The 56590-nt window shown below is 74.9% G+C and carries 47 protein-coding genes and 2 pseudogenes (1 of these 49 cut by a window edge); 19 read left to right on the plus strand and 30 right to left on the minus strand.

Annotation, left to right across the window (positions count from 1 at the left end):
* Nucleotides 1–210, minus strand: a 210-nt coding sequence (locus ACY1JF_RS28585; RefSeq protein WP_462708154.1) for a maltotransferase domain-containing protein, incomplete at its 3' end; no start/stop codon positions are given.
* A 50-nt stretch (nucleotides 211–260) separates the two neighbouring features.
* Nucleotides 261–569 (minus strand): DUF5133 domain-containing protein, encoded by a 309-nt coding sequence (locus tag ACY1JF_RS28590; RefSeq protein WP_462708155.1) that lies wholly within the window; start codon nucleotides 567–569, stop codon nucleotides 261–263.
* A gap of 286 nt (nucleotides 570–855) precedes the next feature.
* On the opposite strand from ACY1JF_RS28590, the gene ACY1JF_RS28595 reads away from it, so the two are divergent.
* Nucleotides 856–1374, plus strand: coding sequence for a pep a2 (locus ACY1JF_RS28595; protein WP_462708156.1), 519 nt, complete (start codon nucleotides 856–858; stop codon nucleotides 1372–1374).
* Nucleotides 1371–3536 carry a glycogen debranching protein GlgX gene (glgX, locus tag ACY1JF_RS28600; RefSeq protein WP_462708157.1) on the plus strand — a complete coding sequence of 722 codons (2166 nt, stop codon included), beginning with the start codon at nucleotides 1371–1373 and terminating at the stop codon, nucleotides 3534–3536. The genes ACY1JF_RS28595 and glgX overlap by 4 nt, the downstream gene beginning before the upstream one ends.
* Nucleotides 3537–3538: 2 nt before the next feature.
* Here glgX and ACY1JF_RS28605 read toward each other — a convergent pair whose 3' ends face one another.
* Complete coding sequence (locus ACY1JF_RS28605) at nucleotides 3539–4342, minus strand: VOC family protein (protein WP_462708158.1); 804 nt, start codon at nucleotides 4340–4342, stop codon at nucleotides 3539–3541.
* 191 nt (nucleotides 4343–4533) lie between these two features.
* On the opposite strand from ACY1JF_RS28605, the gene ACY1JF_RS28610 reads away from it, so the two are divergent.
* A complete protein-coding gene (locus tag ACY1JF_RS28610; protein WP_462708159.1) occupies nucleotides 4534–4851 on the plus strand; it encodes an ANTAR domain-containing protein in 318 nt (105 codons plus the stop codon).
* Nucleotides 4852–4866: 15 nt separating this feature from the next.
* On the opposite strand, the gene ACY1JF_RS28615 is transcribed toward ACY1JF_RS28610, so the two are convergent.
* On the minus strand, nucleotides 4867–5658 hold the full coding sequence (locus ACY1JF_RS28615; protein WP_462708202.1) for an RNA polymerase sigma factor SigF: 792 nt from the start codon (nucleotides 5656–5658) through the stop codon (nucleotides 4867–4869).
* Between the two features lie 443 nt (nucleotides 5659–6101).
* Here ACY1JF_RS28615 and ACY1JF_RS28620 point away from each other — a divergent pair, with 443 nt between their 5' ends.
* Nucleotides 6102–6635 carry a hypothetical protein gene (locus ACY1JF_RS28620; protein WP_462708160.1) on the plus strand — a complete coding sequence of 178 codons (534 nt, stop codon included), beginning with the start codon at nucleotides 6102–6104 and terminating at the stop codon, nucleotides 6633–6635.
* Nucleotides 6636–6659: 24 nt separating this feature from the next.
* Here the strand turns inward: ACY1JF_RS28620 and hemC are convergent, their stop codons facing one another.
* The 4 genes from hemC to ACY1JF_RS28640 form a co-directional block, all read right to left on the minus strand.
* Nucleotides 6660–7595: a hydroxymethylbilane synthase gene (hemC, locus tag ACY1JF_RS28625; protein WP_462708161.1), complete on the minus strand. Its 936-nt coding sequence runs from the start codon at nucleotides 7593–7595 to the stop codon at nucleotides 6660–6662.
* Nucleotides 7596–7722: 127 nt separating this feature from the next.
* Nucleotides 7723–8499, minus strand: a complete 777-nt coding sequence (locus ACY1JF_RS28630) for an NPP1 family protein (protein ID WP_462708162.1) — start codon at nucleotides 8497–8499, stop codon at nucleotides 7723–7725.
* A 461-nt stretch (nucleotides 8500–8960) separates the two neighbouring features.
* Nucleotides 8961–10016, minus strand: a complete 1056-nt coding sequence (locus tag ACY1JF_RS28635; protein ID WP_462708163.1) for a YncE family protein — start codon at nucleotides 10014–10016, stop codon at nucleotides 8961–8963.
* An 85-nt stretch (nucleotides 10017–10101) separates the two neighbouring features.
* Nucleotides 10102–11850, minus strand: a complete 1749-nt coding sequence (locus tag ACY1JF_RS28640; RefSeq protein WP_462708164.1) for a hypothetical protein — start codon at nucleotides 11848–11850, stop codon at nucleotides 10102–10104.
* A 142-nt stretch (nucleotides 11851–11992) separates the two neighbouring features.
* Here ACY1JF_RS28640 and fes (ACY1JF_RS28645) point away from each other — a divergent pair, with 142 nt between their 5' ends.
* Nucleotides 11993–13267 carry an enterochelin esterase gene (gene fes, locus ACY1JF_RS28645; RefSeq protein WP_462708165.1) on the plus strand — a complete coding sequence of 425 codons (1275 nt, stop codon included), beginning with the start codon at nucleotides 11993–11995 and terminating at the stop codon, nucleotides 13265–13267.
* On the opposite strand, the gene ACY1JF_RS28650 is transcribed toward fes (ACY1JF_RS28645), so the two are convergent.
* From ACY1JF_RS28650 to fes (ACY1JF_RS28695), 10 genes are all read right to left on the minus strand, one after another.
* Entirely contained in the window at nucleotides 13194–13952 is a 759-nt protein-coding gene (locus ACY1JF_RS28650) for a 4'-phosphopantetheinyl transferase family protein (RefSeq protein ID WP_462708166.1), read from the minus strand. The genes fes (ACY1JF_RS28645) and ACY1JF_RS28650 overlap by 74 nt on opposite strands.
* Nucleotides 13949–14146, minus strand: a complete 198-nt coding sequence (locus ACY1JF_RS28655; protein WP_462708167.1) for an MbtH family NRPS accessory protein — start codon at nucleotides 14144–14146, stop codon at nucleotides 13949–13951. Before ACY1JF_RS28655 ends, ACY1JF_RS28650 begins: the two co-directional genes overlap by 4 nt.
* Nucleotides 14143–18021, minus strand: coding sequence for an amino acid adenylation domain-containing protein (locus ACY1JF_RS28660; protein ID WP_462708168.1), 3879 nt, complete (start codon nucleotides 18019–18021; stop codon nucleotides 14143–14145). The genes ACY1JF_RS28655 and ACY1JF_RS28660 overlap by 4 nt, the downstream gene beginning before the upstream one ends.
* Nucleotides 18018–18245, minus strand: a complete 228-nt coding sequence (locus ACY1JF_RS28665; RefSeq protein ID WP_462708169.1) for a phosphopantetheine-binding protein — start codon at nucleotides 18243–18245, stop codon at nucleotides 18018–18020. The genes ACY1JF_RS28660 and ACY1JF_RS28665 overlap by 4 nt, the downstream gene beginning before the upstream one ends.
* A gap of 3 nt (nucleotides 18246–18248) precedes the next feature.
* A complete protein-coding gene (locus tag ACY1JF_RS28670; protein WP_462708170.1) occupies nucleotides 18249–18881 on the minus strand; it encodes an isochorismatase family protein in 633 nt (210 codons plus the stop codon).
* A gap of 22 nt (nucleotides 18882–18903) precedes the next feature.
* Nucleotides 18904–20532 (minus strand): (2,3-dihydroxybenzoyl)adenylate synthase, encoded by a 1629-nt coding sequence (locus ACY1JF_RS28675; RefSeq protein ID WP_462708171.1) that lies wholly within the window; start codon nucleotides 20530–20532, stop codon nucleotides 18904–18906.
* The gene (locus ACY1JF_RS28680) at nucleotides 20529–21728 is read right to left on the minus strand and encodes an isochorismate synthase (RefSeq protein ID WP_462708172.1); all 1200 of its coding nucleotides are present in this window, start codon (nucleotides 21726–21728) and stop codon (nucleotides 20529–20531) included. The genes ACY1JF_RS28675 and ACY1JF_RS28680 overlap by 4 nt, the downstream gene beginning before the upstream one ends.
* An 85-nt stretch (nucleotides 21729–21813) precedes the next feature.
* A complete protein-coding gene (locus ACY1JF_RS28685; protein ID WP_462708173.1) occupies nucleotides 21814–22596 on the minus strand; it encodes a 2,3-dihydro-2,3-dihydroxybenzoate dehydrogenase in 783 nt (260 codons plus the stop codon).
* A complete protein-coding gene (locus ACY1JF_RS28690; RefSeq protein ID WP_462708174.1) occupies nucleotides 22593–23573 on the minus strand; it encodes an ABC transporter substrate-binding protein in 981 nt (326 codons plus the stop codon). Before ACY1JF_RS28690 ends, ACY1JF_RS28685 begins: the two co-directional genes overlap by 4 nt.
* 53 nt (nucleotides 23574–23626) lie before the next feature.
* The gene (gene fes, locus ACY1JF_RS28695) at nucleotides 23627–24946 is read right to left on the minus strand and encodes an enterochelin esterase (protein ID WP_462708175.1); all 1320 of its coding nucleotides are present in this window, start codon (nucleotides 24944–24946) and stop codon (nucleotides 23627–23629) included.
* A 184-nt stretch (nucleotides 24947–25130) separates the two neighbouring features.
* Between fes (ACY1JF_RS28695) and ACY1JF_RS28700 the strand changes: the two genes are divergently transcribed.
* The 3 genes from ACY1JF_RS28700 to ACY1JF_RS28710 all read left to right on the plus strand — a co-directional run bounded on the left by ACY1JF_RS28700 (nucleotide 25131) and on the right by ACY1JF_RS28710 (nucleotide 29991).
* Nucleotides 25131–26183, plus strand: a complete 1053-nt coding sequence (locus ACY1JF_RS28700) for a FecCD family ABC transporter permease (protein WP_462708176.1) — start codon at nucleotides 25131–25133, stop codon at nucleotides 26181–26183.
* Nucleotides 26184–26272: 89 nt separating this feature from the next.
* Nucleotides 26273–27304 (plus strand): FecCD family ABC transporter permease, encoded by a 1032-nt coding sequence (locus tag ACY1JF_RS28705; RefSeq protein ID WP_462708203.1) that lies wholly within the window; start codon nucleotides 26273–26275, stop codon nucleotides 27302–27304.
* Between the two features lie 344 nt (nucleotides 27305–27648).
* Entirely contained in the window at nucleotides 27649–29991 is a 2343-nt protein-coding gene (locus tag ACY1JF_RS28710) for a SpoIIE family protein phosphatase (protein WP_462708177.1), read from the plus strand.
* 20 nt (nucleotides 29992–30011) lie between these two features.
* Here ACY1JF_RS28710 and ACY1JF_RS28715 read toward each other — a convergent pair.
* Nucleotides 30012–30832, minus strand: a pseudogene (locus ACY1JF_RS28715) (aldo/keto reductase).
* A gap of 152 nt (nucleotides 30833–30984) precedes the next feature.
* Here ACY1JF_RS28715 and ACY1JF_RS28720 point away from each other — a divergent pair.
* Nucleotides 30985–31962 carry a TauD/TfdA dioxygenase family protein gene (locus ACY1JF_RS28720; protein ID WP_462708178.1) on the plus strand — a complete coding sequence of 326 codons (978 nt, stop codon included), beginning with the start codon at nucleotides 30985–30987 and terminating at the stop codon, nucleotides 31960–31962.
* 3 nt (nucleotides 31963–31965) lie between these two features.
* Here the strand turns inward: ACY1JF_RS28720 and ACY1JF_RS28725 are convergent, their stop codons facing one another.
* The 4 genes from ACY1JF_RS28725 to ACY1JF_RS28740 form a co-directional block, all read right to left on the minus strand.
* Nucleotides 31966–33471, minus strand: a complete 1506-nt coding sequence (locus ACY1JF_RS28725; protein ID WP_462708179.1) for a metallophosphoesterase family protein — start codon at nucleotides 33469–33471, stop codon at nucleotides 31966–31968.
* A gap of 114 nt (nucleotides 33472–33585) precedes the next feature.
* Nucleotides 33586–34431, minus strand: a complete 846-nt coding sequence (locus ACY1JF_RS28730; RefSeq protein WP_462708180.1) for an MHYT domain-containing protein — start codon at nucleotides 34429–34431, stop codon at nucleotides 33586–33588.
* 118 nt (nucleotides 34432–34549) lie between these two features.
* A complete protein-coding gene (locus ACY1JF_RS28735) occupies nucleotides 34550–35305 on the minus strand; it encodes a dienelactone hydrolase family protein (RefSeq protein ID WP_462708181.1) in 756 nt (251 codons plus the stop codon).
* 238 nt (nucleotides 35306–35543) lie between these two features.
* Nucleotides 35544–36164 carry an L-threonylcarbamoyladenylate synthase gene (locus tag ACY1JF_RS28740; RefSeq protein WP_462708182.1) on the minus strand — a complete coding sequence of 207 codons (621 nt, stop codon included), beginning with the start codon at nucleotides 36162–36164 and terminating at the stop codon, nucleotides 35544–35546.
* Nucleotides 36165–36259: 95 nt separating this feature from the next.
* Between ACY1JF_RS28740 and ACY1JF_RS28745 the strand changes: the two genes are divergently transcribed.
* On the plus strand, nucleotides 36260–37768 hold the full coding sequence (locus ACY1JF_RS28745; RefSeq protein WP_462708183.1) for a helix-turn-helix domain-containing protein: 1509 nt from the start codon (nucleotides 36260–36262) through the stop codon (nucleotides 37766–37768).
* A gap of 138 nt (nucleotides 37769–37906) precedes the next feature.
* Here the strand turns inward: ACY1JF_RS28745 and ACY1JF_RS28750 are convergent, their stop codons facing one another.
* Together ACY1JF_RS28750 and ACY1JF_RS28755 are read right to left on the minus strand one after the other, a co-directional pair.
* Nucleotides 37907–38947, minus strand: coding sequence for an NAD(P)-dependent alcohol dehydrogenase (locus ACY1JF_RS28750; protein ID WP_462708184.1), 1041 nt, complete (start codon nucleotides 38945–38947; stop codon nucleotides 37907–37909).
* 408 nt (nucleotides 38948–39355) lie between these two features.
* Nucleotides 39356–40030 carry a TetR/AcrR family transcriptional regulator gene (locus ACY1JF_RS28755; protein WP_462708185.1) on the minus strand — a complete coding sequence of 225 codons (675 nt, stop codon included), beginning with the start codon at nucleotides 40028–40030 and terminating at the stop codon, nucleotides 39356–39358.
* Between the two features lie 188 nt (nucleotides 40031–40218).
* Between ACY1JF_RS28755 and ACY1JF_RS28760 the strand changes: the two genes are divergently transcribed.
* Both ACY1JF_RS28760 and ACY1JF_RS28765 read left to right on the plus strand, forming a co-directional pair.
* Nucleotides 40219–40455, plus strand: a complete 237-nt coding sequence (locus ACY1JF_RS28760) for a hypothetical protein (protein ID WP_462708186.1) — start codon at nucleotides 40219–40221, stop codon at nucleotides 40453–40455.
* A 306-nt stretch (nucleotides 40456–40761) separates the two neighbouring features.
* On the plus strand, nucleotides 40762–42420 hold the full coding sequence (locus tag ACY1JF_RS28765) for a catalase (protein ID WP_462708187.1): 1659 nt from the start codon (nucleotides 40762–40764) through the stop codon (nucleotides 42418–42420).
* 1 nt (nucleotide 42421) lies between these two features.
* Here the strand turns inward: ACY1JF_RS28765 and ACY1JF_RS28770 are convergent, their stop codons facing one another.
* Nucleotides 42422–43291 (minus strand): fructosamine kinase family protein, encoded by an 870-nt coding sequence (locus tag ACY1JF_RS28770; RefSeq protein WP_462708188.1) that lies wholly within the window; start codon nucleotides 43289–43291, stop codon nucleotides 42422–42424.
* A gap of 92 nt (nucleotides 43292–43383) precedes the next feature.
* Between ACY1JF_RS28770 and ACY1JF_RS28775 the strand changes: the two genes are divergently transcribed.
* Nucleotides 43384–43707, plus strand: a complete 324-nt coding sequence (locus tag ACY1JF_RS28775) for a hypothetical protein (RefSeq protein ID WP_462708189.1) — start codon at nucleotides 43384–43386, stop codon at nucleotides 43705–43707.
* A 31-nt stretch (nucleotides 43708–43738) separates the two neighbouring features.
* Here ACY1JF_RS28775 and ACY1JF_RS28780 read toward each other — a convergent pair whose 3' ends face one another.
* Nucleotides 43739–45067 carry an SLC13 family permease gene (locus ACY1JF_RS28780; protein ID WP_462708204.1) on the minus strand — a complete coding sequence of 443 codons (1329 nt, stop codon included), beginning with the start codon at nucleotides 45065–45067 and terminating at the stop codon, nucleotides 43739–43741.
* Between the two features lie 235 nt (nucleotides 45068–45302).
* Here ACY1JF_RS28780 and ACY1JF_RS28785 point away from each other — a divergent pair, with 235 nt between their 5' ends.
* Complete coding sequence (locus ACY1JF_RS28785) at nucleotides 45303–46028, plus strand: hypothetical protein (RefSeq protein WP_462708190.1); 726 nt, start codon at nucleotides 45303–45305, stop codon at nucleotides 46026–46028.
* Nucleotides 46029–46208: 180 nt separating this feature from the next.
* Here ACY1JF_RS28785 and ACY1JF_RS28790 read toward each other — a convergent pair whose 3' ends face one another.
* Nucleotides 46209–47576 carry an MFS transporter gene (locus tag ACY1JF_RS28790; RefSeq protein ID WP_462708191.1) on the minus strand — a complete coding sequence of 456 codons (1368 nt, stop codon included), beginning with the start codon at nucleotides 47574–47576 and terminating at the stop codon, nucleotides 46209–46211.
* 396 nt (nucleotides 47577–47972) lie between these two features.
* On the opposite strand from ACY1JF_RS28790, the pseudogene ACY1JF_RS28795 reads away from it, so the two are divergent.
* Nucleotides 47973–48203, plus strand: a pseudogene (locus tag ACY1JF_RS28795) (NAD-dependent epimerase/dehydratase family protein); the annotation flags it as partial.
* Nucleotides 48204–48349: 146 nt separating this feature from the next.
* Complete coding sequence (locus tag ACY1JF_RS28800; protein WP_462708205.1) at nucleotides 48350–49180, plus strand: NAD-dependent epimerase/dehydratase family protein; 831 nt, start codon at nucleotides 48350–48352, stop codon at nucleotides 49178–49180.
* A gap of 174 nt (nucleotides 49181–49354) precedes the next feature.
* Here ACY1JF_RS28800 and ACY1JF_RS28805 read toward each other — a convergent pair whose 3' ends face one another.
* Nucleotides 49355–49918 (minus strand): hemerythrin domain-containing protein, encoded by a 564-nt coding sequence (locus ACY1JF_RS28805; RefSeq protein WP_462708192.1) that lies wholly within the window; start codon nucleotides 49916–49918, stop codon nucleotides 49355–49357.
* Nucleotides 49919–50199: 281 nt separating this feature from the next.
* On the opposite strand from ACY1JF_RS28805, the gene ACY1JF_RS28810 reads away from it, so the two are divergent.
* Nucleotides 50200–51546: an MGH1-like glycoside hydrolase domain-containing protein gene (locus tag ACY1JF_RS28810; RefSeq protein WP_462708193.1), complete on the plus strand. Its 1347-nt coding sequence runs from the start codon at nucleotides 50200–50202 to the stop codon at nucleotides 51544–51546.
* Nucleotides 51547–51571: 25 nt separating this feature from the next.
* On the opposite strand, the gene ACY1JF_RS28815 is transcribed toward ACY1JF_RS28810, so the two are convergent.
* Nucleotides 51572–52108, minus strand: a complete 537-nt coding sequence (locus tag ACY1JF_RS28815; RefSeq protein ID WP_462708194.1) for a DoxX family protein — start codon at nucleotides 52106–52108, stop codon at nucleotides 51572–51574.
* Between the two features lie 473 nt (nucleotides 52109–52581).
* On the opposite strand from ACY1JF_RS28815, the gene ACY1JF_RS28820 reads away from it, so the two are divergent.
* Nucleotides 52582–55623: a glycosyl hydrolase gene (locus ACY1JF_RS28820; RefSeq protein WP_462708195.1), complete on the plus strand. Its 3042-nt coding sequence runs from the start codon at nucleotides 52582–52584 to the stop codon at nucleotides 55621–55623.
* 609 nt (nucleotides 55624–56232) lie between these two features.
* On the plus strand, nucleotides 56233–56590 hold the 5' portion of the coding sequence (locus tag ACY1JF_RS28825) for a GNAT family N-acetyltransferase (RefSeq protein WP_462708206.1). It continues 290 nt past the right edge of the window; the window shows 358 of its 648 coding nt (coding positions 1–358); the start codon lies at nucleotides 56233–56235; its stop codon lies off the right edge, out of view.

Here is a 56590-nt window from a genome sequence, read left to right on the forward strand (position 1 = left end):
CAGTTCCCGCATCGGTGTCCAGGGACCCGGGCGGCCCTCGGGGTCCTCCAGCACGACGTTGGCGGCGACCGCGTCGTGCCCCTCCCGGAACACGGTGGCGCTCACCTCGAACGTCTCACCCGCCACCGCCTTCGCCGGACGTCTGCCGCCCTCCACCGCCGGGCGGACGTCACGCACCGGGACACGCCCGATCCGAGGGGTCGCTCCCATCGGTTCTCACCTCCGCCGTTGCTGGAGCCGGGCCGGGGCCCGGGCCGGGGTCACGCCGCGCCGGAGGGGACCGCGCTCCCCGCCGGGGTCCGCCGGTCCACGGCCGGCGCCTTTTGTCCGGCCGCCCGGGGCCGCTCGTCCCGCTCCTGCGCATCGGTGACCAGGCCGGCCAGGTACCGTTCGGCGGCGTCCGCGGCCTCCCGCGCACACCGCTTCCCCATCAGCACGCACAGGGTGTAACCGGCGTCCTCGAACACCGCCCGCGCCGTCCGGTCGGCGGGGGAGGCGAGCATCGTCCGTTCCCGGGCCCGGTAACGCCGCAACTGCCGGTCGACCTCGGCTCTCGCAGGTAGCAGCATGGTGCCGTTCCCTTCCGGGACTCGATGGACGCGTTCTCGACCCTCGGGCGGCGACCGTGCGCGGGGGCGCGGTCGCCGTTACGGGCGATCGAGTTCTTCACACATGGTGCACGGACGGCGACGCAGCGTCTTGTTGGAACTTCAACGACGGCCTCGTGTTGCACGAATGGACTACCGCTCCCACTCTGGAGTGACTCAGAAGCGATACGTGCTCACGCTTCGTGCTCGGGGCTCGTCCCGTCGGGACGAGAAGGAGCGGGAGCCTCGCGGTGAGGAGCCGACGACGATGAAGACCGCAGTGCCCTGCTACTACCACCTCGACGTGGAAGTGAGCCCGCAGCGGGTCGGACAGGTCAGGCGCATCCTGGCCGCTCACCTCCGGTTCTGGAACCTGGAGGACCTCGTGGAACCCGTCTGCCGCGGCACCGAGATGCTGCTGCGGGCGATCGACGAGCACGCGAGCGACAAGAACACGTCGATAGAGCTGTGGTGGAACGGCCAGCACCTCATCACGGCCGTGGGCGGCAACGACCACGCCCTCCGCCCCGACCAGGACCTCCGCGGCTGTCTGCGGCACCTCGCCGCGACCAGCGACGGCTGGGGCTGCTGCGCCACCGACACCGGAGCCAAGGTCATCTGGTTCTCCCAGCGCGCCCGGGCCGGTGAACGCGTCCCGCTGGTCGCGACCGCGCCCAGGCCCATCACCCAGGAGGGGCTGGAGGTCCCGCGCGAGATCCTGCCGGTCGCCCGGCTGGCCGCGCCGGGCGCCGCGGGCGGCAACGGCGTCCTGGAGGAGGCCCGGTGACCGCGGTGCGGCCGGACTGGAGGGGGGCGCCCGTCTGGAGCGGGCACCCCTATCCGCTGGGCGCCGTCTTCGACGGACAGGGCACCAACTTCGCCCTGTTCAGCGAGGTCGCCGAACGCGTCGACCTGGTCCTCGTCGACGAGGACGGCACCCACAGCGACGTCCCCCTGCCGGAGGTCGACGGCTTCGTCTGGCACTGCTACCTGCCCGGCGTCGGACCGGGACAGCGTTACGGCTACCGCGTGCACGGCCCCTGGGCCCCGGCCGTGGGCCACCGCTGCAACCCGGCGAAGCTGCTCCTGGACCCGTACGCCCGCGCGGTGGACGGGCGGACCGACGACCACCCCTCCCTGCTGGAGCGGGGAGGGGGCCGCCCCGACCCGGCCGACAGCGCCGGGCACACCATGCTCGGCGTGGTCACCGACCCGTTCTTCGACTGGGGCGACGACCGTCCGCCCAGGCGGCCCTACGCCGACACCGTGATCTACGAGGCCCACGTCAAGGGCCTGACCCGCACCCACCCCGACGTGCCCCCGGAGCTGCGCGGCACCTACGCGGGCCTCGCGCACCCGGCGGTCGTGGAGCACCTGACCTCGCTCGGGGTGACGGCGGTGGAGCTGATGCCGGTGCACCAGTTCGTGCACGACGGCGTCCTCCAGGCCCGCGGCCTGTCGAACTACTGGGGCTACAACACCATCGGCTTCTTCGCGCCGCACAACGGCTACGCCGCCCACGGCACCCTCGGCCAGCAGGTCACCGAGTTCAAGGCGATGGTCAAGACCCTGCACGAGGCGGGCCTGGAAGTCCTCCTCGACGTGGTCTACAACCACACCGCCGAGGGCAACGAGAGAGGCCCCACCCTCTCCTTCCGGGGCATCGACAACGCCTCGTACTACCGCCTGGTGGACGGCGACTGGCAGCACTACTACGACACCACCGGCACCGGCAACAGCCTGCTGATGCGCCACCCCTACGTACTCCAGCTGATCATGGACTCGCTGCGGTACTGGGTGACCGAGATGCGCGTCGACGGGTTCCGCTTCGACCTGGCGGCCACCCTGGCCCGGCAGTTCCACGAGGTGGACCGGCTCTCGGCGTTCTTCGACCTGATCCAGCAGGACCCGGTGATCAGCCGCGTCAAGCTGATCGCCGAGCCCTGGGACGTCGGCGAGGGAGGCTACCAGGTGGGCAACTTCCCGCCGCTGTGGTCGGAGTGGAACGGCAGGTACCGCGACGCCGTACGGGACTTCTGGCGCGGTGAGGACCACACGCTGGGCGAGTTCGCGTCCCGGCTGACCGGTTCCCCCGACCTGTACCAGCACAACCGGCGCCGCCCCCGGGCCAGCGTCAACTTCGTCACCGCGCACGACGGGTTCACCCTGCGCGACCTCGTGTCGTACAACGACAAGCACAACGAGGCCAACGGCGAGGACAACGCGGACGGCGAGAGCCACAACCGGTCCTGGAACTGCGGCGTCGAGGGCCCGACGGAGGACCCGGCCGTCCGGCGGCTGCGCGCCCGCCAGCAGCGCAACCTCCTGGCCACCCTGATGCTGTCGCAGGGCATCCCGATGCTCTGCCACGGCGACGAACTGGGCCGCACCCAGCGAGGCAACAACAACGCCTACTGCCAGGACAACGAGACCTCCTGGGTCGACTGGCGGCTGACCGACGAGCAGCGCGGCCTGCTGGACTTCACCCGGCGGGTCATCGCCCTGCGCGCCGCCCACCCGGTGCTGCGCCGCCGCCGCTACTTCCGCGGTGACACCGTCACCCACGCCGGGCAGCCGCTGCCCGACCTGGTCTGGCTGCGCCCCGACGGACGGGAGATGACCGACGACGACTGGCAGCGGCCCGACGCGCACGCCGTCGGGGTCTTCCTCAACGGCGACGCCATCGCCGAACCCGACCCCCGCGGCCGGCCCGTCACCGACGACTCCTTCGTCCTGCTGCTCAACAGCCACTGGGAACCGACCGCCTTCCGGCTGCCGGACACCGCCTACGGCGAACGCTGGACGACGCTGATCGACACCGCGGCCGCCGCCGGGCCGCAGGACGTCCCCGACGAGGCGGAACACAAGGCCGGCACCCGGCTCACCGTGGAGCCGCGCAGCCTGGTGCTGCTCTCCCGGCCGTCCCGCACCGGCCGGGAAAGGGCATGACGTCAGGTTTCGCGGCGCACCGTCACCGTGAACCGCGCGCCGTCCGGGTCGCGGAGCACGGCCTCCTCCTCGCCCGCGGCCAGGACGCTGCCGCCGTGCAGCTGAGCGGCCCGGACACAGGCCGCGACGTCGGTGGTGAAGAAGTGCACCTGCCAGTGCGGCCGCACCGCCGGGTCGGGCGCCGCCCCCAGGGCACCCGACTCGATCCGCGCCACGACGTCCCCGGCGCTGCGCAGCACCACCTCGCCGCCCTCGTAGCCGACCTCGCAGGCGCCGGGCTTCCCGGTCGCCCAGTCCAGGACCTCGCCGTAGAAGATGGCCGCGTCGAAGGCGTCGCGGGTGTGCAGCCGGATGAAGGCCGGCTGGGCGTGGCGCCAGTTCTCCCAGTCGGTGAACAGCTCGCCCTCCCAGACCCCGAAGGCGGCCCCGTCCCGGTCGGCCAGCAGCGCCGCCCGGCCCGGCGGGAAGGAGATCGGGCCCACCGCGGCGGTCCCGCCGCGCTCCTGCACCCGGCCCGCCGCCTGGTCGGCGCTGACCACCGCGAAGTACGGCAGCCAGGCCACCGCCATCTGCCACATCCCGGCGACGGCGGCGATTCCGGCGGCCGGCACGCCGTCCGCGAGCGCGATCCGGAAGCGGTCGCCGAGCCGGGCCGGTCTCCACTGCCAGCCCAGCACCGCGGAGTAGAACTCCTCGGTGGCCTTGAGATCACGGCTGGTGAGACTCACCCAGCAGGGGGCCCCGTACACGGAGTGCGTGGAGAGCACGTTCCGCACGCCGGCGCGGGAGGTCATGTCGTCGTTCATGGCAGTCGCGTCCTGGTCTCGTCCACCGGCATCCACCGGTTTCCCACCAGTGTCCGGCCACAGCCGTCGGATGCGCCCGCCGAGTACCCCTACGAGACCAGCGAAGCGACGCCGGTTGACCCCGGACGGCCCAGTGGCGGACGGAGCGACCAGTGGTGACCATGGATGCGTCTCAGCGACCGGAGGTGATCATGTCCACGGACGGGGACCCGGATCAGATGGCCGAGCTGCGGGAACAGGTGCGGCAGCTCAAGGAGGCGGTCGTCTCGCACGCCGTGGTCGACCAGGCGATCGGGATGGTCGTCGTCCTCGGCCGGGTGACGCCCGACGGGGGCTGGCTGGTGCTCAAGGAGGTCTCCCAGCACACCAACGTCAAACTGCGCAACGTGGCGGAGCTGATCCTGGACTGGGGCCGTACCGGCGCGATGCCGCGGGAGATCCGGGCGGCGCTGGAGGACGCCCTGGACCGCCACGGCCCGACCCAGGTCCCGGGCGCCGGACCGCCGTAGCGGGGGCCGGGGACGTCAGCCGGTCTCGGCGAGCACCTCCTCCCGGAGCCGGGCGAAGCAGGTGCTCAGCAGCCGGGAGACGTGCATCTGGGAGATGCCGAGCTGCTGGGCTATGCAGCTCTGCGTCATGCCGCGGAAGAACCTCAGGTAGAGAATGGTGCGCTCGCGTTCCGGCAGGGCCATCAGACAGGGCTGGACGGCCACCCGGTCCACCACGGTGTCGTACGCCGGGTCCGGGCCGCCGATCGCGTCCCCGAGGGCGTAGCCGTCGGTGCCCGGCATCTCCGCCTCCAGCGACAGCGCGGTGAAGCACTCCAGCGCCTCCATGCCGGTCCGTACCTCGTCCGCGCTCAGCTGCGCGTACGCGGCGATCTCCTCGACCGTGGGGGCCCGTCCCGGTGTCGTCTGGGCCAGCTCCTTGGCGGCGCGGCGCACCCGGTTGCGCAGGTCCTGGACCCGCCGCGGTACGTGCAGCGTCCACATGTGGTCGCGGAAGTGCCGCTTGATCTCGCCGGTCACGGTGGGCACGGCGTACGCCTCGAACGCGTGGCCGCGGGCGGGGTCGTAGTGGTCGACGGCCTTGACCAGGCCGAGGGCCGCCACCTGGTAGAGGTCCTCCAGACACTCGCCGCGGCCCCGGAAGCGGACCGCGATCCGCTCGGCCATCGGCAGCCAGACCTGGATCAGGTCGTCCCGCAGCGCCTTGCGCTCCGGGCCCGGCGGCAGTCCCGCGAGCCGCGCGAAGGCTGTGCTGGTGTCGGGGGCGTCGTCGTGCGGGTGCGGTGTGGTTCGGCCGGCGATACGCATCATGCGCACCTCCCTCGGCAGGGGGGCTCTGGGTGATCGGACACCGGGAGGAGGGGGGCGGGGCCCGGGCCGCGCCGGAGCGCGCCGGGTGCGGACGCGCCGGCTTCCGTGGACGTGCCTCCGGTTCGAAGCACTCCCGGGGCGTTTCCCGCCGCGCTCTTCCCGAAACAAATACCCATATCAGGTGATTTTACGGTCACTGTGGCGATCGGGCAGATCCTGGCCGTTCCCGAGTCGATTAGCTCCGCTAAAGGATGGGTGGTGAACGTGATGTGCGGCACGCCCGGTCCGGCCGGCTTGCCGGCGCGGCGGCCGTTCCCGCTGGGCAGCGCTTGATCGTGAGCAAAAGGGGCGAACTTCCTGGCCACGGCGCATTCCGCTCATTTGACAGTGCGCTGAGCACACAGATAGGAAGCAGCTCCAAGAGGTCGAGAGGGTGCAGCGTGTACGAGCCGAACGTGGTCGGGGACTGGCAGGAGTACGACGAACACCCCGGGCTGCGGGTCCGCGTCCACCGTGTCGAGCCGGGCGAGCCGCCGCGCGGCCGGGACGACGCCGCCGAGGGACTCACCTACTTCCGGCTCCGCGTGACCGTGGAGAACCGGAGCGAACGGCGGTTCTGCGTCCACCTGGAGGACGGTCAGATCGACGTGCGGCTCGGCCCCGACGGCGAGGGCGCCTTCATCGACTGGCGCAACTCCCAGTTCGTCGAGGGCTTCGACGTCTATCCGCTGCGCCGGGTCACCGCCGTCGTCCACGCGGCCGGCGCGGAGGCCGACCTGGGACAGGTGGACGTGCAGGTGCAGCTGCGGGTCGACGACGAGTGGACCGGCCGGCGGCTGTGGACCGGCGGGGTCGGCCTCGCCGGGGATTCCGGCGGAGCGTGCCCGCCCGCGGGGCGCGAGGAACTGGAGCGGCAGATGAGCGCGTTCCTGCGAGCGCAGACGCAGGACCAGGCGGAGGAGGGCACCGCCTGACTTGTCACCGGGGGACCTGCGGGGTCAGTGCGGGATCCCGTCGATGATCTCCCGGGCGCCCTGGCGCAGCAGGGCCACGGCGACCGAGGTGCCCAGCGTGGCGGGGTCCAGCCGGCCCGCCCACTCGTGGGCGTTCAGCCGGGTCTTGCCGTCCGGGGTGAACACACAGGCGCGCAGGGAGAGTTCGCCGCCGCCGTCCACCCGCGCGTACCCGGCGATCGGGCTGTTGCAGTGCCCCTGGAGCACGTGCAGGAACATCCGCTCCGCGGTGGCCTCCCGGTGGGTGTCCGGGTGGCCGAGGCCGCTGACCGCGTCGATCAGCGCGGTGTCGTCCTCCCGGCACTGCAGCGCGAGGATGCCCGCGCCGATCGGCGGCATCATCGTCTCGGGGGAGAGGACGTCGCTGATCACGTCGGTGCGGCCGATGCGCTCCAGGCCGGAGACGGCGAGCAGCAGCGCGTCCGCGTCACCGGCGGCCAGCTTCGCCAGCCGCCGGTTGGCGTTGCCGCGCATCGGCACACACGTCAGATGCGGATGGGCGGCGGCCAGCTGGGCGACCCGGCGCACCGACGAGGTGCCGATCCTGGTGCCGGCCGGCAGCTCGTCCAGCGTGAGCCCGCCCGGGTGGACCAGGGCGTCCCGGATGTCGTCCCGCGCGAGGAACGCGGCGAACACCGTGCCGGCCGGCAGCGGCCGGTCGGCGGGCACGTCCTTGACGCAGTGCACGGCCAGGTCGGCCTCGCCGGCCAGCAGCGCGGCGTCGACCTCCTTGGTGAAGGCGCCCTTGCCCTCGACCTGGGACAGATCGCCGAGCCACCTGTCGCCGGTGGTCCTCACCGGCACCACCTCGGTGCGCACGCCGGGGTGAAGGGCCGCCAGCTCGCGCTGTACGCGCGCTACTTGGGCGAGCGCCATCGGTGAGTCACGGGAGACGACGCGGATCAGTTCGGGCATGGACATGCGGCCACGATAGTGCCTCGCGCGGGCGCCGGGCCGCCGTACGGGGACGGCCGGGGGGTGTGGCGCGGCCGGGCCGGGACTGCCGGCCGCACCGAGCCCGGTGCCGGCCCGAGACGGCCGCAGGGGATCAGGCGTAGGGGTCGAAGGTGATGCCGGAGGGCTTCGCCGAGGCCAGGTGCGAGGCGAAACTCGCGTCCTTGAGGCCGAACGTGGCGCTGCCGAAGTCGTACGCGCTCAGCTTCTCGCGCACGCCCGCCGGGTAGCCGTTCCAGCCGACCAGCGCCGGGTACTGCCAGGTGCCCTTGTGGTTCTCCGGCGGTTCGTCGTTCGCGGTCCCCAGCCGGAAGCAGTGGGTGCTGATGCCGTCCTTGTGGTAGACGACCTTGGCGTGGGTGCCCTCGAAGCGGACCGCCGAGCGCGCGTGCACGGTGAACGAGCCGTGGTTGGAGGTCGACACGTACTGCACGGTGCCGTCTCGCACCCACACCACGACGTGCTCCCAGTCGTGCCGGTGGCCGCCGAGGCCGGTACCGGCCAGCGCCTGGTCCTTCTCGAAGTACAGGCCGTACATGTACGCGCACCAGTCGCCGTCGCACTTGGCGCGCGCGTAGCCGTTGGTGTTGTCCAGGTCGGAGGCGTCCCGGCAGTCGCCGTTGAGGGCGCCGGTCGGGTTGAGGCCGCCGTTGACCGTCCCGTCGGCGCTGATGGCCGGGGTGGGGTAGCAGCCGTCGGTGTCGTAGTCGAAGGCGGGCTGGTAGGCGGCCTCGGCCGGGTCGGCGCCGGCGGGGAGCGCCGGGGGCGGGGCGGCGAAGGCGGTGGCGGGGAAGGCGACGACCAGGGCCACGGCTGCGGCGACCGTGGTGAGCCATCTTCTGCGGCGGGTCCGGGACGTGCTCGACGACACTGCGTCCTCCTCTTGGGCGCAGCCCAACGGCTGTGGGGGGATGGGGAGTTCAGCATGCCGTCGTTCCCCGTCCGTGCCAAGGGGCCCAGGCGTCCCGGTGGCGAAGCGCGATCCGGTGGACGGACCGGCGTCGTACCAGGCCGTCCGGGACGCCGGCCGCGGGCCGTCACGCCTTCGCCGCGCATGGCGCGGGACTCGCCCCGGGCCCGGGAGCGCACGCCCGGCTCGTCTTCCCCGCGCCGCGTGTACGGCGGGGACGCCAGTGGCCGGCTGCCCGGTGCGGTACGCCGGGGAGGGCCTCGCCGCGTGCGGGCGCCGACGCGCGCGGCGGCGGACAGGGCGGCCTCAACGGCGTCGGCCCCGGCGGGCCGGGTGAACCGGGCAGGGTGAACGGGACGGCGCCCGCCACACGCCGCCGCTGACCGTAGCGGGGGTGTGACGGGCGCCGGGCTGGTGGGACGTCAGCGGGAGAGGCGGATCTCGGTGAGGGTGTCCTCGGCCGTGCCGGCGCCCGACTTGTCGACCACGTAGGCGGTGCCGTCGGCGACCTCCACGTGGTTCGGGTTGGCGCCGGTGGCGACCGTCTCCTCGACGGTGCCCGTCCTCACGTCGACGCGGGTGACGTTGGCGGCGGTGCGGTTGACGACCAGGACGTCGCCGGAGCGCTCGTCGGTGGCCACCGACAGGGTGCCCGCGCCGGTCGCCACGGACTTGGTGACGACGCCCTTCTTCAGGTCGATCACGGACACGGTGCCCGCGGTCTGGTCCGCGGTGTAGGCGGTCCTGCCGTTCTTCGACAGGGAGACGGAGATCGCGCCGTCACCGGCCGGGACGAAGGTCGGCGTCTCGGAGCCGCGCGCCACCGCGATCAGCCGGTCGTTGGTCAGGTCGGCGGCGTAGACCGTGCCGGTCTTCTCATTGACGGCCAGGCCGGCCGGGCCCGCGCCCTCGACGGTGACGCGCTGCTTCTCCTTGAGCGTCTTGCTGTCGAAGGCGACCAGCGCGCCGTCACTGTAGGCGCTCGCCCATACGGTGTCGTGCTTCTCGTCGACGACGATCTCGCGGGCGTGGTTGACGTTCGGGAGGGTGGCGAGGTGCTCGCCGGTGCGCTGGCTGTAGACGGACACCGTGTTGTCGCGGGTGTTGGTCGTCCAGACGGTGTTGTGCTCGTCGTCCACGGCGACTCCGTAGACGGCCTCGACGGCGCCGGTGGCGGTGTCGGTGACCGGCGGGGTGATGTCCGACTCGATCGCGAGGGTCTCGGGGTCGACCTTCAGCAGGTGGGACTCGGTGACCGGCGGGCGGCCGACGGCGGCGGTGACCCACAGCACGTCGTTCCGCTCGGAGTAGGCCGACTGGTACAGGCCCTTGGTGAGCTTCGCCGTGGTGACCGTCGAGCCGCCGGTGTGCGCGGACGCGGTGCTCGCCAGGGTGAGGACGCTGCCCGCGGCGACCGCCACGGCGACGGCCGAGGCGGTCGCGGAACGGCGGTGGGCGCGGGTGCCGGTGAAGGACATGGTGGGGGAACTCCTTTGGTGGGGTGATGGGGTGGTGGGGTGGTGGACGGAGCTGCTGCGGAAAGGTGGCTCGGGGCGCCCGGCGTCACGCGCCGTGCGCGGGCCGCCCGGCGCGGCGGCGTACGACCATCAGCGTGGTCGCGGCGGCTCCGGCCGCACCGCCGGCCGCGGCGGCCGCCGCGGACCAGGCGACGGTCGCGTAGGAGACGGAGGAGCCGGACGCGGCCACCAGGGTGCCCGCCGCCGTCCCGGGGGCGGTGGTGGAGGAGGATTCCGCGCCGGAGCCGCCCGCCGCGGCGGCGTTCACCGTGAACTCCACCTTCAGCGACGTGGGCGGGTCGGGCGCGAGGAAGCGCAGCCAGTGGGCGCCCGCGGAGGTGTCCGCGGGGACGGTCACGTCGCCTTCGTAGGAGCCGTTCTGGTCGGTCTTCCACTGGCCGAGGATGGCCTCGTCGTCGAGTTTGACCGTCACCTGCTTCCCGGCCGGGAACTTGGTCACCGCGAAGTGCAGCGTGCCGCCGGGCTGCACCTCGCTGGCGGTGATCTCGGCCTTGGCGCCGGCGTCGTTGGTCGCGCTGGCCGGTGCGCCGGAGGCCGCGGGGACGGGGGTCGCGGAGCCGCCCGAGGAGGAGCCGGCGGAGGCGGCGGCGGTGGAACCGGACGTCACCGTGAAGTCGGCGCGCAGGCTGGTGGGCGGGTCGGGGGCGAGGAAGCGCAGCCAGTGGGCGCCTGCGGAGGTGTCCGCGGGGACGGTCACACCGCCGGAGTACGACCCGTCGGAGCCGACGGTCCACTGGCCGAGGATCTCGCTGTCGTCCAGTTTCACGGTCAGCCGCTGTCCCGCCGGGAAGCCGGTCACCCGGAAGGAGACCTTGCCGCCCGCGGCCACCCGGGACCCCGAGGTGATGGTGGCAAAGGTGCCGGAGGTACCGCTCACCGACCCCGAGCCGCCACCGCTCGCGGCGCCGCCGGAGCTGACCGTGCCGCTGCCGTCGCCCCCGGTGGAGCCGCCCGAGCCGACGGAGCCGCCCGAACCGCCGGACGAGCCGCCGGACGAGGACGACGTGACGGTGAGGTCCGCCTTCAGGCTGGTCGCCGGTTGTGGCGCCAGGAACCGCAGCCAGTGCGCCCCCGCGGCGGTCGAGCCGGGCACGGTCACCGTGCCGGAGAAGGTCCCGTCGGCCTTCACCGCGCCGGTCCACTGGCCGAGGATCTCGCTGTCGTCCAGCTTCACCGTGACGTTCTGGCCCTTGACGAACCCGGAGAGGGAGAAGGAGACCTTGCCGCCCGCGGCGACCTCGCCGCCGCTGGTCAGTCTCACCTTCGGGTCGGCGGCCGGCGTGGTGGTCCCCGTGGGCGTCGGGGTCGGCGTCGGCGTCGGCGTGGGGGAGGCGGTGGCGGCCGCGGTGACGGTCAGGCTCTCGCTCCTGACGCTGGTCTGGGGTGCCAGGAAGCGCAGCCAGTGGCCGCCGCCCGCGCTGGTGCCGGCCGGGACCGTCACCTTGTCCGAGACACTGCCGTCCGCGCCGATGGTGAACTGCTCCAGCAGCGTCGCGTCGTCGAGTTTGACGCTCAGCGTGCCGCCGGCCGGGAAGCCGGTGGCGGTGAACGCCACCTCGCCGCCGGCTTTCACCGTGGTCGCGCCCAGGGCGACCGCGGGCGCGGCCGAGTCCGCGGCCAGCGCCACCGTGTCGGTGACGCCCGCGCCGCCGGCACCGGCCGCGGCCAGTGGGACGGCGACCAGGGCGCCGAGGCCCAGCGTGGCACCGGCGGTCAGGGCCACCACGCGGCCCAGCCGGGCACCGGAGGGCGAAGCGGATCTGTCAGAGGTCATGATGGCTGCTCCTGGCAGGCGAGCGTCCCCGAGGGGACGCTTGAAGAGGAGGGCACGTTGGGGCGGCGGACAGCCGGCGCGGGAAGCGACGTGCGATCAAGTAAGGTAAGGCTAACCTAATATGGAGATCGCGAGCAGTCAAATGGAATCCGCACACCCGGTGTTCACCGGCCCGCCCGAAGCCACGGCGAACCGCCCGCCCCGCCTGCCCAGGCCGCATCCCGTCCCGCGGCTCGCCGAGCCGGTGCGGGCGCTGCCGGGCCCGGACGGCGTGGCGCGGTTCTGGGCAGAGGTCCGCCGCCTGGGCACACCGCTGGTGGGGCCCGACCCCCAGGGCAGCCCCGAGCACCGGGCGGTGACCTTCCTGTGGCGCGGCACCCCGGCCACCCGGGCCGTCGAGGTGCTGCCCAACAAGCTGGGCGACCCGCGCGACCCCGAGGGCAACCTCATGGCACCCGTCCCCGGCACGGACGTGTGGCACTGGACCCTGCGCCTGCGGCACGACTGGCGCGGCACGTACGACTTCCACGTGGACGAAGGGATTGAGGCCACCGGACCCGACTACTGGCGCCGGCTGCGGGCCCACCCCCGCTCCGACCCCTTCAACGACCGCTGTCTGCCGCGCCGCTGGGGCGGTACGCCGGTGTCGTACGCCGAACTGCCGGCCGCTCCCGACGCGGCCGACTGGGCGCCGCGGCCGGACGTCGCGCACGGCACCCTCACCGAGCACCGGGTGCCCAGCCCCCGGCTCGGCGGCGACCGGCGGGTCTGGCTGTACGCGCCCCCGGCGCCCCCCGGCGGGCCGGTGCCGTCCGCCGGGCTGCCGGTGCTGGTCCTGCTGGACGGCGAGCACTGGGGGCCCTGGCTCGGCCTGGCGCACCTGCTGGACAACCTGATCGCCGACGGACGGATCCCGCCGCTGGCCGCCGTACTGCCGGAGGCCGTGGACGAACCCACCCGCTGGGCGGAGCTGAGCTGCCGGCCCGGGTACGTCGCCCACCTCACGGACGAACTGCTGCCGTGGGCGGCCGGGCGGCTGCCCCTCACCGCCGACCCGGCACGGACCGTCGTCGCCGGGCAGAGCCTGGGCGGGCTCACCGCCGCGTACGCCGCCGCGACCGCCCCGCACCGCTTCGGCAACGCCCTCGTCCAGTCGGGTTCGTTCTGGTGGCCCGTCGGAGAACACGCCGAGTGGCTCACCCGGGCCCTCGCCGGGGCGCCGCGGCTGCCGGTGCGCTTCTGGCTCTCCTTCGGCGAGCAGGAGTGGGTCGCCCTGCCCGCCGCCCGGCGGCTGCGCGAGACCCTGCGGGAGCTGGGATACCACGATTCCTCCTACCGGGAGTTCAACGGCGGTCACGACTACCTGTGCTGGCGCACGGAACTGGCCGACGGCCTCGTGGCACTCCTGGGCCGCTGACCCGGACCGGCTCGCGCACCACACAGGCGGCGGTCCGGCCGGCCGGCACCCGCGCATCGGTGACGGTCCCTCCGGGCAGCCCGGCCGGGCGGGGGCCGCTGCCCAGGTGGCGCCCGCGCGGGACGTCCCCGGACAGGCCCTCGCCGGTCGCCTCGGGATACGCCTCCTCGCGGGTCCGGCAGCGGGCGAAGGCGCCGGGACGGGCCCCGGCGGACAGCCGCGCCGGCTCCGCCCGTTCGGCGCGGTGCGGTGACCGGGCGGCGTCCTCGGAAAGGCGCGGCCCGGGCACCCGCTCGACGTCGACGCCCACCGGGCGGGCGGCGAGGGCCGGCAGGGCGGGGTCCGCGGTGTGCGAGAGGGAGAAGTACAGGCCGTCCCCGGCCGGACCGGCGCCGGCGGGGCGGCCGGGCGGCCCGTCGCGGCCCGGGCAGGGCAGCCGGGCCGGCGCCATCCCGGCGGGCGGCAGGCCCAGCCGCTCGCCGAGCAGGCGGCGCAGCGTGCCGTGCGCGGCGACGTACAGCGCCCGCTCGGCGGGCCGCCGCGGCGCCGCCGTCCCGCGCCGCTCGGCGGCGTCGGGGACGGCGTGCGGGGCGGCGTCGCACGGCGCGTCCGGCGCGGGGGCGCGCACGACCCACAGGGACGCGCCCCGCACTCCGGCCGCACGCACCGCCGTCGCCGTGCTCATCGCCGGTCCGCCTCCGCCACCCGGCTCAGGCACGCCGCGTGCGGGGCCGGACCGAAGCGGGCCGTCCACCCGGCGGGCACCGCGCGCCAGGCCGGCCACAGGGACCGCAGTCCGCCCGCGTTCTCCAGCACCAGATGGCTGCCGTGGCCGTCGTCGGACCCGGCGTCGAAGGGGCCGATGGCGTCGGGGATCATGCGTCCAGCTCCTTCAGACGGGCGCTCAGGACCGCCGCGATGTCGTCGAGGTACCGGTCCCGCATCAGCTGCGGATGGGTGCAGTCCAGGTCGAGGTTGACGATCCGTCCGGTCACGTACGGCCGCCACGCCCGCCTGGTCAGCCAGTCCTCGGCACGCGGCGCGGCGGCGGTGAAGAACACCATGTCGCCGTCGTAGACCCGGTGCTCGTGCTCGCGCATCATGCGGGCGTGGTTGGGGACGATGTCCACGATCCGCGACAGGGTGCGGTCGGTGAGCCCGGCCAGCGGGCTGCCGGCCGCGCGCAGGGTGGCCAGCACGTCCTCCCGGGTGCGCTCGGTGGTGCGGTCGAAGCCCGCCATGCGCAGCACGGCGGTGAGCGCGTCGCCCTCCTCGGGCGCGGGCCGCTCCCGCCACTGCTCGGCGGGGAACGCGTCCAGCAGCGCGAGCAGGTCGACCCGCTCGCCGGCCTCCTGGAGCAGGACGGCCACGGTGTGCGCCAGGACCCCGCCCACCGACCAGCCCACCAGGCGGTACGGGCCGTGCGGCTGGACGCGGCGGATCTGCGCCGCGTAGTCCTCCGCCTCCTCCTGGAGGGTGCGCGGCAGCTCCCCGTCCCCGGTCAGGCCCCGGGCCTGCAGGCCGTACACCGGCAGCCCGGGCAGCCGCGCGGTCAGTCCCGCGTAGCACCAGGCCAGCCCGCCCGCCGGATGGATGCCGAACAGCGGGGTGCCCGCGCCCTCGGCGCGCAGCGGCAGGACCACGCCCAGGGCGTCGTCGGAGGCGGGCGCGGCGGCGTCCAGCCGGGCGGCCAGCGCGGCCGGCGTCGGCGCCTCGAACAGCGAGCCGATGGTCAGCTCGGCGCCGAACTCCTCCCGGACGCGCCCGACCAGGCGGACGGCCAGCAGCGAGGTGCCGCCCAGGTCGAAGAACGCGTCGTCGGGACCGACCTCCCGCACGTCCAGCACCTCGGCGAACAGGCCGGTCAGGGCCTCCTCGCGGGCGGAGGCGAAGGGCCGCGCGCCCGTGCCGCCGGCGAAGACCGGGGCGGGCAGTTCGCGGCGGTCCAGCTTGCCGTTGGGGGAGAGCGGGAAGGAGTCCAGCGCGACCACGGCCGCCGGGACCATGTGCTCGGGCAGCCGGCGGGACAGCGCCGCCCGGACCTCCACCGGGTCCGCGCCGCCGGTCACGTACCCCACGAGCCGGTCGTCGCGGACCAGCGCGCACGCCGCGTCCACGCCCGGCAGGGCCGCCAGCGCCGCCTCGATCTCGCCCAGTTCGATGCGCTGGCCGCGCAGTTTGACCTGGTGGTCGGTGCGGCCCAGGTACTCGACCTCGCCGCGGTCGGTCCAGCGGGCCAGGTCGCCGGTGCGGTACATCCGGCTGCCCGCCGGTCCGAACGGGTCGGCGACGAACCGGGTCGCGTTCAGCTCGGGCCGGCCCAGATAGCCGTCGGCGAGCTGGACGCCCGCCAGGTACAGCTCGCCCGGCACCCCGGGCGGGCAGGGCTGGAGGGCGGCGTCCAGGACGTGCAGGCGGGTGTTCCACACCGGGCGTCCGATCGGCACCGGACCGGAATCCGCCGGGTCGCAGGCGTGGTACGTGACGTCGACGGCGGCCTCGGTCGGCCCGTACAGGTTGTGCAGTTCCACGCCCGGCAGGGCGCGGGCGAAGGCGGACGCCGTCTCGCGGGGCAGCGCCTCGCCGCTGCAGAACACCCGGCGCAGCACCTGCCCGCACTCCGCCGCCCGCGGCTCCCCGAGGAACACCTGGAGCATCGACGGCACGAAGTGGCAGGTGGTAACCGCGCTTTCACGGATCAGCCGGGCCAGGTACGCCGGGTCCTTGTGGCCGCCGGGCTCGGCGACCACCAGCGCCGCGCCCTCGCGCAGCGGCCAGAAGAACTCCCACACGGACACGTCGAACGACGACGGCGTCTTCTGCAGCACCCGGTCGGCCGGGGTCAGCCCGTACTCCGCCTGCATCCAGCGCAGCCGGTTGTCGATCGCCCGGTGCGGTACGACGACGCCCTTGGGGCGGCCGGTGGAACCGGAGGTGTAGATGACGTACGCCGGGTGGGCCGGGGTGAGGGCGCGGGCCGGGTCGGTCCGGGCGTACCCGGACAGGTCGAGCCCGTCCAGCACCACCGCCTGGGTGCGGGTGCCCTCGGGGAGGCGGCCGGCGCGGTCGGTGACCGCGCACACCGGCTCCGCGTCGTCGAGCATGTACGCCAGCCGCTGCGCCGGGTAGTCCGGGTCCAGCGGCAGATAGGCGGCGCCCGCCTTCAGCACGGCCAGCAGCGACACGATCAGCTCCACCGAGCGCGGCACCGACACGGCCACCACCGTGCCCGGCCGGGCGCCGAGGGACTGCAGGTGCCGGGCGAGCCGGTTGGCGCGGCGGTTCAGCTCCGCGTAGGTGAGCGTGGTGTCCCCGAAGACCAGCGCGGTGGCGTCCGGGGTACGGGCGGCCCGCGACTCGACGGGGCCGATCAGGGTGGTCGGCGGCAGGGCGCGTCCGGTGCGGTTGAACTCGTCGACGACCAGCGCCCGTTCGGCGGGGGTGGCGATGGAGTGCACGGCGAGGGGCGCCTGCGGGTCGGTGCCGGTCAGCCGGTCCACCAGGTGCAGGAACCGCTCCTGGTGCGCGGCGAGGTCGGCGTCCTCGTACAGGGCGGGGTTGCCGTCGTGGTCGACGCGCAGCCCGCGGCCGTCGGCGCGGTCGTAGATGTTGACGGTGAGGTCGTCCACCGGGCCCGCGGACAGGTTGCGGGCGCGCGCGGGGGCGCCGGCGAAGTCCACGCCGTAGTCGAACGGCATCACGTTGACCAGCGGTCCCACCAGGCCCCGGCTCTCGCCGAGCAGACCCAGGTCGCGGCGGATGTCCTCGTAGCGGTAGCGCTGGTGGCGGCGGACCTCGCGGATGCCGAGCACCACCTGCCGGACCAGTTCCGCGAAGGTGGCGTCCGGGGTGACGGTGAGCCTGAGCGGCAGCACGTTCATCACCATGCCGGGCACCCGCAGCGCCACCGACCCCATGCGGCCCATCATCGGCAGACCGAGGACCACGTCGGTACGGGCGGTGGCGCGGGCGGTGTACAGGGCCTGCGCGGCGATCAGCACGTCCGGCCAGGTGGCGCGCAGCCGCTGGGCCAGCTCCTTCAGCCCCTCGGTGGTCTCCGGGGAGAGGTGGGCGCTGCGGCGGCGGAACGTACGGGACGGCAGCGCGCCGCGCCCGGCCAGCCGGGGCGCCTCCGGACGGTCCCCGAACGCCTGGGACCAGTGCGCCCGGTCGGCCTCGAATGCGGCCGAGGACCGGTAGGCGGCGTCGTCCGCGACCAGGTCGGCCAGCGAGCCGAAGGAGCGCGGGGGCGGCTCCTCGCCGCGGGCCAGCGCCGAGTACACCTCGGCGGTGCGGCGCACCAGCAGCGAGTAGCCGTAGCCGTCCATGACGAGGTGGTGGATGCGCTGGTACCACAGCCACCGGTCCGCGCCGACCCGGAACAGGGCGTGCCGGAACAGCGGCCCCGCCGCCAGGTCGAACGGTTCGGCCAGGTCGGCGCGCATCCACGCCTCCGCTTCGGCCGGGGTGGCCGGCTCCCGTACCGTCAGCGGCAGTTCCACGGCCTCGGCGAGGTGCTGCCGGGGCCCGTCCGGGGTGTCCTCGACGCGGACCCGCAGCGCCTCGGCCTCCGCGGCCACCCGGCCGAGGGCGTCCGCGAACAGCGCGGGATCGAGCGGTCCGTCGATCTCCAGGCACTCGGCGGTGTTCTGCGCGGGGCTCAGCGGGTCGAGGGCCTGCGCGTACCACATGCCCGACTGGGCGGCCGTCAGCGGCAGTACGGCGGGCGCGCCCACCTCCGCGAGGGCGGTCATGCCGCCCCCAGCAGCGGGGCCCAGGCCTCGATGGCGGGCTGTTCGGCGAGATCGGCGAAGCCGGCGGTCACGGCGTGCTCGCGGCGCCAGCGCTCCAGGAGCGTCATGATGCGGACCGAGTCCAGGCCGTAGTCGACGAGGTTCTCGTCGAGGGGGATGTCCGCCGCGTCCTCGCCGAGGCAGTCGGCGACGTCGGCACGGATCTGTTCGACGGTGAGCGCCATGCCTCAGACCTCCTGGAGCAGTGTGTCGGTGGTGGTCACGACCGCGCAGCGGCCGGCGGCGTAGCGCAGCGCCATGTCGTGGTCGGCGCGGGAGAAGTCGGCCACGGCGTCGGCGACGACGAACGCCTGGATGTCGCGCTGCCAGGCGTCGGCGGCGGTCATCAGCACGCCGATGTGCGCGTACACGCCGACGATGACGATCTGGTCGCGGTTCCTCTCCCGCATCAGGTCCGCCAGTTCCGTGCGGACGAACGCGCTGTACTTCCACTTGGTCAGCACCGTGTCCCCGTCCCGCGGGGCCACGGCGTCCGGCATGGCGAGTTTCGCCGGGTCGTCGGCGACGCCGGGGCCCCAGAAGTCCAGCTGGAGCCCGCGCTGCTCGGGGGTCTGGCCGCCGCGCTGGGCGGAGTAGACGACCGGCACGCCCAGGCGCCGGTACCCCTCGATCAGACGGGCGGTGTTGGCGAGCATGCCGGTCAGCGGCTGCTCGCCGGCCGGGAACGCGCCGAGGAAGTGCTGTTGCAGGTCGTGCACGAGCAGGACGGCACGCGCCGGGTCCACGGTCCAGGCCACCCGGCCTGCGGGCAGCTCGTCCGGTGCCGGGAGCGGATAGGGGGCGATGGCGGGAAGTGCCATGGGGGAGTCCTCTCGGATGCGGTCAGGACTGTCCGGCGGCGGACCGCAGGTGCTTCTTGCTGATCTTGCCGACGCCGGTCTGGGGGAAGGCGTCGACGAACTCGACGAGGTCGGGGACCTTGTAGGCGGCGATGCCGCGCTCCCGGACGAACCGCTTGATCGCCACCGGCTTCAGCGGCTCGGCGCCCTCGCGCAGGATCACGTAGGCGAGGGAGCGTTCGCCGAGGTACTCGTCGGGCACCGCCACCACGGACACGTCGTGGACGGCGGGGTGGGCGAGGATGATGTTCTCGACCTCTTCGGGGGCGATCTTCTCGCCGCCGCGGTTGATCTGGTCCTTGGCCCGGCCCACGACGACGAGGTGGCCGCTGGGCAGCCGGCGGACGATGTCCCCGGTGCGGTAGAAGCCGTCCTCGGTGAAGGAGCGCCGGTTGTGGTCGGGGGCGCGCCAGTAGCCGCGGATGGTGTACGGGCCGCGGGTCAGCAGGTGTCCGGGCTCGCCCTCGGGGACGTCGTCGTCCGCGTCGTCGACGACGCGGATCTCGTCGTCGGGGGAGATCGGTCGGCCCTGGGTGGTGACGACGGTCTCGGTGTCGTCGTCCAGCCGGGTGTAGTTGACCAGTCCCTCCGCCATCCCGAACACCTGCATGAGCCGGCAGCCGAGCGCGGGCTCCAGGCGGCGGGCGGCCTGCTCGCTGTACTTGGCGCCGCCGACCAGGGTCAGCTCCAGGCTGGACAGGTCGTGCCCGGTGGCAGGCGCGGCGTCGGTCCACACCAGCGCCAGCGGCGGCACCAGCGCCGTCATGGTGATCCGCTCGGCCTCGATCAGCGGGAACGCGGTGGCCGGGTCGGGTTTCGGGGACAGCACCACCGTGCCGCCCGCGTACAGCACGCCGAGCCAGCCCGGCGAGCTCATCGGGAAGTTGTGCGCGGCGGGCAGCACCACCAGGAACCGGGTGCCGGCGTCCACCCCGCAGATCTCGTTGGAGCCCCACAGCGAGTACATGTAGTCGTCGTGGGTGCGCGGGATGAGCTTGTTCAGTCCCGTCGTGCCGCCGGAGAGCTGGAGGAAGGCCAGCTCGTGCGGCTCGGGCCCGTCGAAGGGACCGGACGGCTCGCACGGCACCTCGCTCAGCGCGGTGTGCTCACCGGGGTCGCCGGCCACGAACACGTGCTTGAGGCTCGGCACCTGCCTCAGCATCGCCGAGGCCAGCTCCCGGTGGTCGAAGCCGGCGTGCCGGTCGGGGACGACGTAGGCGACCGCCTCGGTGAAGGAGCAGAAGTGGGCGATCTCCGTCTCGCGGTGCGCGGGCAGCGCGTAGACCGGCAGCGCGCCGATCCGGAAGAGCCCGAAGACCACCTCGACGAACTCGCCGGTGTTGGGCAGCTGGACGACCACCCGGTCGCCCTTGCGGATGCCGCGCGCCAGGAACCCGGCGGCCATCCGGTCGGCCCGCTCGTCCAGCTCCCGGTAGGTCCAGGTGCGGCGCTCGGGGGCCGGGTCGACCAGGGCGGTCCGGTCGGGGTGGGCGGCGGCGCGTTCGCGCAGCATGCCGCCGAAGGTCTCGCCGCGCCAGTAGCCGGCGGCGCGGTAGCGCTCGGCGAACTCGGCGGGCCAGGTGGGGGAGTCCACACCGGGGGTGAGGGTCACAGCGAAGCTCCAACGGCGTGCAGGAACGTACGGAACTTGGCGGCGGTCTCCGCCGTCTCGGCCTGAGGCGTGGACGCCGCCACGACGCCGGCGCCGGCGAACAGCCTGAGGGTGTTGCCCTCGGCCTCGGCGCAGCGGATCGTCACGACCCACTCGCCGTCGCCGTCGGCGTCCTGCCAGCCGACCATGCCGGTGTAGGCGCCGCGGTCGAAGGGCTCCGACTCGGCGATGACCTGCCGGGCCAGCTCGGTGGGCGTGCCGCACACCGCCGGGGTGGGGTGCAGCGCGCAGGCCAGGTCCAGGGCGGTGGTGGCCTCGGGGTCGGCCAGCTCGCCGGTGACGGTGGTCGACAGGTGCCACATGGCGGCGGTGCGCACCAGCGTGGGCCGCTCGGGCACCTGGAGGGTGGTGCAGAACGGCGCCAGCGCCTCGCGTACGGCGGCCACCACGACGGCGTGCTCGTGCAGGTCCTTCTCGGACTCCAGCAGCGCCACCGCGCGCCGCACGTCCTCGGCGAGGTCCTCGCTGCGCGGCGCCGACCCGGCCAGGGGGTTGGCGGTGAGCGAACCGCCCCGCCGGGCCACCAGCAGTTCGGGGCTGGCGCCGATCAGGGTGCGGCCGGGGCCGCTGGGCACCGCGAAGGTGTAGCCGGCCGGGTCGCGGCGGGCCAGCCGGCGCAGCATGGCCGGCAGGTCGGGCTCACGGCCGCAGGTCAGCTCCAGACTGCGGGCGAGGACGACCTTGTCGAACTCGCCGGCCCGCATCCGCGCCACCGCCGCGGCGACCGCCTGTCCGTACCGCTCGGGGGAGGGGACCTCCTCGACCCGCCAGTGAGGCCGGTCCTCGTCGTGCGGGACGGCCAGCGCGACCAGCGGGTCCTCGCGCAGCGGCGGCGCCCAGCGCACCGTGTCCGGCACCGCCAGCGCGGACGGGCCGTCGGGGGCGAAGGGCAGCGTGCCGACGACGACCGGCGCCGCGGCTCCCGGGCGGCGCAGCCCGTCGAGCACCTCGCGCACCCGCACGGCCGGCGGCCGGGCGTCGTCGGGTATCACGGCGGCGGTGCCGCGGCCCAGCAGCGTCCGGTGCGGGGTGGCCAGGAAGCGGTCGGTGGCCGGGCGGTACGCGTCGAGCAGGGAGGTGGCCGCGCCCGGGGAGACGGGCGTGGCGGCGGTGGGTTCGTGCAGGGATACGGACATGACAGTCTCCTGTGGGGGACTCCGGGACTCCGTGAGGACTCCGGTGGGGGACTCCGTCGGGGGCGGGGCCGGGCCGGGGTGGGGCTCAGGCCCGCAGGGTCGCGCCGCCGTCGACGTACAGGTCGTGCATCGTGATGTGGCGGGCCCGGTCGGAGGCGAGGAAGACGACGGCGTCGGCGATGTCGGCGGGGTCGGCGATCCGGCCGAGCGGGATGCCCGTGCGGTAGGACGCCAGGTCCCCCTCGATGACGCGCCGCGCCGAGGCCTCTTCCTCGCCCTCGGTCCACAGCGCGCGCTGCATGTCGGTCAGGGTCGAGCCGGGCGAGACCGTGTTGCAGCGCACCCCCTGCCGGGCGACCTCCAGGCCCAGGCACTTGGTGAACATCACCGCGGCGGCCTTGGAAGCCGCGTACGCGGCGAAGTTGGCGCGGGGGACACCGGCCGCGTTGGAGGCGACGGTGACGACGCTGCCCCGGCCGCGTTTGGTCATGCGGCGGGCGACGGCGCGCGAGACGTGGAACACGCCGGTGGTGTTGACCGCGAAGTGCGCCGCCCAGTCCTCGTCGGTGAGTTCGGTGACCGGCGCGTCGCGCAGGACGCCGGCCACGTTCACGGCGATGTCCAGCGGCCCGAGCTGCGACTCGGCCGCCTCCACCAGCGTGTCCACGGCGGCGGCGTCGGTGACGTCGAGCCGCCGGGGGGTGACCCGCTCGCCCATCCTGCCGGCGAGCGCCTCCACGCCGCCGAGTCCGAGGTCGGTGGCGAGGACCCGGGCGCCCTCCTCGACCAGCGCCTCGACCACCGCCGCGCCGATGCCCCGGCCCGCCCCCGTCACGAGGGCGAGCCGGCCCTCCAGCGCGCCGCTCACGAGGCCAGCGCCTTCGTCAGGTCGTCCAGGACGATCTGCGCGGCGAGCGGACCGCCGGCGCTGTTCCAGGCGGAGCCCTGGACCACGACGACGTGGCCCGCCTTCTCGGCCTTCAGCTTCGAGAAGTTGGGGACCTTCTTGGCCTCGGCGTACGCCTTCTCGCCGTCGGCCTTGTCGCCGAGGGTGCCGAAGACCAGCCAGTCGCCGTCGATGGTGGAGAGCTTCTCCAGGCTGACCGGCTCGCTGTGGCCGCTGCCCACGCCCTGCTGGCCCTCGGGCCGTTCCAGGCCCAGGTCGGTGAGGGTGGAGCCGACGTGGCCGACGCCGCGGCCGACCACCGAGGGGGCGCTGTTCTGCCAGCGGATCACGCTGACCACCGCGCCCGCGTTGTCGCCCAGCTCCTTCTTGGCGGCGGCCAGGTCCGTGTCGAAGCCGCTGATGATCTTCTTGGCCTCCGCCTCCTTGTCGAGGGCGTCGGCGGTGGCCGTGAAGGCCTTCTTCCAGTCCTCGTTGAGCTTGGCGGTGACCACCGTCGGGGCGATCGACTCCAACTTGGCGACCTGGGTCTTCACGGCGGTCGTCTCGTCGAGCAGGATCAGGTCGGGCTGGAGCGCGGCGACCTTCTCCATGTCGGCCTCGGCGACCGTGGCGACGACCTCGGTCTGGCCCGCCTTGTCGGCCAGGTAGGTGGAGACGCCCTGCTGGCCGCGGCCCGCGGTGGCGCCGACCGGTTCGACGCCGAGCGCCAGGGCGGCGTCCAGGGTGGGCTCGCTCAGCGTGACGACCTTCTTGGGATCGGCGGGCACGTCGACCTCGCGGCCCGTGGCGTCGGTGATCTGACGGGTGCCCGACTCCTTGCCGCTCGTGGTGTCGCTGCCGCCGTCGTCACCCCCGCAGCCGGTCAGCAGGACCGCTCCGGCCAGGACCGCGGCGGCGGACGTCGATACGGTTCGGCGGGTGGAACGTGCACGGGACATGGAAGAAGGACTCCTCGGTCGTGGGTGGGTTGGCGGGAAAGGGGTCTGGGGGGTCAGCCGGCGCCCAGCAGCCGGACCAGGCCGTCGGCCAGCGCGCCGTGCCAGCAGGCGTAGTCGTGGCCGCCGTTGTACGTGCCGAGGGTGACCGGACAGCCGGCGGCGCTCAGGGCGTCGTACAGGAGGCGGCTGTGGTCGACCATGGCGCCCTCGTGCAGTCCGACGTCCAGATGGACCGTCAGGCGCCGCGGCGGCGCGGACCGGCACCGGGCGACGAGCCAGGGGTCGCCGGACACGACGGGTTTGGGACCGGCCGGTGACGGCAGTCCGGGCCGCCACCACAGGGAAGGGGACTGGGCGAGGACGTTGCCGAACCGCTCGGGCCGCAGGAGCCCCGCGTACAGGGCGGTCATGCCGCCGAGGCTCTGGCCGGCGACCACGGTCCGCCGCGGGTCCGTGGTGAGCGGCCAGCGGCCGGCCGCCCAGGGCAGCAACTCGTCGGCCAGGAAGGCGACGAACGGCTCCCGGGCGCCGAGGTCGCGCCAGCGGGTGCGGCGGTCCACGGCGTCCGGCGCGACCACCACCAGCGGCGGCAGCGCCCCGTCGGCGATCATCGCGTCGAGGGTGCCGCCGAAGCCCAGCCGGCCGAACCACATGTCGCCGTCGCACACCACGGCCACCGGCAGCGGCGTCCCGGCGTGGCGGTCGAGCCCCGGCGGCAGGTACACCCAGGTGTCCCGGTCGCCGACCGGTTCCGCGGCCGGCACCCGGTGGCGTTCGACGCGGCCGGCCAAGGCCGTGCCCCGGCGCCTGGTCCACGGCTGGGCCGGGGCGTCGGGCAGGGCGAAGACCGAACTGTCGGCCGACTGCCAACGGGTGGCCACCCGGCAGGGGTTGAGCGGGTCGGCGGCGGCGTGCGCGGACAGCGACCGCAGCCGCCGCTGGAGGCCGGCCGGGTCGGCCGGGGGCTCCCGCAGCGAGATGTCGGCGGCCAGCCGGTAGGAGCCGCGGTGGTCGGCGCGCAGCCGCAGGCCCAGGTGCCACACGTCCGTCCCCGGCACCCGCTCCAGGAGCGAACCGGCGAGGTGGTCGCGGTCGGTGATGCGGTTGCCGTGGAACAGCACCTGCCGGGTGGCGCGGTGACCGCGCCACAGGAAGGTGACCGCGCGGTGGCCGGGCCGGCCGTCCAGCTCCTCGACCAGCGGAGTGCCGAAACGTTCCACCTCTGCCCAGAACTCGGCGGCCAGCGCGGCACGACGCGCCGCGCCGGCCCCCTCTGCCTCCTTTCGCAGGCGTGCGACGCGCGGCCCGGTGATCCGGACCGGACGGACGTCCGGACGGGCATCACTCGGGGCGGAACCGGGCAGGATGGTCATCGGTGTTCTCCGTGAACCGCGGTCAGGGGTGTGCGGGGGACGGTCGGTTTCTGTCGACGCGACCGTCAACAGCCCCGGTAAGGGTAGCCTAAGCTAACCACATGTTCATTGGAATGTGTGCACTGCACCGGCCGAAAACGGTGCCCGGCTCCCGGTGCCACCGCGCCCGTACGGCGGCCACCCCGTGAGCGCCGCGACGGTCCCCGCCCCGCCGGAGACGGCGCCCGGCGCCCGCACCCCGCGCGGCCGGGCCGCGGTGCGCCCGGCCGGTCTGCTCCTCGGCCTGGTCCTCCTGTTCGCTGCGGCAGCCCTGTCGCTGGCCGTCGGCACCAAGGGGATACCCCTCGACCAGGTCTGGTCCGGCCTGTTCAGCCCCTCGGGCACCGAGAACGACGCGATCGTGCGGGACCTGCGACTGCCCCGCACCCTCATCGGCGCCGCCGTCGGCGCGGCCCTCGGCCTCGGCGGCGCGGTCATGCAGACCCTGACCCGCAACCCGCTCGCCGACCCCGGACTGCTCGGCGTCAACGCGGGCGCCTCCGCCGCCGTGGTCACCGCGATCGGCGTCCTCGGCATCACCTCGTTCACCGGGTACCTGTGGTTCGCCCTGGCCGGCGCGGCGGTCGCCGCCACCGTCGTCAACGCCCTCGGCGGCGGACGCTGGGCCACCCCGGTCCGCCTCGCGCTCGCCGGAACCGCCGTCAACGCGGCCCTGTTCGGCTACGTCAACGGCCTCTCGCTGTGGCATCTGAGCACCCTGGACGAGATGCGGTACTGGTCGGTCGGCACGCTCGCCAAGCGTGACGTGTCCCTGCTGCTCACCGTGGCGCCGCTGCTCGCGGCCGGCGCGCTGCTCGCCTTCGCGCTGGCCCGGCCGCTCGGCGCGATCGCGCTCGGCGAGGACCACGCGCTGGCGCTGGGCACCCGGGTGCGGCGGGTGCGGGTGCTCTCCGTCGTCGCCATCACCCTGCTGTGCGGCGGCGCGACCGCCGTGTGCGGGCCGATCGGCTTCATCGGGCTGATGATCCCGCACGCCGCCCGCGCGTTCTGCGGACCCGACCCGCGCTGGCTCATGCCGTACTGCGCGGTCTTCGCGCCGGTGCTGCTGCTCGTCTCCGACGTCGTCGGCCGGATCGTGGTGCCGCCGTCCGAGATCGAGGTCGGCACCGTCACCGCCTTCCTCGGCGGCCTCCTCTTCATCCATCTGGTACGGCAGCGGAAGGTGGCCCAGCTGTGAGCGTCGTGCGGGACGGCAAGCGGCACGAGGAGCGAGGCGGACGGAAGGACGGGACGCGGGGCGGCGGGGCCGCGGCGTCCCGGGTCCGCCTGCGGCGCGGACTGCTGCGCGCGGGGCGCTGGTCGGTGCGGTACGACCCCCGGTCGGTACTGGTCTGTGCCGTACTGGCCGCGCTGGCGGCGCTCGCGACGGTGCTGGCCCTCGGCACCGGGACCTACGCGCTGTCCCCGGTCGAGGTGGTCCGCACCCTCTTCGGCGACGGCCCGCCGGGTGCCGGGTTCGTGGTGCTCGACCTCAGGCTGCCGCGTGCGCTGGTGGCCGTACTCGTCGGATTCGGGATGGGCATGGCGGGCGCGGTGTTCCAGTCGCTCACCCGCAACCCGCTCGGCAGCCCCGACGTCATCGGGTTCGGCAACGGGGCCTCGGCCGGCGCGCTCGTCGCCATCATCGTCCTGGACGCGGGCGCGGCGCAGACGGCCGCCGGCGCGGTGTGCGGCGGCCTCGCCACCGCCGCGGCCGTCTATCTGCTGGCCTGGAAGCGCGGGGTGCACGGCTACCGGCTGGTCCTCGTCGGCATCGGCGCCTCCGCGGTGCTGGGCGCGGTGACCAGCTTCCTGTACCTGCGCGCCGACATCGGCAAGGCGGCCCAGGCCGCGAGCTGGACGATCGGTTCGCTCAACGCCCGGGACTGGAGCGACGTGGGGATCGCCGCGCTCGGCGTCGTGGCCCTCGGCCCGGTCGTCCTGGGGTACGCGCGGCGCCTGACCATGCTGGAGATGGGCGACGACACCGCCGCCGCGCTCGGGGTGCCGCCGGAGCGCAGCCGTCTGGCGCTGCTGAGCGCGGGCACGGGGCTGACGGCGCTGGCGGTCGCGGCGGCCGGTCCGATCCCGTTCGTGGCCATGGCCGCGCCGCAGCTGGCCCGCCGGGTGACGCGCGCGGCGGGCCCCAACGTCCTGCCCGCCGCCTGGATGGGCGCCCTCCTGCTCGCCGCGGCCGACCTCGCCACCCAGCGGGTGACCGGCTCGGCCCTGCTGCCGGTCGGCGTCCTGACCGGAGTGGCCGGCGGTGCCTATCTGGCGTGGCTGCTGCGCGGGGAGCGGCGGGGAGCCCGGCTGTGAGGCGCGCGCCGCTGCCGGGCGCCCTGTCCGGGCGCCCCGCCCGGGGGCGGGCACCCGCTCGCCGGGCCGGCCGGCGGCGTTCCGGCCGGCGGCGTCGTGCGAGGGGGCCTCGCCTCCGCCCCGGCGGGCCGCCCTCGTCGTCGCCGAGGGCCGCCACGTGCTCGACGTCGTCCGCGGCGGGCCGCGCGGGGCCGCGCACGCCGGCCGGGTCCCGGACGCACCGCGCGCTCACCGGTCCCGGGCGGCCGCCCGGCTCCGGTGACCGGCGCGTGGACCGCCCCCGGCCGGCGCTCCCGGAGCCGCAGCGGTTGATAGCCGGACGCAAAGGGATAATCCTGGACGACATGGAGCACGCCTCCGCTGCGGCGATCGTGGACACCGACGGCCTGGTGACGGGGTGGAGCGAGGGCGCCCGGCGACTGACCGGGTACCGGGCCGAAGAGGCCGTGGGCCGGCCCGCGCGCCACCTGCTCGCCCAGGACCCGGCGCCCGGAGCCGTGTCCGCCCTGTCCGGCACCGTCCTGGTGCGCCACCGCGACGGCTCCGCGCTGGCGCTGGCGCTGCGCGGCCGGCCGCTGCTGGCGGGGGACGGTTCACCGGGCGGGTACGCCGTCACCGTCGAGCAGCCGGGGGAGGACGCCTCCGCCCTGACCGGGCGGGCCTTCCAGCAGGCCTCGCTGCCGATGTCCGTGCACGACGTCGCGCAGCGGTACCTGTGCGTCAACGACACGGCGCTGCGGATGCTGGGGGCGACGGAGGACGAGCTGACCGGGCGGCGGCTCCCGGAGATCATGGAGGGCGCCGACGCCGACGGCCCGGGGTTCGAGGAGAAACTGCGGCAGGTCACCGAGACCGGCCGGCCCGTGTGCTACGAGACCTCCACACCCGCCTCCTCCCCGCTCGGCGAGCACGCCTGGCGGGTGGAGATGTGGCCGGTGCACGACGCGTCCGGCGCGGTGACCGCCGTCTCCATGGCCGCGTTCGAGACCACCGAGCAGCACCGGGCGCGGCAGCGGCTGGCCCTGCTGAACGAGGCCGCCGCGGGCATCGGCACCACCCTGGACGTGGTCCGCACCGCCGAGGAACTGATCGAGCTGCTGGTACCGCGCATGGCCGACTTCGCCGGCGTGGACCTGCTCGACTGGGTGCTGGGCACGGACGAACCGGTCGTGGAGTCGGCCACGGACGTCTCGCTGCGCCGGGTGGCCCACAGCTCCGCCACCGAGGACTACCCCCGGCCCACCCCGCACCTGGGCGAACGGATCGTCCACCCGACGTACTCGATGGCCGCCCAGGCGCTGCGGGAGGGCCGGGCGGTGCTCAGGGGACCGGGCGACCCGGACTTCGACCAGTGGATCCGGCTGCGCAACGAGCAGGCCCCGCACAACCGCGCCTGGCGCCGGAACCTGCGCTCGGCCCTGGCGGTGCCCCTGCGGGCCCGCGGCACCACCCTCGGGGTCGTGCTGCTCGCCCGCGGCGCGCCCGGGGAGGCGTACGTCGGCGACGACGTGGTCCTGGCCCAGGAACTCGCCAGCCGGGCCGCCGTCTGCGTGGACAACGCCCGCCGCTTCGCCCGGGAACGCAGCACCGCGCTGGCCCTGCAGCACAGCCTGCTCCCCACCGGCCTGCCGGGACAGGCGGCCGTGGAGATCGCCCACCGCTACCTGCCCTCCGGGTCGGCGGCCGGCATCGGCGGCGACTGGTTCGACGTGATCCCGCTCTCCGGCAGCCGGGTCGCCCTGGTCGTCGGCGACGTCGTCGGCCACGGCATCCCGTCCTCGGCGACCATGGGCCGGCTGTGCACGGCCGTGCGCACCCTCGCCGACGTCGACCTGCCGCCCGACGAGCTCCTCACCCACCTGGACGACCTGGTCGGCCACCTCGCCGCCGGCGGCGAGGGCGACGAGGCCGCCGAACTGGGCGCCACCTGCCTCTACGCCGTCTACGACCCCGTGTGCCGCCGCCTCACCGTGGCCGCCGCGGGGCATCCCGCTCCCGCCCTCCTGCTGCCCGACGGCAGCGTACGGCTGATCACCATGACCGCCGGTCCGCCGCTCGGCGTGGGCGGCCTGCCGTTCGAGGCCACGGAACTGGAGCTGCCCGAGGGCTCCGTCGTCGCCCTGTACACCGACGGTCTGGTCGAGGACCGGGTCCGCGACCTCGACCAGGCCACCGCCGAGCTGTGCCACGCCCTGACCGCGTCCGTGCCCTCGCTGGACGAGCTGTGCGACAGCGTGCTCAAGGCCGTGATGCCCGAGGACCCCCGCGACGACATCGCCCTGCTGCTGGCCCGCACCCGGTCGCTGGGCGCCGACCAGGTCGCCACCTGGAACATCTCCCCCGACCCGGCGCAGGTCGCCGCCACCCGGGCCTCCGTCATGGAACGGCTGGCCGCCTGGGGCCTGGAGGAGACGGCGTTCGTCACCGAACTCGTCGTCAGCGAGCTGGTCACCAACGCCATCCGCTACGGCGCCCCCCCCATCCAGCTGCGGCTCATCCGCGACCACAGCCTCATCTGCGAGGTCTCCGACGCCAGCCCCACCTCGCCGCACCTGCGCCGGGCGCACGCCTACGACGAGGGCGGCCGGGGACTGCTGCTGGTCGCCCAGCTCACCCAGCGCTGGGGCAGCCGGCCGGCCGGCGGCGGCAAGACCATCTGGGCCGAGCAGCCGCTGCCCCAGGACTGATCCCGCACGGCCCCGCCCCGTCAGAACTCCTCGTGCGTCTGCGGGTCGCCGCCCATCCGCCGCCGGGGACGGCCGGTGACCGCCCGCATCTGGTTCGCGTCCAGCTCGAAGCCGAAGACGTCCAGGTTCCGCCGCCGGCGCCCGGGGCCCGCCGGCTTCGGGATCGGCACCGCGCCGAGCTGGAGGTGCCAGCGCAGCACCGCCTGGCCGGGGGTCACCCCGTGGGCGCCGGCCACGGCGGCGACGGCCGGGTCGTCGAGCAGGTCGCTGCCCCGGCCCAGTGGACTCCAGCTCTCGGTGCGGATGCCCTTGCGCTCGTGGAAGGCGCGCAGTTCGTCCTGGGGGAGGAGCGGGTGCGGCTCGATCTGGTTGGCGGAGGGCAGCACGCGGTCTCCTCCTCCAGCCGTTCGATGTGCCCGACGGTGAAGTCGAAGACGCCGATCGACCGGACCAGGCCCTCCTCGCGCAGCTCGACCATGGCCTTCCAGGAGTCGACGTACCGGCCGACGCGGGGCAGCGGCCAGTGGATCAGGTACAGGTCGACGCAGTCCAGGCCGAGCCGGGCGCGGGACCGCTCGAAGGAGGCGAGGGTCTCCTCGTAGCCGTGGTGGCGGCCGGGCAGCTCGGTGGTGACGACGATCTCCTCGCGGGGCACGCCGGCGTCGGCCGCACCGAGGCCGACACCGGCCTCGGTGCGGTAGTTGGCCGCGGTGCCGATCAGGCGGTGGCCCAGGCCGAGCGCGTCGGCGACCGCCCGCCGCGCCTCGGCGTCGTCCATCGGCCAGGTGCCGAACCCCAGCGCGGGAAGCGACGTGCCGTCGTTGAGGGTGTGCGCCGGAATGCCGCTCGCGGAAACCTTCTCTCGGCCGCGTACGGGACGGACGGTGCCTCCAGCCTCCGGTACGGCACCGCGGTGATCAACCCGGCGGCGCGCTCCCGGACGTCCCCGAGGCGCTCTCGCCATACCCGGCGCGGGCTGTCACGCTCTCTGACATGACGACGGACAGGGGCATCGCGGAACGGACGGCACAGCCGGACGCGGGGGTCGAGGTGCGGCCCGCCGCGGGACACATCGGCGCCGACATCACCGGCGTGGACCTGGCCGGCGACCTCACCGACGCGCAGGTCGCCGCGGTCCGGGCGGCCGTCCTGCGCCACAAGGTGGTGTTCTTCCGCGACCAGCGGCTGGACCACGCCGCGCACGTTGCCCTGGCCCGGCGGTTCGGCGAACCGGTCGTCCTGCCCCGGCGCGGCAAGGCGTCGCCCCCCGGCTTCCCGGAGGTCGAGACGACCGCCGACCGGCTGGAGCTGGGCGGCCGGTTCGGCATGGAGCACGACGAGTGGCTCGCCCGGCGCCGGCACACCCTGCTGCGCGGCTGGCACTGCGACCACGGCGCCCGCGTCGACCCGCCCGCGGCGACCATCCTGCGCGCCGAGACCGTACCGCCTTACGGCGGCGACACCACCTGGTCCAACCTGGCCGCCGCCTACGCCGGGCTCTCCGCCCCGCTGCGCGCGTTCGCCGACGGACTGCGCGCCGAGCACCGCCTGGGCGTCGGCTACCAGCCCCGCCCGGGCGGCGACGCCTACCTCCGCCGCCTGCTGGACCACCAGATCGCCACCGTCCACCCGCTGGTCCGCGTCCACCCGGAGACGGGAGAACGGGTGCTGTACGTCAACGGCTACTACGTCGAGCAGATCACCGGCCTGACCCGCCCGGAGAGCGCGGCCGTCCTCCAGCTGCTGCTGGAGCAGGCGACCCGGCCCGAGTACACCGTCCGCTTCCGCTGGGAGCCGGGCAGCGTCGCCTTCTGGGACAACCGGGCCACCATCCACCTCGCGCCCGGCGACACCGCCCACCTGGACCATCCGCGGATCATGCACCGGGTGATGCTCGCCGGCGACGTGCCCGTCGGGGTCGACGGCCGCCCGTCCCAGCCGCTCACCGGGAGCGCTCCGGGCCGCTGGTGACCGTCACACCAGCGGGATCGTCACCTCGTCCTCGACCGGAGGGTCGGTCTCCTGCGCCCGGTTGCCGGTGGCGGCGAAACAGCGCAGGCGCACCGCCTCCGGGGTGACGTCCAGCCGCAGGAAGCACTTGAAGAAGGGCGGGCTGTACGTCGCCGACCCCGGTGAGAAGAGCTGCGTGTACATCTTGCGCACCGGCAGCCGGAACCGTTTCCTCTGCTCCGGCCGCCGCCCGGTGCCCAGCAGCCCGGCGACCAGCCGGACCCGCCGGGTGACCCGCGCCGCCCCGGCCCCCTGGGCCCGGGTCGGCCCGATGCCGAGCCGCTCGGCGACCACGGCGGCCGCCTCGGCCTCGGTGAGGGTGAGGAAGCGGCGCAGCCGCAGGCGGCGTCCGTAGAGCGCGCTGTAGAAGGCGAGGGAGTCGCCGCGCAGCGGGTAGCAGCGGAAGTCCCGCTCGGTGACGCCGCCGACCGAGACCCGGGGGATGGTGTGGGTGGCGTGCGTGAACGCCCCGCCGCCGCCCGCGACCACGTACTGGACCGTGCGGCCGTCCACGTCGACCGGGTAGCGCTGGTAGTTGTGGATGTCACCGCCGATCGCCGCGACGTAGTGGTGGGCCGGGTCCCGGACGATGTCGTCGACGGTGCCGCCGCCCTCGACGGGACACGGGTGGTGCTCCCCGTCCACGTACAGCGGGGAGCCGGTGACCAGGATCTTCGGCCGCGGTCCCCGGGACACGTCGCGCAGCCACGCCCCCTGTTCGGCGTCGACGGTCCCCAGCAGTCCGGTGTCGATGCCGACGATGCGCACCGGTCCCGCGTCGATCGCCCAGTACGGTCCCGGCTGGACGGCCCGCTGGGCGGGCGCCGACCGCAGCCGGCGTGCCTCGTCCAGACGCCGTCCGTCGTCCGGGCGCGGCCGGTGCCACAGCAGGGAGCGCAGCCAGGCGCGGGTCAGCGGCCGGGGTCCCGGCTCCGGCGGCAGCGGCGGGGCGTCGTCGCAGAAGACCCGCATGAAGCCGCCGAGGTCCTCGTACCAGTCGTGGTTGCCGGGTATCGCGTAGATCGGTGCCCGGTAGTCCCGGTAGGGGCGGAAGAACTTGGGGCCGTAGTCGTCGGCGCTGCCCACCGGATAGATCACGTCACTGGCGAGCACGGCGAACCGGGTGTCCCCGCCCGCCCGCAGCAGCCCCGGCACGACGGCGTACTGCGGATCGCCGCCCTCGCCCGTGTCGCCGATGACCAGGAAGGAGAACCGGTCGGGGTCGTCCCGGCGGATCACCTTGTCGGCGGGGGCCCCGGCCGCCGCCCGCTGCGCCACCCAGCGCTGGCGGGTACGGCCGGTGGGATCGCCGAACCAGGAGGCCAGCACGCCGTTGCGGGCGGCCCACAGCGTCCGGGGGTCCAGCCAGGAGATCTTCTCGACCCGCTCCGGCACGAGCCGCCGGTACGCGCCGCGCTCCGCGGCGCCCCAGCCGGCGCCTTCCGCGGTGTCACGTGAGGAATCAGCCATCCCGGCACCGTAACAACGCCTGCCGGCCCGGCCGGAGGCGGGACGGCCGGTCAACGACGGCCATACGGAACGCAGTTCGCGTACCCGCCGACGCCGTTGCCGGGAAAACGGCCGTCAGCGCCGCGAGGCCGGCGCGGAGTCCGTGGGCGAGGCGGCCGGCGGATGCGGCACCCCGTCGTGCGGGGCGGACCGTCCCGACGGCGCCGGGGCGCGGCCCCGGCCGTCCTCGCCCAGGACCAGCAGCGGGTCGAACATGACCACCACCCCGGCCAGCACCAGGAAGAGGACCGGACCGAGCAGCATCGGCAGCAGCAGGGAGGCGGGCGATTCGCCGTCCCAGGTGCCGCCCGGGGCGCCGTGCACATGGACGCTGACCGCGGCCATCCCCGTGTAGTGCATCCCGGCGACCGCCACGCCCATGACCATGCTGGCCCCGAGACTCGCCAGGAAGCCCCGGACGCTGACCGCCGCCCACAGCGCGGCGCTCGCCGCCACCACGGCGATCACCAGGGAGAGCCCGACCGTCAGGACGTCGTAGCGCAGGTCGCCGTCGAGCCGCAGCGCGGCCATGCCCAGGTAGTGCATGGCCGCCACCCCCAGCCCGGTGACCGGGCCCGCCAGGGCCAGCGTGCCGGGCCCGGTCCCGCGGTAGCCCACCATGAACACGCCGGCGCCGACCACGCAGACCGCCACGAGGAGGCTGAGCACGGTGAGCGGCGCGTCGTAGCGGACCCGGGTCTCCTCGACGTGGAAGCCCATCATGGCGATGAAGTGCATCGTCCAGATCCCGCAGCCGATCGAGGCCGCGCCCAGCCCCAGCCAGCCCGCCTTGGAGGACCGGGGGCCGAGCAGCGTCCGCACCGTGCAGCGCAGCCCCAGCGCCCCGCCCAGGCAGGCCATCACATAGGCCGCCACCGGGGTCACGAGCCCGTACCGGAACCCGCCGACCGTGCCTTCCATGAGCCAACTCCCCCCGAAGCCCTGGCAAGTGGTGCAGGAAGGTTTCTACGGGACCCGGTCGTGCAATTGCAAGGGTTTCCGGAGGCGGGGCGGAACGTCCTCTTGCGGAACCGCTCCCTCAGAACGCCCGCTCCAGCAGGTCCAGCAGGGCCGCCCAGTGCCGTTCGGTCGCCGCCTCGTCGTACGCGGCGGTGTCGGCCTGGGTGTAGCCGTGCGCCGCGCCGGCGTAGACCTCGCAGCGGTGCCGGACGCCGGCCCCGGCCAGCGCCGCCGCCAGCCGCTCCTGCTGCTCCGGCGGCATGGCGTGGTCCTGGTCGGCGTGGGCGAAGTACACCTCGGCGGTGATCCGGTCGGCCAGCAGGTGCGGGCTGTCCGGGTCCTCGCCGGCCAGCCCGGCGCCGTGGAAGCCGGCCGCCGCGGCCACCCGGCCGGGGTAGGTGCCCGCCGTGTGCAGCGCGAGCCGCGCGCCCATGCAGTAGCCGGTCAGCGCGACCGGCCCGTCGGCCGCCTCCGGGCACGCGGCCAGCCAGTCGAGGTACGCCCGCGCGTCCCGCATCGCGAGGTCCGGGGTGAGGGACCGCATGATCGGGCCGAGCCGCTGGAAGATCTCCGGCCGGGCCTGCGGGTCGATGAACTCCGGCAACGGGACGACCGGCGCCCGCCCGTGCCGGTAGAAGACGTTGGGCAGCAGGACGGTGTACCCGGCCCCGGCGAGCCGGTCGGCCATGGACCGCAGCTGCGGGCGCGGCCCGAAGGCGTCCATGTAGAGCAGGACCGCGGGATGCGCCCGCCCGTCGTCGGGACGGGTCAGATACGCGTCGGCGGTACCGTCCTCGGTGGGGATGTCGACGGCGGTTCCCTGTACGGCGGTCATGGCTGGGCTGCCTCTCTGCGGTGACGTCGGCACACGGCCGCCCGCGGCGCGGGCGGACCGGGGTCATCGTGACACGCCCGGTCCCCGCGGCGCCCCGCTCCCCGGCCCGGCAAGACCCCCCTGACCTGCGCTTGGGCGTCCTTTTACCCGCTGAGTCGAAGCACGTCGGATCGTATTCGCTGACTCGAAGCGCGCCGGGTCGTACCCGCTGACTCGAAGCGCGCCGGGTCGTACCCGCTCACTCGAAGCGCGTCGGATCGCCCGCCCCACGCCGCACGATCTCCGCCTCGCCGCCCGAGAAGTCGACGACCGTCGTCGGCTCGGTGCCGCAGTCCCCCGAGTCGACGACCGCGTCGAGCACGTGGTCGAGCCGGTCCTTGATCTCCCAGCCCTGGGTCAGCGGCTCGTCCTCGCCGGGCAGCAGCAGCGTGCTGGACAGCAGCGGCTCGCCCAGCTCGGTGAGCAGGGCCTGGGTGACGACGTGGTCGGGGATGCGCACACCGACGGTCTTCTTCTTCGGGTGCTGGAGCACGCGCGGCACCTCGCGCGTCGCGGGCAGGATGAAGGTGTAGCTGCCGGGTGTGGACGCCTTCAGCGCCCGGAACACGTCGTTGTCGATCCGCACGAACTGGCCGAGCTGCGCGAAGTCCTGGCACACCAGGGTGAAGTGGTGCCGGTCGTCCAGCTTGCGGATGGACCGGATGCGGTCGACGCCGTCCCGGCTGCCCAGCCGGCAGCCCAGCGCGTAACAGGAGTCCGTCGGATAGGCGATCAGCGAGCCCGAGCGGACGCTGTCGGCGACCTGGGCGATGCTGCGCGGCTGGGGGTTGTCGGGGTGCACGTCGAAGTACTTCGCCATCCGTCGAGCTTAAGCCCCGGTCCCCGTCCGGACCGACCGGGCCGCCGGGCCGGGATGATGGAGGGCGGGGAACGCTCCGAGAAGAGAGGGACGACGTGGCGGGCGGGGACGAGGACAGCAGGCACGTGCGGTGGGCGGAGGAACTGCTCGGCCGTCTGAAACCGGCCGACGGCGACGTGGGCGGCGTCGTGGACTGGCTGGCCGGCGCCCTGCACGCGGCCGTGTCGCTGCGCGACGGCACCGGACGGCTGCTGGCCGGCACCCCGGTGGAGCCGGACGAGCGCCTGGTGCGGGACCTCACCGCCGGCCGGATCACCTCCGCGGCCTTCGAGGACGCCGGACGCCATCTGCGCCTGGTCCGCGTGGACCACGGCGGCGCGGAGCCGGCCGCCGTGCTCGCGGTGGCGCGCGAGGCGCCCTTCGACCGCACGGCCTCCACCGTCGTCGCGCACACCGGGCGGGCGCTCGCCCTGCTGCTGGCCGCCCGCGCCTCGGCCGCGGCCGGGTACCGGCTGGAGCGGGCCACCTCCGACCTGCGCCTGGCGATCCTGCAACTGCTGATGGTCGAGGAGATCGTCTCCGCGCGCCGGGTCGCCGCGGGGTTCTGGCCGGGACTGCTCGACGCGGACACGGCCGGCGTCTACGTCGTGGAGACCGCCCCCGACCGGCGCGACCGGCTCGCCCGGGAGTGCCGGGAGGCCACCGGGGAGCGCGCCCTCGTCGTGCGCTGCCCCGCCATGGACGGCCATGTGATCGTCGTGGCGCCCCGTGAGGACACCGGCGAACAGCTGCGGACGCTGGTCCGGCGGCACCCCGGGGCCCTGCTCGGCGGCAGCGTCCGGCAGAGCCTGGTGCGCACGGCCACCGCCTACGGCCAGGCCGTCAGCGCCCTGGCCGTCGCCCGGATCCGCCCGGAGCGGGCGGCCGTGTACGCCGAGCGGACCTCTCCCGAGCGGCTGATCGACCCGGCGGCGCTGCGCGGCTGGACGGCTCGGGTACTGCGCCCGCTGGACGGGCTGGCGCACCACACCCGGGCCGAACTGCTCGCCACCACCCGGCTCGGCCTGGAGTTCACCGCCGTCAACGCGGCCAAGATACTCGGCATCAGCCGCAACACCGTCCGGGCCCGCATGGACCGGGTCGCCGCGCTGCTCGGCACGGACTTCGCCGACCTGGCCGTCCGGGCCACCGCGCACCTCGCCCTGAACGCCGAGGCCGGCTTCGCCCCGCACCCCGCCGGCCGGGACGCCGGGCGGCCGGACCGCGTCTGCCTCACCGAGCTGCTGACCGAGCCCGCGCCGCGCGCCTGGGCCGGTGACCTCCTCGGCCGGCTGGAGTCCGACCCCCGCGACCTGCGCCGCACCCTGCGCACCTGGATCGCGGCCGGCGGCAACGCCGAGCGGACCGCGCGGACGCTGGGCCTGCACCCGCAGACCGTGCGCGACCACATCCGCGGCGCCGAACCGGTCCTGGAGCGGCGGCTGCTGGCCGGCGGCGGTGACCTGTACGAGGTCGTCCTGGCCCATCTGGCCGTGGGGGACCTCGACCGTCCCGCGCTGTGCGGCACGAAAGCGGACCATCCGGACTCACCTGTGCACGGGTGAGTCCCCGGGGCCGGGCAGCGGGCACCGGCACGCTTCACAGCGGCCGGGCCGCCCCCCTAGGTTCGGACACCACGGGGGCGCGACGCGGGGGCACGACCGGAACGGGGGACCGGTCGCGCCTCCGCGTCTTCCGTTCGGTCAGCCGTTGGGCAGGATCACCGCGCGGCCGTTGACCTTGCCCTGGTGCAGCCGCTCGTAGGCGAGCGGGGCGTCGTCGAGGGAGTACGTCTCGGTGTGCACCGACACCGCTCCCGCGCGGGCCAGCGCCAGCACCTCCACCAGCTCGCCGCGGCTGCCCCAGTAGGGCGCCGACACCGACACCTCGAACGGCGTCAGGCCGAACCCGACCGGGAACGGCTCCCCGCCGATGCCGACCAGCGCGACGTCGGCCTCGACGCCCGCGACGCCGCCGGCGGTCCTGACGGTCGGCGCCGCGCCGACGAAGTCGAAGACCGCCTGGGCGCCGGCCGGCCCGGTGATCTTCCGGACCGCCTCGACGGCCCCGGCGTCGGAGAGTACGGTCTCGTGGGCGCCGACCTCACGGGCCAGGCGCAGCTTGTCCTCGCTGACGTCGAGGGCCACGACCCGGGCGGGACTCAGCGCGCGCAGCAGTTGGACGGCGACGTGCCCGAGACCGCCGGCGCCGATGACCACGGCGGTCGAGCCCGGGCCGAGCTTCGGCAGGGACTTCTTGACGGCGTGGTACGGCGTCAGCCCGGCGTCGGTCAGCGGCACCGCCGCGACCGGGTCGAGACCGTCCAGCGGGACCAGGTGGCGGGAGTCGTCGACGAGCAGGTACTCCGCCATCGACCCGGGGCGGCCGAGCCCCGGCGGGCGGATGCCCAGTTCCTCGGCGCGCAGGCAGTAGTTCTCCTTGCCCTCCGCGCACTTGGCGCACCTGCCGCAGCCCCAGGGGCCGTAGACGGCGACCGCGTCGCCCTCGCTCAGACCGGTGACCCCCTCGCCGAGCGCGGCGACCGTGCCGACGCCCTCGTGACCGAGGGTGAGCGGAAGCTCGTACGGGAAGCCTTCGGCGGGCCAGCTCATCACGGCGATGTCGGAGTGGCACACGCCCGCGGCGGTGACTTCCAACAGCACCTGGCCGGGCCCGGGTTCCGGGTCGGGGACCGTGACCACCTCGGGGGGTGCCCCGATGGTGCGGTACTGCAGAGCCTTCATGGTCGAACTCCTTCGCTCCGTTGTCTCCCCCGTGGACGGGGGGACTCAGACGGCGGTGTGGGCGCCGTCGACCAGGTGGTGGCCGCCCGCGGCACAGGACGCGCGGCCGGACAGCGGTGAGGCGCTCGGCCCGGCGGCCTCTTCGGAGCCGGGCGGCCGGGCGGGCGCGGGACGGCCGGGCCGTCGCGGGCGTCCCGGTCCGCGGCCCCCGGCGGCGGTGTCCCGACGGAGCCGGGGCCGGCCGCGTCGGTCCGAACGCCCTCGGCGGCGCGCTCGGCGGCGGCGGTCCCGGTCGGTCCGGTGACGCCGTGCTCGACGGCGGCGCACACCGGGAGGCCGGCGGAGCCGGCCCCGCCGGGGACGGGGGCGGTGCCGGCGGGGGCGGCGTACGCGGCGCTCATGGTGTTCTCACCCTTCGGTGGCGCCGCCGGGGAACGCGGCCACGATCTGCGAGGCCAGGGCGTCGTAGGCATGGTCCACGAGGGCGGCGAGGTCCGCGGCTCCCGAATTCTGGTCGCCGGTCCGGGCCCAGACGCGCAGCGCGGCCATCAGGACTCCGGCGGCGGCGTCGACGACGGCGGCCGGACGCACGTCACGGCTGCTGTCCGTGCCGAGCCGGTCGGCGACGATGCGGACCGACTCCTCCTGGGCGTCGACCCGGATGCGCTGGTAGGCGCCGAAGAGGGCGGGCTCGCTGTCGACCAGGGCCAGCAGCCGCCGCATCCGCGGGCACAGCTGCCGCGGCGGGTCGTCCGGGTCGGTCAGCCACGCGTGCACCGCCCTGCGGTAGGCCAGCAGCGGGGGCTCGTCGGCCGGGCGGCACCGCAGCAGCACGTTGATCCGGTCGCCGTCGCGGCGGACGAAGTCCAGGGCGGCGTCCTCCTTGCCCGCGAAGTGCCGGCTGAAGGTGCGGCGGGTGACGTCCGCGCGCTCGGCGATGGCCTCCACGGTCGTGGCCGCCGTCCCCTGGCCGAGGATCAGGTCGCGGGCCGCGGCCGACAGCGCGTCCCGGGTCTGCCGCGCCCTGCGCCGGCGCCGGTCGCCGGGGACGCCGGGGAGCTGTGGGGACTCCGCTGCCGTCATGCGGTTCACGATACACCTGAGATGTCCCAGTGGGACATGTGTCCTGCTGGGACATGAGAGGGCTCGGCCGAGGAGGGCGGACGGTCCTTCCCGGCGCCGTGTGCCGCAGCGGGGCGGGGGTACCCGGCCGCTCCGGAAAGGCCCCCAGAGGGCTCCGGCCGGACCGACGTGTGAAGAGGAGGCCCCGCATGACCAGCGGAGCGGAGACCGGCGGTGTGACCGGTACGCAGGACAAGGACTACAACCTCATCTGGTACGTCCAGTCGTGCCTGGACAACGCGCTGCGCCTGGAGACGTACATCCAGGACGCCGAGCGGAACGAGGACACCGAGGTCGCCGAGCTGTTCCGCAAGGCCCAGGCGGACAGCCGCAAGGGCGCCGAACTGGGCAAGGAACTGCTGCGCGCCCGGCTCGCCGAGAGCTGACCGCCTTACGCCCCGCGACCCGGCCACCGTGAGGGACGCGGTGTCCGGGCCCGCCCGTGCGGAGGCGGCCGTCGGAGTGTTCCGCATCCGCCGGCGGTGTGCCGCGCAGCGGTGGTGACCGCACGAGGCCCGTGGTGAGCCGTTCGGCCCCCCGGCCGGTCGCGGGCGTCCCCGGGCCGTGCCAAGGTCACAAGTGACGGTCCCGCGCGGCCGGGTACCCGGCACGTCCACGCGACCGGCCGCCGGCCGCCGCATCCCCTCGCGCGTCGCCCGCGGTGGCACACGAGTCGAAGGAGCCGAAGGAAAATGACCGACGTATCGAGCCAGGGTCCCGTTCCCGGCGACGACCGGAAGGTGCTCACCGACCGGCAGGGACACCCGATCTACGACAACCAGAACCAGCGCACGGTAGGCGCCCGCGGGCCCGCCACGCTGGAGAATTACCACTTCTTGGAGAAGATCAGCCACTTCGACCGGGAGCGCATCCCCGAGCGCGTCGTCCACGCCCGCGGGGTGACCGCGTACGGCTTCTTCGAGGCCTACGGCGCCTGGGGCGACGAGCCGATCGACCGGTACACCCGGGCCAAGCTGTTCCAGGAGCGCGGCAAGCGCACCGACATCGCCCTGCGGTTCTCCACCGTCATCGGAGGACGCGACTCCTCCGAGGCCGCCCGCGACCCGCGCGGCTTCGCGGTGAAGTTCTACACGGAGGACGGCAACTGGGACCTGGTCGGCAACAACCTGGGCGTCTTCTTCATCCGGGACGCGATCAAGTTCCCGGACGTCATCCACGCCCTCAAGCCCGACCCGGTCACCTTCGAGCAGCAGCCCCGGCGCATCTTCGACTTCATGTCGCAGACCCCGGAGTGCATGCACATGCTGGTCAACCTGTTCAGCCCGCGCGGCATCCCGGCCGACTACCGCCACCAGCAGGGCTTCGGCGTCAACACGTACAAGTGGGTCAACCGGGCCGGCGAGACCAAGCTCGTCAAGTACCACTGGATGCCCAAGCAGGGTGTGCGCAGCATGACCGAGGAGGACGCCGCCAACGTGCAGGCGCACTCCACCGGCCACGCCACCAAGGACCTCTACGAGGCGGTGGCGCGCGGCGACTACCCCGAGTGGGAGCTGCTCGTCCAGATGATGGACGACCACGACCACCCGGAGCTGGACTTCGATCCGCTGGACGACACCAAGACCTGGCCCGAGCAGGAGTTCCCGCCGAAACCGGTGGGCCGGATCGTGCTGAACCGGATGCCGGAGAACTTCTTCGCGGAGAACGAGCAGATCTCCTTCGGCACCGGCGTCCTCGTCGACGGCCTGGACTTCTCCGACGACAAGATGCTGGTCGGCCGGACGTTCTCGTACAGCGACACCCAGCGCTACCGGGTCGGCCCCAACTACCTCCAGCTCCCGGTCAACCAGGCCAAGAACGCCACCGTGCGCACCAACCAGCGCGACGGCTTCATGGCGTACCACAACGACGGCGGGGAGAACCCGTCGGTCAACTACGAACCGTCGATCACCGACGGCAGCCTGCGGGAGGCCGAGTACCCCACCCACGACGAGCAGGGGCCGGAGATCCGCGGCCGGGTCACCCGCAAGCGCATCCCGCGCACCAACGACTACCTCCAGGCCGGCCAGCGCTACTGCCTGATGGAGCAGTGGGAGCGCGACGACCTGGTGAAGAACTTCGTCAACCTGCTCTCCCAGTGCGACCGGCCGGTGCAGGAACGCATGGTGTGGCACTTCCTGCTGGTCGAGAACGACCTCGGGCTGCGGGTCGGCGAGGGTCTGGGCATCTCGCCCGAGGACGTGGCGGGCCTGGAGCCGCTGGCCAGCCAGGACCTCACCGACGAGGACCGCAAGCGGCTGTCCAACCTCGGCAAGAACCCGCCGCGTGACGTCGAGGGCCTCACCATGACCCACTGCGTGCCCAACGAACGGCACGTGGTGACCCGGTGAGTCAGCTCCGCAGCGCCGCCCGGGCCACCGCGACGGCCCGCTCGGCGTAGCCCCGGCCGAACAGCACGGCGTGCACCAGCAGCGGGAACAGCTGGTGCACGCCGACGCGTTCCGCCCAGCCCGCGGCGAGCGGCGCCGCCCCGTCGTAGGCGTCGAGCACGGCCTCCAGGTGCGGGCAGCCGAACAGGCGCAGCATCGCCAGGTCGGTCTCCCGGTGGCCGCCGTGCGCCGCCGGGTCGATCAGCCGGACCGCGCCGTCGGCGCCCCACAGCACGTTGCCGTTCCACAGGTCGCCGTGCAGCCGGGCCGGTGGCTCCGGGGGACCGGCCAGCTCGGGCAGCCGCACACAGACCCGTTCGACGTCGGCGGCCTCCGCCGGACGCACGGTGCCGTCGTCGACCGCGCGGCGCAGATACGGCAGCACCCGGTGCTCGGCGTACCAGCCGGGCCAGTCCGCGCCAGGGGTGTTGCGCAGGGGCGCCCGGCCGATGGACGCCCGCTCCGGCCCGCCGGGCGGTGCGGCGCCGAACGCGGCGGCCCCGGCGGCGTGCAGCGCGGCCAGCTCCCGCCCGAACCGCTCGGCGGCCCGCACGTCCGGCGGGCCCTCGGCCACCAGGTCGGTGACCAGCCAGCGCCGGTCCGCGCCGCGCACCGCGGGCACCCGGACCGCCCCGGCGGCGGCCAGCCAGCGCAGCCCGGCAGCCTCCGCCCGGACCGCCTCCTCGTCGTCGCACCGCTTGACCATCACCGTCCGCCCGTCGTCGAGGGCGACCTCGGCGAGCCCGGCTGACCGCCGGCGCTCGCCCGTCACCGCCCGTCCGGTGAGCCGGGCCGCCGCGGCCCCGGGGCCCTCCGCGTCCGTCGTGTCCATGGCGGCCACCCTAGTCCCGGGCAGGGGCCGACCCGGTGAATACCGCCGCCCACGCCGATCGAACGGCCCGGGAGCGGGGGACCGGTGGGATCATGACCAGTTCAGCGTTCCCCCGCACGATCATCCTGCCGCCCCCCGTCTGCGAGCAGGCCGCACAGCACCTCGAACACGCGGTGCGGCGGGCCATCGACGGTGCCGCCGCACCGTGGCGGGTCTTCCGCGGCGCCGACGACCGGGACTTCGAGATCCCCGTCCCGGTGGTCGAGCAGGCGGCGGGCTGCCTGCTGGTGCTGGCCGCCGAGAGCGCCCAGAACCTGCGCCCCTCGGCCCTGCGTGCCCTGATCACCGTCGCCCTCCACCTGCGGGACGCCGCCGAGGCCGTCCGCCGCCCCACCCTCCCGAGCACCCCGTGGTGACCTGGTGGACGGACCCCGTGGGCGGCCTGACTCAGCCGCCCGTGACGCGCAGCGACGCCCACAGCGCCACCGTGGCCGCCACCAGCGTGGACGGTACGGTGATCAGGCCGAGCCGGGTGAAGCGGCCGAGGTCCGCGGCGATGCCGTGCTGGTGCAGGACGCGCCGCCACAGCAGGGTGGCGAGCGAGCCGACGTAGGTCAGGTTGGGGCCCAGGTTCACGCCGATCAGCACCGCCAGGACGGGCCCGGGGCCGGCCGGCGCGGCGAGCGGCAGCAGGGCCAGCACGGCCGGCAGGTTGTTGACCAGGTTGGCCAGGACGGCGGCCACCGCCGCCAATCCGAGCAGGGCCGGCAGCGAGTCCCCCGCGGGCAGCACCCGGGCCGGCTCGTCGGCCGGACCGCCCGCCACCACGGCCCGCACCACGACGCCGAGGGCCAGTACGAAGAGGCAGAACAGCGGGGACGCGGCACCGGCCAGTTCCCGGACGGTGGCCCGGCGCCGCAGCAGCGCTCGGCCGCCGAGCAGGACGACACCGCCCAGCGCCGCCCACGCCGGTTCCAGCCCGAACGGAGAGGTGACGGCGAACCCGGCCAGCGTCAGGGCCAGTACGACGAGCGTGAAACGGGGAACGGCCGGCTCCGCCGTCTCCTGCGTCCCCGGCCCCCCTCGTTCTTGGGCCTCTTGAGTCTCTTGGGCCTCCTGCCTCCCGCGTGGAGCGGCTTCCGGTGAGGCGGGCGCGGTGAGGTCGGCGCGGAAGAAGCGGCGGAAGACCACGTACTCGACGGCGACCGAGACCAGCCACGGCAGCGCCATCAGCACGGCGAACCGGGTGAAGGTCAGCCCGCTCGCGGTGAACGCCAGCAGGTTCGTCAGGTTGGAGACCGGCAGCAGCAGCGACGCGGAGTTGGCCAGGTGCGCGGTGGCGTACAGATGCGGACGCGCCGGGGCGCCCGTCCGGGCGGCGGTGGCCAGGACCACGGGGGTGAGCAGTACGACCGTGGCGTCCAGACTGAGCACGGCGGTGACCGCGCAGGCCAGCACGAACACCCCGGTCAGCAGCCGCCGCGGATCGCTCCCGTAGCGGCGGGCCACCAGCGCGCCGGCCGCTTCGAACAGCCCGTCCCGGGCGCACAGGTGCGCCAGCACCAGGATCAGCGCGAGGAAGCCGACGACCGGCAGCAGGCCGCGGACCTGCGCCCAGGCGGCGTCCGGCGGGACCGCGCCGAGTGCCACGGCCAGGGCGGCGGCGGGTACGGCGGCCGTGGCCTCCGGCAGGCCCCGGGGACGTACGACGGCGAAGACCAGCACGCCCAGCAGCAGGGCGACCGGGACGGCCTCGGAGAGGACGGCGGTACTCAGCGGTTCTCCTCCGGCTTCGTGCTCAGCGGACCGGGAGACGGCGGTCGGCGGTCGGCGGTCGAGCGCCAAGGATCGCACTCCGGTCCCCGACGGACACCGCGCCGCCGGGGTCCGCGGCCCGGATGTGGCCGAAGCCACGGCGTCGGCGAGATCCGGGCCACGGACCCGTCCGGACGCCGCGGGCTACGGTGGCCGCTGCCCCACCCCATCGAAGAACCGTTCGGACGGCTCGGCAGTGCACGCAGAACTCTCCCCGGTCATCGCGGCCACCACCCGGTGGCTGACACGCTCCTACCCCGCGTACGGCGGCGCGTTCTCCGCCGCGCTCTGTGAGGCGCAGGCCCGCCAGGCCGTGACGGTCGCGGCCCTGCTGCGCCACCCGACGCCGATGGACGCCGCGCTGGTCGGTGTCGCGGGGCCCGGCGGCTCCGCCCGGCTGGACCGGATATCGGGCGCGGACGACGCCGTGACCGGTGCGCCAGGCGAGCACGCCTGGCGCAGCTGGGTCGACGAGGCCGTGGCGAGCTGGGCGGCCTGTCTGCTGGGCGACGCGGAACTGGCGGACCGGGCGGTCGCCGCGCTCGCTGATGAGGGTGTGGTGGGGGAGGACGGGGCGGTGGCCGTACCCGCTGATGAGGGTGTGGTGGGGGAGGACCGGGCGGTGGCCGTGCTCGCTGATGAGGGTGTGGTGGGGGAGGACGGGGCGGTGGCCGTGCTCGCTGATGAGGGTGTGGTGGGGGAGGACGGGGCGGTGGCCGTACCCGCCGACGGCCGTGCCGTGTCGGCGGACCCGGCCACGACGGCCCTGTCCGCCGGGTACCGGCGGCTGCTCGCGCCCGACGCCGCGGACCGCCGGGCCGCCGCCCTGCTGCGCCACCCCGATCTGCTCGCCCCCGTCGCCGGCCTCCACCGCGCCCAGCTCCTGGCCCGCCTGGCCCCGGGCTCGGCGCGGGCCGCCTGAGCGCCGTCCGCGGGCCGGGGAGTCCGCGCCGGCCGCCGCTCGGGCGGGCGGGCCCTGCGCGCACGAGCCGCGGCCGGCCGCCGGGGCGGCACGCCGGCGGACCGGAGCGTCGGCTCCCTCGCTTCGTACGGTCACCGGGAGGAGGCGCCGTCGACGTGGCCGTCGGCACCGGTGGTGCGGTCAGGCCGCCGGGGTCAGGACGGGCCGGGCCGGGGCGTCGGCGCCCTCGGCCCGTACGGGCACCGTGACCGGCACGCGGCGCCGGGACAGCAGATGCCCCGCGCCGATCGTGGCGGCGATGAGCAGACCGCCGGTCACCAGGGCGCCCCGCGCGCCGGCCAGCTCCATCAGCAGACCGAGCGCCGGCGGACCGCCGAGTCTCCACACCGTGCCGACGCTGCTCCACACGCCCAGCACCCGGCCCCGCATGCGGGCGGGCGGATCGGTCTGCAGGACCGCCGTGGCGGCCGTGTCGGAGACGGACTCCACCACCGCCATCGGCAGGACCATGACCAGCAGGACGGCCATCGACGGCGACACGCCCGCCACGGCCTGGAACAGCCCGCCGGCCGCCGCCAGCGCGCCCACCAGACGCACCGACGGCCGCCGCAGCCGGGCGCCCAGCACCGCGCCGACGATGCCGCCGGCCGCGAGGACGGTGGAGACCGTGCCGAACGACCCGGCGCCACCCGCGAGCGGCCCGGTGACGAGCACGGCCAGGGTCAGCTGGTAGTTGCGGCCGAAGACCGCGCTGACCCCGTAGACCCCGGCCAGCACCAGCAGCCGGGGGCGCCGCGCGAAGAAGGCCAGGCCCTCGCGCACCTCCGCCCCGGCCGCCGCGGGACGCCGGGACGGCTTCCCGCCCGCCGCGGACCGCTCGGCCGCCGCGCGCACCGGACGCAGGAAGGGGATGACAAAGGCCACGAACAGGAACGACAACCCGTTGGCCGCGTAGGCCGAGGCCGTGCCCAGGAAGGCGACGGCCGCCCCGGCCAGCGCGGTGCCGGTGAGCCGGCCCGCCTGGTGGACCAGGGCGCCCACCCCGATCGCGGAGGGCAGGTCCTCCGCCGGGACCAGGTCGTTGCCCAGCAGGGAGCAGGCCGGACCGTCGACGGTGGCGATGACACCGGTCACTGCGGCCAGCACCATCAGGGACGTCATGTCGAGGCGGTCCAGGGCCACCAGGACGGCCGTGGTGAAGGCGACGGCACCGAGCAGGGCCTGGCTGACGGCGGCCGTCAGCCGGCGCGGCCAGCGGTCGACGGCGGCCCCGCCGAGGACGCTGATGAGCAGGGCGGGCGCGGCCTGGACGGACATCGACAGACCGGTCGCGGCGGCGGACCCGGTGATCTGGAGCACCATCAGGTTCTGCACCGTCAGCTGCATCCACGTACCGGCGTTCGACACGAAGTTCGCGACCGACCACCAGCGCATGCCGCGGTGGCGCAGGGACCGCCACGGCGAGCGGGACGGGGACGGGGACGGGGACGGCACGGGGGCCGGGAAGGGCGCGGGGGCCTGCGGGGCCGGGGCGGGGGAGGAAGGCACGTTGCGTCACTCGGGAAGGCCGGGAGGGGGCCCGGAGGGGGAGGGGGACCGGAGCGAGGAAACCGGCTGCGCTGCACGGTCGCTCCACAAGGCCGCGGTACGGCGCCGACCATGGTGGCAGAGGGGGACGGCGAGCCGACGACGGAACGTGTCCGCCGCGCGGCCGGGACACGCCCAACACGTCGCCCCCGAGGGCTGCTTGGCACGGCGAGTGCGGTTGCTCACAGGCGTCCGCGCGGACTGCCGCGCCGTGACCCCGGACACAGCGGCCGGTCCCCGTCCCGCACGTCAGGGGGTCAGGGGGCACGACAGGCGTCGGAGCATGAAGACGACGCGGCGGGGGACTCGGGGCGAGGCCGTCAGCGCCGGGCGGAGGAAGGTCTCCCCATGATGCCGATGGCGGCGTTCGCCGTGCGGACCGGGGCCAGGGCCCCCTGGGACCGGGCCCTGGTGACGGGGGGCGCGGGGTTCCTCGGCTCACACCTGTGCACCCGGCTGCTGGATTCGGGTGTCGAAGTCGACTGTCTGGACGACCTCTCGACCGGCCGGGCCGAGAAGGTGGCCCACCTGGCGGGACGCCCCGGCTTCCGCTTCATGGCACGGAACGTCGCGGACCCCGGCCTCCCGGACGCCCTCGCCGGGTCCTACGACCTGGTGCTCCACCTGGCCGGTCCGGGCCGCCCGGCCGCCCGGCCGCCTGGCCGGACCGGCCGCTGGACCTGCTCGACACCGCGAGCACGGGCACCCGCGCCGCCCGGGACGGCGCCCGGTTCCTGCTCGCCTCCACGCCGCCGCGCACGGGCCCCGGCCCGGCCGACCCCTTCTCCCCGCACGGGGCGTACGCCGAGGCGGTCCGGTTCTCCGAGGCGCTGGTCGCGGTGCGGGCGGGCGACCCCGCCTCTAACGCCGGGATCGTACGGCTGTTCGCCACTTGCGGGCCCCGGATGCGGACGGACGACGGCGGGGTACCGGGCGTCCTCCTGGAACAGGCCCTGGCGGACCGGCCGGTCACCGTCGCCGGGGACGGTACCCGCAGGCACTGCCTGTGCTATGTCGACGACCTGGTCGACGGGGTGCTGCTGGTCGCGGCCGGCCGTTCGGTACGGCCCGTGGACCTCGGCGGCGACGAGGCACCGACGGAACGTGAGACCGCCCGCGAGATCATCGAACTGATCGGCACCGACGCACCGCTGACCTGCACCGGCCGACCGCCGGACGGCCCTTTGCCGCCCCGGCCGGTCACCGGCTCCGCCCGGGAGATCTTCGGCTGGATGCCGGGTGTGACCTGGCGGGAGGGGCTCGCGCGCACCGTCGCGGCCCGTACCGGACGGCCCGAACCGGTGCCGGCCGCCGCGGTGCGCGGCGACGGCGGGGGTGGTGGGGACGAAGGCGCTCGTCACCCGCCCCGGCGGCTTCGGCGAGGTCCTGCTGGCCGGCCCGGCGTCCGGGCGCTGGCCACCCGGGCGGGCACGGTCACGATGCTGTGCGAGGCCCGCGGGGCGTCCGCCGCCCGGCTGCTGCCGCACGTCGACGACGTATTGGTGTGGGACCCGCCCGCACCCGCCGACGCTGAGGCAGGTCGGACAAGCCGTTGGGCAGGTTGAGGCCGGTCGGACAAGCCGTCGGACATGTTGAGGCAGGTCGACAGACAGGCCGAGGGGCCCGCCGTGTCCGCATACGGCGGGCCCCTCGGCCACTCGTCCGTGCAACTCGTCGGAGCCGGCCGGCCCGACCGGATTCAGCCCGGCTCGACCGGACTCAGCTCGGCTCGACCGGCCTCAGCCGGACTTCCCGCGCCCCGTCAGCGCGTCCCGCATCCGGTCGACCATTCCGGCGCCCGGATCCATCAGCTTGTTCAGTGGCGGAGTGTCCGGGGCGGCCGGGTGCGGGCGCGTCGGCGCGGTCTTCTTCGCCTTGCGCACCTGATCGCCGAGCTCGTCCAGCGCCTGGGGCGGACACGCCTCGCGCAGCCGGGGGAAGAGGTTCGCCTCCTCGTCGGCCACGTGCGCCCGGATCTCGCTCATCAGCCTGCCCATCAGCCGGTCGAACTCGGGGTCGTCCGCCTCACAGGACTCCAGGTCCTTCATGAGCTGCTCGGCCTCGGCGTGGTCCTCCAGCTCCTTGTCGGCGAGGGCGGCGCCGTTCGCCACGTGCTCCCGGACGGCCGGGTACAGGTGCATCTCCTCGGCCACCGAGTGCCGTACCAGCTCCATGGTGACCTGATCGGCGTACACCTTGCGGTCCTTGTGACCGGGCGGCAGGGCCTCGATCTTCCCGAAGAGCTCCTCGACCTCCCGGTGATCGGTTGTCAGTTCGTCGACGACGTTTCCACCGTGTCCCATGTCCACACCTCCAGCCGGGTTCGTGGGGCCGGATCCGGCCGCCACGGACGCCGGGTCCCCGCCTCCCGGACGAAGTAACTCCGTGCCCGTCGAGAGCCCGGCCGGACTTACGCTCATCCGTCAGGCACCACGTCATCAGTTTTGCGTGTTGACACGACATAAGTTGGGGATATCGTCGACGCAACCGCGACCCGTAACTTTCCGGAGCCGTCCGTGGAACGTGCCGTTCACATCACCCGCTCCCCCCAGCCGGAAGCCGCCGAGCCGAAGGGGACCGGCGCGTGACGTCACTCCTCGACCGGGCCGGCCGGCCCGCGCGCGCCGGCCTGTCGGTCCCGGCGCTGCGGCGCGGGGCCGCGCGGGTCCTCGCCGGCAACTGGACCGGCTCCTCCACCGTCCCCTCCCGCAGCCTCTACCCGCACCAGTGGAGCTGGGACTCGGCCTTCGTCGCCATCGGGCTGCGCCACCTCTCGGCCCGCCGCGCCCAGCGCGAACTGGAGTCCCTGTTCGCCGCGCAGTGGGCGGACGGCCGCGTCCCGCACATCGTGTTCCACCCCTCCGTGCCCGAGGACGCCTATTTCCCCAGCCCGGACTTCTGGCGCTCCTCCCGCGCCGGCCGCGCGGCGGGCGCCCCCGCGGCCCCGGAGACCTCGGGCATCGTCCAGCCCCCGGTGCACGCCCTGGCCGTCTGGCTGGTCCACCGGGCCGACCCGGGCCTGTCCCGCCGCCACCGCTTCCTCGACCGGGCCTATCCGCGGCTCACCGCCTGGCACGACTACCTGCTCACCCGCCGCGACCTCGGCGGCGGGGGACTCGCGGCGGTCGTCCACCCCTGGGAGCCCGGCACCGACAACAGTCCCTGCTGGGACGGTGCCCTCGCCCGCGTCGACCCCGCCCCGCCGGACACCTTCCGGCGCGCGGACCTCGACCACGGACACCCCCAAGACCGGCCCACCGACCTCGACTACGGCCGCTACGTCCGCCTCGCGGCCGACTACCGGGAGGCCGGCTACGACGACCGCGCCGCCCGGCCCGCCTTCGCCGTCGAGGACCCCTGCTTCAACGCGCTGCTCGCCGTCGGTGAGCACGCCCTCGCGGCCACCGCCCGCGCCCTCGGCCGCGACGACGCCCCGCACACCGCCCGCGCCGACGCCCTCACCCGGCACCTGGTCGACCGGCTCTGGGACGCCGGGGCGGGCTGCTTCCGCGTCCGCGACCTGCGCACCGACACCCTGGTCGACGAACGCGCGGTCACCGGCCTGGTCCCGCTCCTCGTCCCGCGCCTGCCGCCCGGCGTGGTGCACGCCCTGCGCGGCACCCTCGCCGGGCCGGGCTTCGCCGCCCCCGCCACCCGGCTGGTCCCCAGCTACGACCTCACCGGCCCGGCCTTCGACCCCCAGCGCTACTGGCGCGGCCCCGCCTGGTTCAACACGGCCTGGCTGATCCACCGGGGACTGCGCACCCAGGGCCTGGACGCCGACGCCGAGCGCCTGAGGCAGGGCTTCCTCACCGAGGCCGGCCGGTCCCGCTTCGCCGAGTACGTCGACCCCGTCACCGGCGAGGCCCGCGGCGCCCGGGACTTCTCCTGGACCGCCGCGCTCACCCTCGACCTGCTGGACAGCTCCTGAACCCCGGGGGCCTGCCGGGCAGCGGTCAGTGCCGCCCGAGCTTCTCCAGCACGCCGCCCGCCGAGGCGGCCGGGCCCGCCGTCGCCTTGACCGAGCGGCGCACCAGACGGGCGTCGCGCCGCAGGTCCCGGGCCGCGTGCCGGCCGCGCCACAGCAGCGAAGGGGCGCTGCCCGTGTCGTCGGCCGCGATCAGCAGACCGCCCAGCATCGCGAGGTTCTTGAAGAAGTGGACGCGCTGCTGGGCGCGGGCGGAGGGGTCCTCCTCCTCCCAGAAGCGGTGGCCCGCCAGGGTCGTGGGCACCAGCGTCGCGGCGAGGGCCAGCGCCGCCAGCCGGGGACAGCGGCCGAGGCCGAGCAGGACGCCGCCCGCCACCTGGACCGCCCCGTTGATCCGCACCAGTCGCTCGGTGCCGTCCGGCAGCGCGTCCACGCGGTCCGCCACGGGACGCACGACGGGTTCGGCCGCCGGGGCCACGTCCTGGGGGCTGCGGAGGGAGTGCAGACCGCCGGTGACGAACATGGAGGCCAGCATCGGCCGGCCGGCCAGGCGCAGAAGGCTCATCGGTGTGCTCCAGACGTGTCGGATCCTGTGACCGGTGCGGGTTCCCCGCCCGCTCCCCGCCAATCGGCGCCCGGCGCTCGCTCTCCGCCGGTCGGCGGCCGGCGCTCGCTCTCCGCCGGTCGGCGGCCGGCGCTCGCTCTCCGCCGGTCGGCGCCCGGTGCCCGCTCTCCGCCGGTCGGCGCCCGGTGCCCGCTCTCCGCCGGTCGGCGCCCGGTGCCCGCTCTCCGCCGGTCGGCGCCCGGTGCCCGCTCCCCGCCGGTCGGCGCCCGGCGACAGCGCAGACCAAGAACCCGGCGCACGGTTCACGAGCCGCGTACGGACGACAGCCCGCGCACGGTTCATCAGCCGCGCGCACGGACCGAGAACCCGGTGCACGGATCTTGACCCGGCCCGGACGGGCCACTTAGCGTTCCGGCACCGATAGGCGATTGAAACGATTCATCCGCCTTTTCGCCGAGTCGAGGGACGCACTCATGCACGAAAGCAACTCGCCGCGCCCGGCCATGCCGCGCCGCCGCATCCTCGCCGTCGGCCTCGGAACGGGCGTCGCGGCGGCCATGGGGATCTCCGCCGGGGCGCCCGCCGCGTCCGCCCGGCCCGTCGCCCTCGCCGCGGACGCGCAGGCCGCGTCCGCCGGACAGGCGCCGGGCGCGGCCTGGTTCGCCGAGCCGCCGCGGTCGGTGCGTCCCAAGTTCCGCTGGTGGTGGCCGGACGGGCTGGTGGACCCCGACGAGATCGCCCGGGAGATCGACCAGATCGCCGACGCGGGCTTCGGCGGCGTCGAGATCGCCGCCGTCCACCACAGCGTCACGGACAAGTCGGTCCTGGACACCGCCCACCACGGGTGGGGGAGCAGACCCTGGCGGGACGGTGTGGAGGCGGCCCTGCGCCGGGCCGTGCGGCGCGGCCTCACCGTCGACCTCACCCTCGGCCCGAGCTGGCCCACCGCCGTCCCCGGCGTCACCCCCGACGACGAGGCCGCCGTACACGAACTCGCCCACGGCCGCGCCTCGGTACCCGCCGGCACCACCTACGCGGGCCCCGTACCGGCGCCCGTGCACGAGCCGTCCTCCGGCGTCACGAAGCAGACCCTCCTCGCCGTCCAGGCCGCCCGGGTGAACACGGCCAACTCCACCCGCAAGGAGACCGGCCTCGACCTCGCCTCCGTCCGGGACCTCACCGCCACCGTCACCGACTCCGCCCTGACCTGGACGGCACCCGACGACGGCGAGTACGTGCTGATCTCCTACTGGCGGCGCGGCTCGGGACAGCAGCCCGAGTCGGGGCCGCACTCCTCGCCCGCCGCCCACGTCGTCGACCACTTCAGCCCGGCCGGCACGGCCGCCGTCACCGACTACTGGGAACGGAACCTGCTGACCCCGTCGATCCGCAAGCTGCTGAAGGCGGCGGGCGGCGCGTTCTTCGAGGACTCCGTCGAGCTGGAGACCGAGGGCCTGGTCTGGACGCCGAAGCTGCCCGAGGCGTTCGAGAAGGACCACGGCCGCCCCCTGCTGCCGTACCTGCCCGCGCTGGTCCTGGACGACAGTGACCAGGTCTTCGCCTTCGGGGCCCAGGAGACCCGGCAGATCCGGCACGACTTCTGGGAGACCGTCTCCGGCCTGTTCAACCGCCACCACGTCACCGCCCTGCGCGACTGGGCGCACTCCCTCGGCATGGAACTGCGCGCCCAGCCCTACGGCCTGCAGACCGACGCCATCGCCACCGCCACGATCCTCGACATCGCCGAGGGCGAGTCCCTCGGCTTCAAGAACCTCGACGACTACCGCTGCCTGGCCGGCGGACGCGACATGGCGGGCCACACCGTCCTGTCCTGCGAGGCGGGCGCCTACAACGGGTCCGCGTACAGCACCACGTGGGACCGGTTCCTGCGCACCATGGGCGGCGCCTACGCGGCCGGCGTCAACCAGACCGTCGTGCACGGCTTCTCCTACGCCACCGTCCCCGGCGCCGCCTGGCCCGGCTTCGCCGCCTTCAGCCCCTACGGCGGGGCGCCCGGCTACGGCGAGTCCTGGGGCCCGCGCCAGCCCACCTGGGACCACCTGCCCGACATCGCCGGCTATCTGGGCCGGGTGCACCGCGTCCTCCAGGCCGGTGTGACCCGTGCCGACGTGGCCGTCTTCCGGCAGACCGGCTACACCGCCACCGGCATCGGCGCCTCCTGGTTCACCTCCACCGGCGTCCCGCTCGGCTGGAGCCACCAGTTCCTCAGCGGACCCCTCCTGGACCTGCCCGCCGCCACCGTCGAGGGCGGCCGGCTCGCCCCCGACGGCCCCGCCTACAAGGCCCTCTTCGTCGAGGGCGACTTCTTCTACTCCTCCACCCCCACCCTCGCCCTCACCGACGCCCGCAAACTGCTCGCCCTCGCCGAGAAGGGGCTCCCGGTCGTGCTGCTCGGCGCCTTCGACCAGGCGCTGACCCCGGGCGTCCCGGCGGACGGCGAGACGGAGCAGCTGCGCGAGGTCCTCGCCCGGCTGCTCGCCCTGTCCCACGTCGCCCTCGTCACCGACAAGACGGCCGTCGGGGACGCCCTCACCGGCCTCGGCGTCACCCCCGACGTCCGGTACGCCGTCTCCTCCACGCTCCTGCACGCCCACCGGGCCACCGACGACGCCGACTTCTACTACCTCGTCAACGGCAAGCACGCCGAGACCGTGAAACCGGCGGTGGCCGCCATCGACCACGACGTGACCCTGCGCCGCACCGGGCACGGGAGTGCCGTGCCGTACCTGCTCGACCCGTGGACCGGCGAGGCGGTGCGGCTCGCCCGGTACACCGAGGACGGCGACGCGTTCACCGTCCGCGTCACGCTCCAGCCCGGCGAGACCATGATCGTCGCCCTGGGCCGTCCCGGCCTGTTCGGCGACCGCCACGGCGACCGCCCGCACGTCCTGGCCACCGACGCCGACGAGGCGCTGTTCACCGGCGAGGGGCTGGCCGTGCGCACGACCACGGCGGGCACCTTCACCACCCGGCTGTCGCGGGGCCGCCCGGTCACCACGACGGTCCGGGAGGTGCCCGAGCCCCTCACCCCCGGGCCCTGGCACCTGGAGGTGCAGGACCGGCTCCCCGGCTCCTTTGCGACCCGCACCGACATCGTGCGCCGCACGGTGGAACTCGACACGCTGCTGCCCTGGTCGCAGATCCCCGGGCTGGCCGACTCCGCGGGCGTGGGCCGCTACCGCACCACGGTCACCCTGCCCGCCGGCTGGGACGCCTCGCACGGCGCCCGCCTGGAACTCGGGCAGGTCAGCGACACCTTCCGGGTCACCGTCAACGGCACCCGGACGCCTCCGGTGGACCGTCTCCACCCCGTCGCCGACATCGGGCCGTACCTGCGGCGCGGCCGCAACGTCATCGAGGTCGAGGTCGCCACGCCGCTGATCAACCGTCTGAGGGCGGCCCGGCCGGACGTGTTCGGCACCACCGCCCGGCAGGACCACGGTCTGCTGGGACCGGTCCGCCTGGTGCCGTACGTCCAGAAGACCGTGGGCTGACGGTCCCTCGGACCGCGGGCCGGTGTGAGGAGCCGCGGCGACGGCGTCTTGACCGTGGTGCCGGTCCAGCGCGGTCGCCCCGGCGTTCGCGGACGGCTGCCGGGGACCGCCTCCGGCGGCCCGTCCTCCCTCGCCGCCTGCGCGGCCTGTCCGGGCGTCTTCCGGGACAGGGAGTCCCGGCCGCCTCCTCGATGCGGGCTGCGGACGCGTCACAGATGTCCGCGGCCCGCTTCGGCGTGCGGCCGGCGGCCCGGGCGGACAGCTCCTCGCCGCCGGCCGTGCGCGCGGCGACGAGCCGTGGTCCACCCGGTCGTGCCGGACCGTCCCGTACGGCGGCGTGTCCGACGGCGCCACCTCGGTGCCGCCGCGCGCCGCGCGGCGCGCGGCACACGACCGTGAGCCGGGCGAGCCGGGCGGGCCGGGAACCGACGCGCACCAGCCGCGGCGGATCGACGCCCTGGGACGGCCCCGGACCCACATCCACCGCACGGGCCGGTCCCCGTCGTGGTGCGGCCGAACAGCGCGGTCACGGAGCGGGCACCCGCGCGCACAGCTGGAGCGAACCCCCTTGTGGGAGCGCTCCCAGCGGGGCAGGATGCAGCCGTGACCCTGCCTGCCACCGCCACCGTGCGCCCCTACCGTCCCGAGGACGCCGCGGCCCTGGACGACATCTGCGTCCGCACCGGACACAACGGCCAGGACAGCCGCCCCCACTACGCCGACCCCGGCGTCCTGCCCGCGACCTTCGCCGCCCCCTACGCCCACCTGGAGCCCGACCTGGTCTTCGTGCTGGACGACGGGCGGGGCCGCGCCGTCGGCTACATTCTCGGCACGGCCGACACCGCGCGCTTCGCCGCCGACTTCCGCACCCGGTGGCTGCCCCGGGTGGCCGGACGCTACCCGGAACCCGCGGGCCCGCCCGGCTCCCCCGACGAGGTCATCGCCGGCCTCCTGCACCGTCCCGAGC

This window comes from Streptomyces sp. SYSU D01066-1 (genome assembly GCF_054956795.1).

What these genes read in the sequence shown, in the direction of transcription:
- ACY1JF_RS28690 (WP_462708174.1), bottom strand. Translation starts at nt 23,573, where the DNA reads ATGTCCCGTGCACGTTCCACCCGCCGAACCGTATCGACGTCCGCCGCC.
- ACY1JF_RS28615 (WP_462708202.1), bottom strand. Translation starts at nt 5,658, where the DNA reads ATGCGTATCGCCGGCCGAACCACACCGCACCCGCACGACGACGCCCCC.
- ACY1JF_RS28710 (WP_462708177.1), top strand. Translation starts at nt 27,649, where the DNA reads ATGGAGCACGCCTCCGCTGCGGCGATCGTGGACACCGACGGCCTGGTG.
- ACY1JF_RS28650 (WP_462708166.1), bottom strand. Translation starts at nt 13,952, where the DNA reads ATGAGCACGGCGACGGCGGTGCGTGCGGCCGGAGTGCGGGGCGCGTCC.
- ACY1JF_RS28655 (WP_462708167.1), bottom strand. Translation starts at nt 14,146, where the DNA reads ATGATCCCCGACGCCATCGGCCCCTTCGACGCCGGGTCCGACGACGGC.
- ACY1JF_RS28765 (WP_462708187.1), top strand. Translation starts at nt 40,762, where the DNA reads ATGACCGACGTATCGAGCCAGGGTCCCGTTCCCGGCGACGACCGGAAG.
- ACY1JF_RS28820 (WP_462708195.1), top strand. Translation starts at nt 52,582, where the DNA reads ATGCACGAAAGCAACTCGCCGCGCCCGGCCATGCCGCGCCGCCGCATC.
- ACY1JF_RS28660 (WP_462708168.1), bottom strand. Translation starts at nt 18,021, where the DNA reads ATGACCGCCCTCGCGGAGGTGGGCGCGCCCGCCGTACTGCCGCTGACG.
- ACY1JF_RS28680 (WP_462708172.1), bottom strand. Translation starts at nt 21,728, where the DNA reads ATGTCCGTATCCCTGCACGAACCCACCGCCGCCACGCCCGTCTCCCCG.
- ACY1JF_RS28640 (WP_462708164.1), bottom strand. Translation starts at nt 11,850, where the DNA reads ATGACCTCTGACAGATCCGCTTCGCCCTCCGGTGCCCGGCTGGGCCGC.
- ACY1JF_RS28805 (WP_462708192.1), bottom strand. Translation starts at nt 49,918, where the DNA reads ATGGGACACGGTGGAAACGTCGTCGACGAACTGACAACCGATCACCGG.
- ACY1JF_RS28770 (WP_462708188.1), bottom strand. Translation starts at nt 43,291, where the DNA reads ATGGACACGACGGACGCGGAGGGCCCCGGGGCCGCGGCGGCCCGGCTC.
- ACY1JF_RS28755 (WP_462708185.1), bottom strand. Translation starts at nt 40,030, where the DNA reads ATGACGGCAGCGGAGTCCCCACAGCTCCCCGGCGTCCCCGGCGACCGG.
- hemC (WP_462708161.1), bottom strand. Translation starts at nt 7,595, where the DNA reads ATGTCCATGCCCGAACTGATCCGCGTCGTCTCCCGTGACTCACCGATG.
- ACY1JF_RS28735 (WP_462708181.1), bottom strand. Translation starts at nt 35,305, where the DNA reads ATGACCGCCGTACAGGGAACCGCCGTCGACATCCCCACCGAGGACGGT.
- ACY1JF_RS28635 (WP_462708163.1), bottom strand. Translation starts at nt 10,016, where the DNA reads ATGTCCTTCACCGGCACCCGCGCCCACCGCCGTTCCGCGACCGCCTCG.
- ACY1JF_RS28815 (WP_462708194.1), bottom strand. Translation starts at nt 52,108, where the DNA reads ATGAGCCTTCTGCGCCTGGCCGGCCGGCCGATGCTGGCCTCCATGTTC.
- ACY1JF_RS28665 (WP_462708169.1), bottom strand. Translation starts at nt 18,245, where the DNA reads ATGGCGCTCACCGTCGAACAGATCCGTGCCGACGTCGCCGACTGCCTC.
- ACY1JF_RS28740 (WP_462708182.1), bottom strand. Translation starts at nt 36,164, where the DNA reads ATGGCGAAGTACTTCGACGTGCACCCCGACAACCCCCAGCCGCGCAGC.
- ACY1JF_RS28775 (WP_462708189.1), top strand. Translation starts at nt 43,384, where the DNA reads ATGACCAGTTCAGCGTTCCCCCGCACGATCATCCTGCCGCCCCCCGTC.
- ACY1JF_RS28720 (WP_462708178.1), top strand. Translation starts at nt 30,985, where the DNA reads ATGACGACGGACAGGGGCATCGCGGAACGGACGGCACAGCCGGACGCG.
- ACY1JF_RS28670 (WP_462708170.1), bottom strand. Translation starts at nt 18,881, where the DNA reads ATGGCACTTCCCGCCATCGCCCCCTATCCGCTCCCGGCACCGGACGAG.
- ACY1JF_RS28595 (WP_462708156.1), top strand. Translation starts at nt 856, where the DNA reads ATGAAGACCGCAGTGCCCTGCTACTACCACCTCGACGTGGAAGTGAGC.
- ACY1JF_RS28730 (WP_462708180.1), bottom strand. Translation starts at nt 34,431, where the DNA reads ATGGAAGGCACGGTCGGCGGGTTCCGGTACGGGCTCGTGACCCCGGTG.
- ACY1JF_RS28725 (WP_462708179.1), bottom strand. Translation starts at nt 33,471, where the DNA reads ATGGCTGATTCCTCACGTGACACCGCGGAAGGCGCCGGCTGGGGCGCC.
- ACY1JF_RS28610 (WP_462708159.1), top strand. Translation starts at nt 4,534, where the DNA reads ATGTCCACGGACGGGGACCCGGATCAGATGGCCGAGCTGCGGGAACAG.
- ACY1JF_RS28590 (WP_462708155.1), bottom strand. Translation starts at nt 569, where the DNA reads ATGCTGCTACCTGCGAGAGCCGAGGTCGACCGGCAGTTGCGGCGTTAC.
- fes (WP_462708175.1), bottom strand. Translation starts at nt 24,946, where the DNA reads ATGACCATCCTGCCCGGTTCCGCCCCGAGTGATGCCCGTCCGGACGTC.
- fes (WP_462708165.1), top strand. Translation starts at nt 11,993, where the DNA reads ATGGAATCCGCACACCCGGTGTTCACCGGCCCGCCCGAAGCCACGGCG.
- ACY1JF_RS28760 (WP_462708186.1), top strand. Translation starts at nt 40,219, where the DNA reads ATGACCAGCGGAGCGGAGACCGGCGGTGTGACCGGTACGCAGGACAAG.
- ACY1JF_RS28605 (WP_462708158.1), bottom strand. Translation starts at nt 4,342, where the DNA reads ATGAACGACGACATGACCTCCCGCGCCGGCGTGCGGAACGTGCTCTCC.
- ACY1JF_RS28750 (WP_462708184.1), bottom strand. Translation starts at nt 38,947, where the DNA reads ATGAAGGCTCTGCAGTACCGCACCATCGGGGCACCCCCCGAGGTGGTC.